Annotated in this window: 53 protein-coding genes and 3 pseudogenes (1 of these 56 running past the window's edge); 28 read left to right on the top strand and 28 right to left on the bottom strand. The window is 61.7% G+C overall.

Annotated elements, in window-relative coordinates; translation table 11 throughout:
* Positions 1 to 78, top strand: partial view of an adenine deaminase gene (ade, locus tag EFQ99_RS26145; protein WP_126924118.1) — the 3' portion only. Its footprint begins 1620 nt before the window's first position; the window shows 78 of its 1698 coding nt (coding positions 1621-1698); the start codon falls outside the window, past its left edge; its stop codon occupies positions 76 to 78.
* 55 nt (positions 79 to 133) lie between these two features.
* Here the strand turns inward: ade and EFQ99_RS26140 are convergent, their stop codons facing one another.
* The 3 genes and pseudogenes from EFQ99_RS26140 to bglA all read right to left on the bottom strand — a co-directional run bounded on the left by EFQ99_RS26140 (position 134) and on the right by bglA (position 2433).
* Entirely contained in the window at positions 134 to 424 is a 291-nt protein-coding gene (locus EFQ99_RS26140) for an addiction module antidote protein (protein ID WP_126924117.1), read from the bottom strand.
* Positions 417 to 722: pseudogene (locus EFQ99_RS26135) on the bottom strand (type II toxin-antitoxin system RelE/ParE family toxin). The gene EFQ99_RS26140 and the pseudogene EFQ99_RS26135 overlap by 8 nt, the downstream one beginning before the upstream one ends.
* Before the next feature lie 64 nt (positions 723 to 786).
* A complete protein-coding gene (gene bglA, locus EFQ99_RS26130; RefSeq protein WP_126924116.1) occupies positions 787 to 2433 on the bottom strand; it encodes a beta-galactosidase BglA in 1647 nt (548 codons plus the stop codon).
* 389 nt (positions 2434 to 2822) lie between these two features.
* On the opposite strand from bglA, the gene EFQ99_RS26125 reads away from it, so the two are divergent.
* The 7 genes from EFQ99_RS26125 (at position 2823) to EFQ99_RS26095 (ending at position 9897) form a co-directional block, all read left to right on the top strand.
* Complete coding sequence (locus tag EFQ99_RS26125) at positions 2823 to 4403, top strand: peptide ABC transporter substrate-binding protein (protein ID WP_126924115.1); 1581 nt, start codon at positions 2823 to 2825, stop codon at positions 4401 to 4403.
* 48 nt (positions 4404 to 4451) lie between these two features.
* Positions 4452 to 5375 (top strand): ABC transporter permease subunit, encoded by a 924-nt coding sequence (locus EFQ99_RS26120; protein ID WP_126924114.1) that lies wholly within the window; start codon positions 4452 to 4454, stop codon positions 5373 to 5375.
* On the top strand, positions 5372 to 6289 hold the full coding sequence (locus tag EFQ99_RS26115; protein WP_126924113.1) for an ABC transporter permease: 918 nt from the start codon (positions 5372 to 5374) through the stop codon (positions 6287 to 6289). Before EFQ99_RS26120 ends, EFQ99_RS26115 begins: the two co-directional genes overlap by 4 nt.
* 1 nt (position 6290) lies before the next feature.
* Positions 6291 to 7292 carry an ABC transporter ATP-binding protein gene (locus EFQ99_RS26110; protein ID WP_126924112.1) on the top strand — a complete coding sequence of 334 codons (1002 nt, stop codon included), beginning with the start codon at positions 6291 to 6293 and terminating at the stop codon, positions 7290 to 7292.
* Positions 7285 to 8271: an ABC transporter ATP-binding protein gene (locus EFQ99_RS26105; RefSeq protein WP_126924111.1), complete on the top strand. Its 987-nt coding sequence runs from the start codon at positions 7285 to 7287 to the stop codon at positions 8269 to 8271. The genes EFQ99_RS26110 and EFQ99_RS26105 overlap by 8 nt, the downstream gene beginning before the upstream one ends.
* A gap of 177 nt (positions 8272 to 8448) precedes the next feature.
* Positions 8449 to 8790, top strand: coding sequence for a hypothetical protein (locus tag EFQ99_RS26100; protein WP_126924110.1), 342 nt, complete (start codon positions 8449 to 8451; stop codon positions 8788 to 8790).
* 186 nt (positions 8791 to 8976) lie between these two features.
* The gene (locus EFQ99_RS26095; RefSeq protein ID WP_126924109.1) at positions 8977 to 9897 is read left to right on the top strand and encodes a sugar kinase; all 921 of its coding nucleotides are present in this window, start codon (positions 8977 to 8979) and stop codon (positions 9895 to 9897) included.
* Between the two features lie 84 nt (positions 9898 to 9981).
* Here the strand turns inward: EFQ99_RS26095 and gstI are convergent, their stop codons facing one another.
* Positions 9982 to 10173, bottom strand: a complete 192-nt coding sequence (gene gstI / locus EFQ99_RS26090) for a glutamine synthetase translation inhibitor GstI (protein WP_126924108.1) — start codon at positions 10171 to 10173, stop codon at positions 9982 to 9984.
* Positions 10174 to 10605: 432 nt separating this feature from the next.
* Between gstI and EFQ99_RS26085 the strand changes: the two genes are divergently transcribed.
* Both EFQ99_RS26085 and EFQ99_RS26080 read left to right on the top strand, forming a co-directional pair.
* The gene (locus tag EFQ99_RS26085; RefSeq protein ID WP_097620206.1) at positions 10606 to 11646 is read left to right on the top strand and encodes a glutamine synthetase beta-grasp domain-containing protein; all 1041 of its coding nucleotides are present in this window, start codon (positions 10606 to 10608) and stop codon (positions 11644 to 11646) included.
* Positions 11647 to 11884: 238 nt separating this feature from the next.
* Complete coding sequence (locus tag EFQ99_RS26080) at positions 11885 to 13066, top strand: glycosyltransferase family 4 protein (protein WP_126924107.1); 1182 nt, start codon at positions 11885 to 11887, stop codon at positions 13064 to 13066.
* Between the two features lie 317 nt (positions 13067 to 13383).
* Here the strand turns inward: EFQ99_RS26080 and der are convergent, their stop codons facing one another.
* The 3 genes from der to EFQ99_RS26065 all read right to left on the bottom strand — a co-directional run bounded on the left by der (position 13384) and on the right by EFQ99_RS26065 (position 16193).
* The gene (der, locus tag EFQ99_RS26075) at positions 13384 to 14805 is read right to left on the bottom strand and encodes a ribosome biogenesis GTPase Der (protein ID WP_126924106.1); all 1422 of its coding nucleotides are present in this window, start codon (positions 14803 to 14805) and stop codon (positions 13384 to 13386) included.
* Between the two features lie 16 nt (positions 14806 to 14821).
* Entirely contained in the window at positions 14822 to 15505 is a 684-nt protein-coding gene (locus EFQ99_RS26070; protein ID WP_126924105.1) for a tetratricopeptide repeat protein, read from the bottom strand.
* A gap of 103 nt (positions 15506 to 15608) precedes the next feature.
* Positions 15609 to 16193 (bottom strand): NnrU family protein, encoded by a 585-nt coding sequence (locus EFQ99_RS26065; protein WP_126924104.1) that lies wholly within the window; start codon positions 16191 to 16193, stop codon positions 15609 to 15611.
* 119 nt (positions 16194 to 16312) lie between these two features.
* On the opposite strand from EFQ99_RS26065, the gene EFQ99_RS26060 reads away from it, so the two are divergent.
* Positions 16313 to 17302, top strand: a complete 990-nt coding sequence (locus EFQ99_RS26060) for a polysaccharide deacetylase family protein (RefSeq protein ID WP_126924103.1) — start codon at positions 16313 to 16315, stop codon at positions 17300 to 17302.
* 194 nt (positions 17303 to 17496) lie between these two features.
* On the opposite strand, the gene sbmA is transcribed toward EFQ99_RS26060, so the two are convergent.
* Both sbmA and EFQ99_RS26050 read right to left on the bottom strand, forming a co-directional pair.
* The gene (sbmA, locus tag EFQ99_RS26055) at positions 17497 to 18762 is read right to left on the bottom strand and encodes a peptide antibiotic transporter SbmA (protein WP_126924102.1); all 1266 of its coding nucleotides are present in this window, start codon (positions 18760 to 18762) and stop codon (positions 17497 to 17499) included.
* Between the two features lie 123 nt (positions 18763 to 18885).
* Positions 18886 to 20093: pseudogene (locus EFQ99_RS26050) on the bottom strand (YbfB/YjiJ family MFS transporter).
* A 142-nt stretch (positions 20094 to 20235) separates the two neighbouring features.
* Here EFQ99_RS26050 and EFQ99_RS26045 point away from each other — a divergent pair.
* Positions 20236 to 20811, top strand: a complete 576-nt coding sequence (locus EFQ99_RS26045) for a PadR family transcriptional regulator (RefSeq protein ID WP_126924100.1) — start codon at positions 20236 to 20238, stop codon at positions 20809 to 20811.
* 279 nt (positions 20812 to 21090) lie between these two features.
* Here the strand turns inward: EFQ99_RS26045 and map are convergent, their stop codons facing one another.
* From map to EFQ99_RS26020, 5 genes are all read right to left on the bottom strand, one after another.
* Entirely contained in the window at positions 21091 to 21849 is a 759-nt protein-coding gene (map, locus tag EFQ99_RS26040) for a type I methionyl aminopeptidase (protein WP_126924099.1), read from the bottom strand.
* 40 nt (positions 21850 to 21889) lie between these two features.
* A complete protein-coding gene (locus EFQ99_RS26035; protein ID WP_126924098.1) occupies positions 21890 to 22951 on the bottom strand; it encodes an LLM class flavin-dependent oxidoreductase in 1062 nt (353 codons plus the stop codon).
* A gap of 266 nt (positions 22952 to 23217) precedes the next feature.
* Positions 23218 to 23685, bottom strand: coding sequence for an SRPBCC family protein (locus EFQ99_RS26030; RefSeq protein WP_126924097.1), 468 nt, complete (start codon positions 23683 to 23685; stop codon positions 23218 to 23220).
* A gap of 90 nt (positions 23686 to 23775) precedes the next feature.
* Positions 23776 to 25035, bottom strand: a complete 1260-nt coding sequence (locus EFQ99_RS26025; protein WP_126924096.1) for an RNA polymerase sigma factor — start codon at positions 25033 to 25035, stop codon at positions 23776 to 23778.
* Entirely contained in the window at positions 25032 to 25406 is a 375-nt protein-coding gene (locus EFQ99_RS26020) for a YciI family protein (protein WP_126924095.1), read from the bottom strand. The genes EFQ99_RS26025 and EFQ99_RS26020 overlap by 4 nt, the downstream gene beginning before the upstream one ends.
* A 193-nt stretch (positions 25407 to 25599) precedes the next feature.
* Between EFQ99_RS26020 and EFQ99_RS26015 the strand changes: the two genes are divergently transcribed.
* Positions 25600 to 26562, top strand: coding sequence for a hypothetical protein (locus EFQ99_RS26015; protein ID WP_126924094.1), 963 nt, complete (start codon positions 25600 to 25602; stop codon positions 26560 to 26562).
* A gap of 16 nt (positions 26563 to 26578) precedes the next feature.
* Here EFQ99_RS26015 and glpK read toward each other — a convergent pair whose 3' ends face one another.
* Positions 26579 to 28072 (bottom strand): glycerol kinase GlpK, encoded by a 1494-nt coding sequence (gene glpK / locus EFQ99_RS26010; RefSeq protein WP_126924093.1) that lies wholly within the window; start codon positions 28070 to 28072, stop codon positions 26579 to 26581.
* A 154-nt stretch (positions 28073 to 28226) separates the two neighbouring features.
* Between glpK and EFQ99_RS26005 the strand changes: the two genes are divergently transcribed.
* The 5 genes and pseudogenes from EFQ99_RS26005 to xdhC all read left to right on the top strand — a co-directional run bounded on the left by EFQ99_RS26005 (position 28227) and on the right by xdhC (position 34561).
* Complete coding sequence (locus EFQ99_RS26005; protein WP_126924092.1) at positions 28227 to 29003, top strand: 3-hydroxybutyrate dehydrogenase; 777 nt, start codon at positions 28227 to 28229, stop codon at positions 29001 to 29003.
* A 28-nt stretch (positions 29004 to 29031) separates the two neighbouring features.
* Positions 29032 to 30498, top strand: a complete 1467-nt coding sequence (gene xdhA / locus EFQ99_RS26000) for a xanthine dehydrogenase small subunit (RefSeq protein ID WP_126924091.1) — start codon at positions 29032 to 29034, stop codon at positions 30496 to 30498.
* A gap of 247 nt (positions 30499 to 30745) precedes the next feature.
* Positions 30746 to 33085: a xanthine dehydrogenase molybdopterin binding subunit gene (gene xdhB, locus EFQ99_RS25995; protein WP_126924090.1), complete on the top strand. Its 2340-nt coding sequence runs from the start codon at positions 30746 to 30748 to the stop codon at positions 33083 to 33085.
* Between the two features lie 24 nt (positions 33086 to 33109).
* A pseudogene (locus EFQ99_RS25990) lies at positions 33110 to 33520 on the top strand (endonuclease domain-containing protein); the annotation flags it as partial.
* Between the two features lie 225 nt (positions 33521 to 33745).
* On the top strand, positions 33746 to 34561 hold the full coding sequence (gene xdhC / locus EFQ99_RS25980) for a xanthine dehydrogenase accessory protein XdhC (protein ID WP_126924087.1): 816 nt from the start codon (positions 33746 to 33748) through the stop codon (positions 34559 to 34561).
* Here the strand turns inward: xdhC and EFQ99_RS25975 are convergent.
* Positions 34537 to 34728, bottom strand: a complete 192-nt coding sequence (locus tag EFQ99_RS25975; protein ID WP_126924086.1) for a hypothetical protein — start codon at positions 34726 to 34728, stop codon at positions 34537 to 34539. The genes xdhC and EFQ99_RS25975 overlap by 25 nt on opposite strands.
* A 101-nt stretch (positions 34729 to 34829) precedes the next feature.
* Here EFQ99_RS25975 and EFQ99_RS25970 point away from each other — a divergent pair, with 101 nt between their 5' ends.
* Positions 34830 to 35726 (top strand): LysR substrate-binding domain-containing protein, encoded by an 897-nt coding sequence (locus EFQ99_RS25970; protein WP_126924085.1) that lies wholly within the window; start codon positions 34830 to 34832, stop codon positions 35724 to 35726.
* A gap of 51 nt (positions 35727 to 35777) precedes the next feature.
* Here EFQ99_RS25970 and EFQ99_RS25965 read toward each other — a convergent pair whose 3' ends face one another.
* Entirely contained in the window at positions 35778 to 36110 is a 333-nt protein-coding gene (locus tag EFQ99_RS25965; protein ID WP_003565666.1) for a hypothetical protein, read from the bottom strand.
* Positions 36111 to 36434: 324 nt separating this feature from the next.
* On the opposite strand from EFQ99_RS25965, the gene puuD reads away from it, so the two are divergent.
* From puuD to EFQ99_RS25940, 5 genes are all read left to right on the top strand, one after another.
* On the top strand, positions 36435 to 37673 hold the full coding sequence (gene puuD, locus EFQ99_RS25960) for a urate hydroxylase PuuD (RefSeq protein WP_126924084.1): 1239 nt from the start codon (positions 36435 to 36437) through the stop codon (positions 37671 to 37673).
* Positions 37670 to 38980 (top strand): guanine deaminase, encoded by a 1311-nt coding sequence (gene guaD / locus EFQ99_RS25955; protein ID WP_126924083.1) that lies wholly within the window; start codon positions 37670 to 37672, stop codon positions 38978 to 38980. Before puuD ends, guaD begins: the two co-directional genes overlap by 4 nt.
* A gap of 43 nt (positions 38981 to 39023) precedes the next feature.
* Positions 39024 to 39344, top strand: coding sequence for a type II toxin-antitoxin system HigB family toxin (locus EFQ99_RS25950; protein ID WP_126924082.1), 321 nt, complete (start codon positions 39024 to 39026; stop codon positions 39342 to 39344).
* Positions 39337 to 39714 carry a helix-turn-helix domain-containing protein gene (locus tag EFQ99_RS25945; protein ID WP_126924081.1) on the top strand — a complete coding sequence of 126 codons (378 nt, stop codon included), beginning with the start codon at positions 39337 to 39339 and terminating at the stop codon, positions 39712 to 39714. Before EFQ99_RS25950 ends, EFQ99_RS25945 begins: the two co-directional genes overlap by 8 nt.
* Before the next feature lie 77 nt (positions 39715 to 39791).
* Entirely contained in the window at positions 39792 to 40934 is a 1143-nt protein-coding gene (locus tag EFQ99_RS25940; RefSeq protein ID WP_126924080.1) for an alpha-hydroxy acid oxidase, read from the top strand.
* 29 nt (positions 40935 to 40963) lie between these two features.
* On the opposite strand, the gene EFQ99_RS25935 is transcribed toward EFQ99_RS25940, so the two are convergent.
* The 8 genes from EFQ99_RS25935 to EFQ99_RS25900 all read right to left on the bottom strand — a co-directional run bounded on the left by EFQ99_RS25935 (position 40964) and on the right by EFQ99_RS25900 (position 46461).
* The gene (locus tag EFQ99_RS25935; protein WP_126924079.1) at positions 40964 to 41704 is read right to left on the bottom strand and encodes a metallophosphoesterase family protein; all 741 of its coding nucleotides are present in this window, start codon (positions 41702 to 41704) and stop codon (positions 40964 to 40966) included.
* 2 nt (positions 41705 to 41706) lie between these two features.
* Positions 41707 to 42063, bottom strand: coding sequence for a hydroxyisourate hydrolase (gene uraH / locus EFQ99_RS25930; RefSeq protein WP_126924078.1), 357 nt, complete (start codon positions 42061 to 42063; stop codon positions 41707 to 41709).
* Positions 42060 to 42560: an ureidoglycolate lyase gene (locus EFQ99_RS25925; protein ID WP_126924077.1), complete on the bottom strand. Its 501-nt coding sequence runs from the start codon at positions 42558 to 42560 to the stop codon at positions 42060 to 42062. Before EFQ99_RS25925 ends, uraH begins: the two co-directional genes overlap by 4 nt.
* Positions 42561 to 42564: 4 nt before the next feature.
* Positions 42565 to 42927: a HepT-like ribonuclease domain-containing protein gene (locus EFQ99_RS25920; protein WP_126924076.1), complete on the bottom strand. Its 363-nt coding sequence runs from the start codon at positions 42925 to 42927 to the stop codon at positions 42565 to 42567.
* Positions 42924 to 43424 (bottom strand): 2-oxo-4-hydroxy-4-carboxy-5-ureidoimidazoline decarboxylase, encoded by a 501-nt coding sequence (gene uraD / locus EFQ99_RS25915; RefSeq protein ID WP_126924279.1) that lies wholly within the window; start codon positions 43422 to 43424, stop codon positions 42924 to 42926. The genes EFQ99_RS25920 and uraD overlap by 4 nt, the downstream gene beginning before the upstream one ends.
* A complete protein-coding gene (gene puuE / locus EFQ99_RS25910; protein WP_126924075.1) occupies positions 43424 to 44347 on the bottom strand; it encodes an allantoinase PuuE in 924 nt (307 codons plus the stop codon). The genes uraD and puuE overlap by 1 nt, the downstream gene beginning before the upstream one ends.
* Before the next feature lie 113 nt (positions 44348 to 44460).
* The gene (locus tag EFQ99_RS25905) at positions 44461 to 45168 is read right to left on the bottom strand and encodes a DUF1045 domain-containing protein (protein ID WP_126924074.1); all 708 of its coding nucleotides are present in this window, start codon (positions 45166 to 45168) and stop codon (positions 44461 to 44463) included.
* A 114-nt stretch (positions 45169 to 45282) separates the two neighbouring features.
* On the bottom strand, positions 45283 to 46461 hold the full coding sequence (locus tag EFQ99_RS25900; RefSeq protein WP_126924073.1) for an NAD(P)/FAD-dependent oxidoreductase: 1179 nt from the start codon (positions 46459 to 46461) through the stop codon (positions 45283 to 45285).
* On the opposite strand from EFQ99_RS25900, the gene mnmC2 reads away from it, so the two are divergent.
* Positions 46460 to 47188, top strand: coding sequence for a tRNA (5-methylaminomethyl-2-thiouridine)(34)-methyltransferase MnmC2 (mnmC2, locus tag EFQ99_RS25895; protein ID WP_126924072.1), 729 nt, complete (start codon positions 46460 to 46462; stop codon positions 47186 to 47188). The two genes, EFQ99_RS25900 and mnmC2, sit on opposite strands and share 2 nt — an antisense overlap.
* A 3-nt stretch (positions 47189 to 47191) precedes the next feature.
* On the opposite strand, the gene EFQ99_RS25890 is transcribed toward mnmC2, so the two are convergent.
* Positions 47192 to 50590: a response regulator gene (locus EFQ99_RS25890; RefSeq protein ID WP_126924071.1), complete on the bottom strand. Its 3399-nt coding sequence runs from the start codon at positions 50588 to 50590 to the stop codon at positions 47192 to 47194.
* 198 nt (positions 50591 to 50788) lie between these two features.
* A complete protein-coding gene (locus tag EFQ99_RS35150; protein ID WP_164736446.1) occupies positions 50789 to 50929 on the bottom strand; it encodes a hypothetical protein in 141 nt (46 codons plus the stop codon).
* Between EFQ99_RS35150 and EFQ99_RS25885 the strand changes: the two genes are divergently transcribed.
* The 3 genes from EFQ99_RS25885 to EFQ99_RS25875 all read left to right on the top strand — a co-directional run bounded on the left by EFQ99_RS25885 (position 50928) and on the right by EFQ99_RS25875 (position 54412).
* Positions 50928 to 51245 carry a hypothetical protein gene (locus tag EFQ99_RS25885; protein WP_126924070.1) on the top strand — a complete coding sequence of 106 codons (318 nt, stop codon included), beginning with the start codon at positions 50928 to 50930 and terminating at the stop codon, positions 51243 to 51245. The genes EFQ99_RS35150 and EFQ99_RS25885 overlap by 2 nt on opposite strands.
* Before the next feature lie 72 nt (positions 51246 to 51317).
* On the top strand, positions 51318 to 52421 hold the full coding sequence (locus EFQ99_RS25880; protein ID WP_126924069.1) for a DNA alkylation repair protein: 1104 nt from the start codon (positions 51318 to 51320) through the stop codon (positions 52419 to 52421).
* Positions 52422 to 52678: 257 nt separating this feature from the next.
* Positions 52679 to 54412, top strand: a complete 1734-nt coding sequence (locus tag EFQ99_RS25875) for a DEAD/DEAH box helicase (RefSeq protein ID WP_126924278.1) — start codon at positions 52679 to 52681, stop codon at positions 54410 to 54412.
* A gap of 54 nt (positions 54413 to 54466) precedes the next feature.
* Here EFQ99_RS25875 and EFQ99_RS25870 read toward each other — a convergent pair whose 3' ends face one another.
* A complete protein-coding gene (locus EFQ99_RS25870) occupies positions 54467 to 55369 on the bottom strand; it encodes a DMT family transporter (protein WP_126924068.1) in 903 nt (300 codons plus the stop codon).
* Positions 55370 to 55784: the final 415 nt, after the last annotated feature.

The following is a 55784-nucleotide window of genomic DNA, read 5'->3' as shown; positions in this document are numbered from 1 at the left end:
CCGCTGCCCGTCATCCCACACCTGAAGATTTCGGACATGGGAATGGTGGATGTGGACAAGTTCGCGCTGATTGGATGATGCCGGATATCGGAACTCTCACTTGCGAGAAGGCTTCAGCGAACGCCAGACGGTCTCAAATCGCGTGATGTCGCGTCGTAAGTTCGAGCCCGATGGCCTTCATCACGGCCAGCGTGGTTTCGAGTGTGGGATTTCCGTTTTCACTGAGTGCCTTGTAGAGGTGCTCGCGCGCAAGGCCGGTTTCTTTGGCGATTTTGCTCATGCTCTTGGCGCGTGCAACGACGCCAAGAGCAGAAGCGATGAATTTCGCATCTCCGGTCTGCAGGGCCTCGGTGATAAAGGTTTCGATAGCCTCGTCGGAATCGAGTAGCTCAGCCGGATCGAAGTCGAAAATCTGTTCAGCCATTATCGTCGCTCCATTCCATGGCCATTCTCTTTGCCGTCCGTATGTCGGTTTCCTGCGTGCTTTTATCGCCGCCGCAGAGAAGCACGATGATCGTTTCTCCCCGCTTGCGGTAGTAGATCCGATAGCCAGGCCCATAGTGAATGCGCAACTCACTCACCCCTTCACCGACCGGAGCGGCATCGCCGGCATGCCCGGTTGCAAGACGCTAAAGGCGTAAAGCGATCATTGCCTTGGCCTTTCCGTCTTTCAACCGTTTGTGCCACTTCTGGAAAGTGGCCGTCTGCTTCAAGATGAACATATCAGTTGTAATTTAAAAAATACAGCCCTATCGAAATCGATAACCCTCGACGACAGCGCGAATGTCAAATCCGCGCACAAAACCCATCCAGCGCGGCAAGTTTCACCGATCCCGCGCTCACCACCGCCTCGAAGCCCGGCATGGCAAGCGCTTCTCTGAGCGCAATGCCCGCAGGCAGGCGGAATTCCGCCGGTTTGCGGGTCAGGTTGAAGACGAAAAGCAGCTTTTCGCCGCCCTTTTCGCGGGTGAAGGCGAGCAGATCATGGTTGGTGTCGATGAAGCTCATGTCGCCGTCGATCAGTGCCGGGTGGCTCTTCCGGAAGGCGAGCGTCTGGCGGTAGTGGTGCAGCACAGAGCTGTCGCTCCCCTCCTGCGTATCCACGGAAAGTGCTGCCTGTTCGTAGGGCACGGGCAGCCAGCTCTTTTCGGCGGAGGTGAAGCCCGCATGCGCCTTGCCGGCCTCCCAAGGCATCGGCGTGCGGCATCCGTCGCGGCCCTTGAAAGCCGGCCAGAAGCGGATGCCGTAGGGGTCGCGCAGATCCTCGAAGGCGAGCTCGGCCTCCGGCAGGCCGAGCTCCTCGCCCTGATAGAGGCAGATCGAGCCTCGCAGTGCAGCAAGCACCGAGATCGCCAGTTTCGCGATGACGGGGCGCTCTTCCTCGGTCAGCGCAAACCGGCTGACATGGCGCATGACGTCGTGATTGGAGAAAGCCCAGCAGACCCAGCCGTCGGTCACGGCTTTCTGGAAGGCATCGACGCAACCGCGGATATGTTCGGCGGTAAACTCCGGCCCCAGCAAATCGAACGTGTAGCACATATGCAGCTTGTCGTCGCCGCTGGTATAGGCGGCCACTGTCTTCAGCGAGCGCGCCCCGTCGCCGACTTCACCGACCGTCGTGCGATCCTCATACTGGTCGAGCAGCGCCCGGAAGCGTTTGAGGAAGCCGACATTCTCCGGCTGCGTCTTGTCGTAGAGGTGGTTCTGCATGCCGTAGGGGTTGGTGTCGGGCGCATCGAGGCCCCCGTCGCTGGTATCAGGCTCGTGCGGCGGATTGCTTCTGAGCTGCTTGTCGCAGAAATAATAGTTGACCGTATCCAGTCGGAAGCCGTCGACGCCGCGGTCGAGCCAGAATTTCACCGTCTCCAGCACCGCGTCCTGCACTTCGCTGCTGTGGAAGTTGAGATCCGGCTGCGAGGTCAGGAAATTGTGCTGGTAATATTGCCGGCGCACGCCGTCCCATTCCCAGCCCGGCCCGCCGAAGATCGACAGCCAGTTGTTCGGAGCCGTACCGTCCGGCTTCGGATCGGCCCAGACATACCAGTCCGCCTTGGGGTTGGTCCGGCTCGACCGGCTCTCGACGAACCAGGGGTGCCGGTCTGATGTGTGCGAGATCACCTGGTCGATGACGACCTTGATGCCGAGCCGGTGCGCTTCCGCCATCATCTCATCGAAATCGGCGAGCGTCCCGAAGATCGGGTCGACGTCGCAGTAATCGGAAACGTCGTAGCCCATATCGGCCATAGGCGACTTGAAGAAGGGCGAGAGCCAGATCGCGTCAACGCCGAGGCTGGCGATATGCGGCAGCCGGCGGGTAATGCCCTTGAGATCGCCGAGCCCGTCGCTGTTGGTGTCCTGAAACGAGCGCGGATAGACCTGATAGATCACCGCACCCCGCCACCAGTCTGCATTCCCGCCTGCCTGCAATGCCATCGGCTACGTCTCCCGACTAAGGCATGTCGCGCAAAAGTGTGCAGCGGTTTTGCGGCAACGACATGCGTGAAAACAAAAACCTAAAGCGCAGAGAGCGAATCTGAAGGATCGCGACGCGCTTTAGTTCGCGCCCGCCACACTAAAGCGGACGCAACAAAAGACAACCATGTGAAGCCGTTATGAATGGCCTGAAAGGCGCCGCAACGTCTCGTCGCGAACCGGCAAGGGGGAGACGTATATAGGCTTGTCCACAACTGGAGACTACCCTCCGGATTTGGGGTTGCAACGCAAAGCCTTTGCGATAAGGTGCGCGCTGACCTGCACGTAAGAGGTCAAACCCGGGAACAAATGTCTAATAAAGGCGCAAAGCCTAGAAAGGTGGACCCACCATGAACCAATTTACGAAAAAATTTCTTGCCTCTGCGATGTTTGGCACATTGCTGGCATTTTCGGCGCACGCGGCCACGCTCAACATTCATAATGGTGGCGACCCGCAGTCGCTCGATCCGCAGAAACTTTCAGGCGATTGGGAGAACCGCATCGCCGGCGACATTTTCGAAGGCCTCGTCACCGAGGACGCCAAGGACAATCCGGTCCCCGGCCAGGCCGAAAGCTGGACCATTTCGCCTGATGGCAAGGTCTATACCTTCAAGCTTCGTGACGGCATCAAGTGGTCCGATGGCCAGCCGGTAACGGCAGGAGACTTCGTCTTCGCCTTCCAGCGCCTCGTCGACCCGAAGAACGCCGCCGACTATGCCTATCTGCAGTTCACCATCAAGAACGCCGAAAAGATCAACAAGGGTGAGATCACCGATTTCAGCCAGCTCGGCGTCAAGGCGATCGACGACAAGACGCTCGAAATCACCCTGGAAAATCCGACGCCTTACTTCCTGAACGCCCTGATGCATTACACGGCCTATCCGCTGCCGAAGCATGTCGTCGAGGCGAAGGGCCAGGATTGGGTCAAGATCGGCAACATCGTCACCAACGGCCCCTATAAGCCGGTCGAATGGGTTCCGGGCTCGCATGTCACGACGGTTAAGAACGACCAGTGGTACGGCACTAAGGATCTGAAGATCGACGGCGCCAAGTTCTTCGTGCTGGAAGACCAGGAAGCCGCGCTGAAACGTTACCGCGCCGGCGAATTCGACATCCTCACCGACTTCCCGACCGACCAGTACGAGTGGATGAAGAAGAATCTGCCGGGCCAGGCGCATGTCGCACCCTTCTCCGGCCTCTACTACTATGTCGTCAACTCGCAGAAGCCGCCCTTCAGCGACAAGCGTGTACGCCAGGCTCTCTCCATGGCGATCAACCGCGAAGTGATCGGTCCGCAGATCCTCGGCACCGGCGAATTGCCGGCCTATTCCTGGGTTCCGCCGGGCACGGCGAATTACGGCGAGCCGGCCTATGTCAGCTGGAAGGACCTGCCCTATAAGGATAAGGTCGCAGAAGCCAAGAAGCTTCTGGCAGACGCCGGCTTCGGACCGGACAAGCCGCTGCACGCCGTCCTCAGCTACAACACCAATGACAACCATAAGCGCATCGCCGTCGCAATCGCTTCCATGTGGAAGCCGCTCGGCGTCGATGTCGAACTCGTCAATGCCGAAACCAAGGTGCATTACGACCAGATGCAGCGTGGACAGGTCGAAATCGGCCGCGCCGGCTGGCTCGCCGACTATAACGATCCGGACAACTTCCTGAACCTCCTGGTCACAGGCGTCCAGATGAACTACGGCCGCTGGTCCAACCCTGATTACGACAAGCTGATCAAGGAAGGCAACGCCGAGACCGATCTGAAGAAGCGCGCCGAAATCTTCAAGAAGGCCGAACAGCTGGCGCTCGATGAATCCGCCGCCCTGCCGATCTACTATTATGTCTCGAAGAACGTCGTTTCTCCGAAGATCGAAGGCTTCGTCGACAACATTCAGGACATCCACCGCACCCGCTGGCTGTCGATGAAAGAGTAAGGGAAAACGGTCCTTTCCGCGCCTTGCGGAAAGGACCGGCCCACGACCATGATCAAATACGCACTCCGTCGCCTTCTGTCGACGATCCCCGTCATGTGGATCGCCGTGACAGCTTCGTTTTTTGTTTTGCGCCTTGCCCCCGGCGGCCCTTTCGATGGCGAAAGGCCATTGCCGCCGGTGATCCTCAAGAACCTTGCCATCCACTACAATCTCGATAAGCCGCTGATCCAGCAGTACCTGATCTATGTCGCGGACCTACTGCGGGGCGATCTCGGCCCCTCCTTCGCCAGCGAGGACTTCACCGTCGCCCAGCAGATCATGATCGGTCTGCCCTACACCTTCACCATCGGTACGGCTGCCTTCCTGATTGCCATCATCGTCGGCGTGGCCGTCGGCTGTCTTGGGGCGCTCTATCAGAACAAGGCACCGGATTATATTCTGGGCGCGCTCATCCTGGTGGGCGTCGTGCTGCCGAACTTCCTGATTGCGCCCATCCTGCAGCTCGTCTTCGGCATCCATCTCGCGTGGTTTCCGGTCGGCGGCTGGGGTGACGGCTCGATCAAATACCTGATCCTGCCGATCGTCGTGCTTGCCCTGCCGCATGCCGGCCGCATCTCGCGCATCACCCGCGGCTCGATGATCGAGGTGATGAACCAGAACTTCATTCGCACCGCCAAGGCCAAGGGCATCGGCCCGCGGCTGACTGTGATGCGCCACGCGCTGAAGCCTGCGTTGATGCCGGTCGTTTCTTATCTCGGTCCGGCGGCAAGCTACCTTCTCACCGGCTCGCTGGTTGTCGAGAGCATCTTCGGATTGCCCGGCATCGGCCGCTATTTCGTCAACGCAGCGCTGAACCGCGACTACGGCATGGTTCTCGGCACGGTCATCTTCTACATGGTGCTGATCGTCTTCCTGAACCTTCTGGTCGATATCGCCTATGCCTGGCTGGACCCGAAAGTGAGAAACCGATGATCCTCAATCCCGCAAAACGCGAGCTTCTTGCCCAGGAGCTTCTGGAGGCGGAGGGTCTCGCGCCCGAAGGCCGTTCGCTCACCAAGGATGCGCTGCGCCGCCTCGGGCGCAACAAGGCGGCCGTGCTCTCGATCGCCGTCCTGGCGCTGTTGATCCTCGCAGCCTTCCTCGGTCCCTGGTTCATTCCCTTCAACTATGAAGATCCGGATTGGGCCGCCTTCCGCATCCCGCCCTCGATCGAGACCGGCCATTATTTCGGCACCGACCCGAATGGCCGCGACCTTCTCGCCCGCGTGCTCTACGGCACCCGCGTCTCGCTTGCCGTGGCGCTGACGGCGACTGTCGTCTCCGTCGTCATAGGCGTGCTCTATGGCGCAGTCTCCGGCTATATCGGCGGCAGGTTGGATGCGATCATGATGCGTTTCGTCGATATCATGTATGCGCTTCCCTACATCCTGTTCGTCATCCTGCTGATGGTGATCTTCGGCCGCAACGTCTACCTGCTCTTTGCTGCGATCGGCGCGCTGGAGTGGCTGACCATGGCCCGCATCGTGCGCGGCCAGACACTGTCGATCAAGCACCGCGAATTTATCGAGGCGGCCCGCGCATCCGGGCAGCGGCCGTTCAAGATCATCGTCAAGCACATCATTCCGAACCTCGTCGGGCCGGTGGTGATCTTCGCGGCGCTGACCGTGCCCGAAATCATCGCCACCGAAAGCTTCCTCTCCTATCTCGGCTTCGGCGTGCAGGAACCACTGACCTCGCTCGGCACGCTGATCGCCGAGGGAACCGACGCCATGGAAAGCATGCCCTGGCTGCTGATCTTCCCGGCAAGCTTCCTCGTGGCCCTGCTGCTCAGCCTGCTCTTCATCGGCGACGGCCTGCGCGACGCGTTCGACCCGAAGGATCGATAGAATGCTTCAAGAAAAAGACATCCTCCTCGAACTCGAGGATTACTCGATCACTTTCGCAACGCCCGACGGCGAGGTGAAGGCGGTCTCGAACATGAACCTCACCGTCCGGCGCGGCGAGCGCATCGCCATCGTCGGCGAGTCCGGCTCCGGCAAGAGCCAGACCTTCCTCGGCATCATGGGCCTTCTTGCCAAGAACGGCAGGACGACGGGACAGGCGCGGCTCGAAGGCACGGACGTGCTGTCGCTGAAGCCGCGCCAGCTCGACCAGATCCGCGGCAAGGACATGGCCATGGTCTTCCAGGACCCGATGACCGCCTTAAACCCGTCCCTGAAGATCTCCCGGCAGCTGACGGAACAGCTGGAGGTTCACCGCGGCCTGACGGCGCGCGCCGCATCCGAGACAGCCCTCGACATGCTGAAGCGTGTCGGCATCCCCGATCCGACGCGGCGCTTCCATCTCTATCCGCACGAACTGTCCGGCGGCATGCGCCAGCGCATCGTCATCGCCATGGCGCTGCTCACCAAGCCGAAGCTCCTGATCGCCGACGAGCCGACGACCGCGCTCGACGTCACCATCCAGGCGCAGATCCTCGATCTCTTCAACGATCTGACGGCCGAGATGAACACGGCGCTGATCATGATCACCCACGATCTCGGCGTCGTCGCCGGCCTCGCCGACCGTGTCGCCGTCATGTATGCCGGCCGCATCGTCGAGGAAGCCCCGGTCGACGAACTCTTCGACAATCCGGCCCATCCCTATACCGCGGCGCTGCATGCCTCGATCCCGCGCCCGGACCAGGATGTCGACGACCTCGTCGTTATCCCCGGCCGTCCGCCGAACCTGCAGCACCTGCCGAAGGGCTGCAATTTCTCGCCGCGCTGTTCGCAGGTCCAGGACGATTGCATCGACCGTCCGCCCATCCTCGAGACCCTTGCGCCGCGCCACTGTGCGGCCTGCTACCATCCATTCCCCCGTCGCGAGGAGTTGCTGAACCATGGCTGATCGATCGCTTCTGAGGGTCGAGAACCTGACGACCCAGTTCGAACTGCCGGCAAAGGGCTTGTTCAAGCCGCCGATCTTCCTGACCGCGGTCAACAATGTCAGCTTCGATCTCGCCGAAGGCCGCACGCTCGGCATCGTCGGCGAATCCGGCTGCGGAAAATCCACGCTCGGCCGGTCCATCCTGCGGCTCCTGAAATCGCAAAAGGGCCGCATCCTCTGGCAGGGCCGCAATCTTCTCGATCTCACGAACGAGGAAATGCGTGCCGCACGCCGCGACATGCAGATCATCTTCCAGGACCCGATCGCCTCGCTCGACCCGCGCATGACGGTCGGCGACATCATCGCCGAGCCGCTCACTGTGTTCGAGCCGAAGCTTACGAAGGCCGAGCGCACCGAGCGTGTGCGCGAGATCATGACCGCCGTCGGTCTCGTACCGGAGATGATCAACCGCTATCCCCATGAATTCTCCGGCGGCCAGGCGCAGCGCATCGGCATTGCCCGCGCAGTCGTCACCAAGCCGAAGCTCATCGTCTGCGACGAGCCGGTTTCGGCCCTCGACGTCTCGATCCAGGGCCAGGTCATCACGCTCCTGCGCAAGCTGCGCAAGGAATTCGGCCTGACGCTGATCTTCATCAGTCACGACCTCTCGGTCGTGCGCCTGATCTCCGACGATGTGCTGGTGCTCTATCTCGGCAGAGTGGTGGAAGCTGGCGACTGCGCCACCGTCTTCGATCATCCGGCCCACCCCTATACGCAGGCCCTCTTTTCCGCAGCACCCATCCCGGATCCGAAGCTTGCGCGCCTGCGCACCCGCATCCGCCTGCAGGGCGATCCGCCCTCGCCGCTCAACCCGCCGAAAGGCTGCGTCTTCTCTCCCCGCTGCTGGAAGGCGACCGACATTTGTCGCACCGAAATGCCGCCGACTGAAGAAGTCCGCCCCGGCCAGAAGGCGGCCTGCTATCATATGGACAGACCGTGAATGGAACGAAGGCCGCATGAAGCGGCCTTCGCTTCTCTAAATAACTGTCACGTCCTCTTAACGATGAAATGGCCGAAACACACTTATTTCGGAATCTATAGTCCCCGATAACAAAGATTTAGATGCGGATATGCTATCCCCGTCCCCGCCTAATCATGGGTCGTGGGGAACGCATATATGAAATCGAAACTATCTGGATTGATCGCGCTTGCAGCCGCGATCGTCGCCGGCTCTGCCGTATCGTCGCATGCCGAAGATCTGAAATTCCAGCTTACCAACGGCACCGATTCCGTCCTGACGCGCTTCTACAGCTCGCCGACGGGCGTCAACAGCTGGGAAGAAGACGTGTTCGGCGACAACGTTCTCAATCCTGGCGAGACCGTGAACATCACCATCGCCGATGGCCGAACCGTCTGCAAATACGACATGCGCTTCGAATTCGACGAGGATTCGAACCTCGACACGACCGAAGACACGCAGGATCTTTGCGAACTCGGCAGCTACACCATCCACGAATAATCTTCCGTCGCCCGCGCCTGCCTTCGCTTCGTCCGTGAAGGCGGGCTTTTCATTCCTCGTGAGATCGGCTCCGACGATATCGGCGCTTGTCACTCCGCCCGGCTCCGCGTATCAGCGGATGCAGCGTCAATTCAAAGCGATAGAGCGTCCTGTTGATCAGCGGCGCTCCGATGCCGGGAGGATCAGGTGAGCGGAAGACGGTTTCTATCGATCGGTGAATGCATGGTGGAGCTCTCGCAGGCAGGCGACGGCCTGCTGCGCAAAGGCTTCGCCGGCGATACCTTCAATACCGCCTGGTATGCCCGCGCCTGCCTTTCCGCCGATTGGTCCGTCGATTATTTCACCGCCCTTGGCGACGACGCCATGTCGGATGAGATGGTGGCCTTCGCCGAGAAGGCTGGCATCGGCACGAGCCTTATCCGCCGGATCAGGGGCAAGACACCCGGCCTTTATATGATCAACCTGAAGGACGGGGAGCGATCCTTCAGCTATTGGCGCGACAATTCGGCCGCCCGCAGCCTCGCCGCCGATCCCGACAGTCTGCGCGAGGCGGTGGAAAGCGCCGACGTCGTCTATTTCTCCGGCATCACCCTCGCCATCCTGCCGCAGGAGGATGCGACGACGCTGCTGGCTGAAATCCGCCGCGCCAAGGCTGCCGGCAAGCTCGTGGTCTTCGACCCCAACATCCGTCCCCGCCTCTGGTCGAGCTACGACGTGATGCACGCGACGATCAGCGAAGGCGCCCGTTCCTCCGTGCTCGTCATGCCGAGCTTCGACGACGAGGCGGCGCATTTCGGTGACGATTCCATCGAGGCGACCATCCACCGCTATAAGGCGCTCGGCGCCGTCAATATCGTCGTCAAGAACGGCGCCGATGGCGTCAGGTTGAATTTCGGCGGCGAGGAGAGCTTCGTTCCGGCCGAGAAGGTGAAAAAAGTGGTCGACACGACAAGTGCCGGCGACAGTTTCAATGGCGCTTTCCTCTCCCGGTATCTGGAAACCGGCGATGCGCCCACCGCCGCCCGCTTCGCTGCAGCCGTCGCAGCCCGCGTCGTCAGTGAACATGGTGCGTTGGTCGTGAAGGAAAAGCTTGGTTTAGGCGGCTGAGTCCGCGCACGACGGCGTAGCAAGCACGCCATGCGCGGGCGCTCTCCGCCCTATCGGCATTCTGCTCCGGAGCGAAGCAGCAAATCAGGATTTCGTCGGCTGATCGGTCTCGCGAACCGCCTCGTCATGATACCAGCAGCTGTCGAGCGCAGCATCGCAGACTTCGGCTGCTTCGCGTTCCATCACCCGGGCGCGTTCGAACCGGCTGGCGGCCCGCGGCGGCCTGACGGGAAACTGGTAGATCGTTGCGGATTCACGATGGAAACCGGTGGGCATGAGATCGCCTCCATTCAGCTCGCGCATCAACATTTGGCACCAAAACCATAGCACGATGCACATAGTTTATGCAAATTGCACAAAATATACGCACAACCACCGCGATGATTGATCGCTGTGCTGTCTATGCCAGAAGCTTCCGCCTATTTGTTCAACACTTCATCACTTGAGGCTAACGCCCAAATTTTCATCCGGTTCCAGGGCCGAAAATTTCCGTTCTTCCTGATGATTCAGCCTTCGGCCAGGAGATCGAACGGCTTTCGGGGAAACGGAAAAAGCGTGCCGGCCGGCTGATTCGCGATTTTTCTTTCGCGGGAACGGCAAACTGGCACGCTACGTGCTTCAAGAGATGCATCCCCTGGCGGTCGGATGCGTTTGCGCGCCGAGATCGTCTCCGGATTTGCTCACCTTCGTAGCATTGAGAGAGTCACGATGACAAAATATAAGCTCGAGTATATTTGGCTCGATGGGTACACTCCGGTACCGAACCTGCGTGGCAAGACGCAGATCAAGGAATTTGACGCATTTCCGACGCTGGAACAGCTTCCGCTCTGGGGCTTTGACGGCTCCTCGACGCAGCAGGCCGAAGGCCGCAGCTCCGATTGCGTGCTGAAGCCGGTCGCCATCTATCCCGACCCGGCCCGCACCAACGGCGCGCTCGTCATGTGCGAAGTCATGATGCCCGATGGCGTCACGCCGCACGCATCGAATGCCCGCGCCACCATCCTCGACGACGAGGACGCCTGGTTCGGCTTCGAACAGGAATACTTCTTCTACCAGAACGGCCGTCCGCTCGGCTTCCCCGAGCAGGGCTACCCAGCTCCGCAGGGCCCCTACTACACCGGCGTCGGTTATTCGAACGTCGGCGACGTCGCCCGCGAAATCGTCGAGGAACACCTGGATCTCTGCCTGGCTGCCGGCATCAACCACGAAGGCATCAATGCCGAAGTGGCCAAGGGCCAGTGGGAATTCCAGATTTTCGGCAAGGGCTCCAAGAAGGCCGCTGACCAGATCTGGATGGCACGCTACCTCCTGCAGCGCCTGACCGAAAAGTACGGCATCGACATCGAGTATCATTGCAAGCCGCTCGGCGACACCGACTGGAACGGTTCGGGCATGCACTGCAACTTCTCGACCAAGTACATGCGCGAAGTCGGCGGCAAGGCCTATTTCGAAGCGCTGATGGCGCAGTTCGAAAAGAACCTGATGGACCACATCAACGTCTACGGTCCTGACAACGACAAGCGCCTGACCGGCAAGCACGAAACGGCTCCGTGGAACAAGTTCTCCTACGGCGTTGCCGACCGCGGCGCTTCGATCCGCGTGCCGCATTCCTTCGTCAAGAACGACTACAAGGGCTATCTGGAAGATCGCCGCCCGAACTCGCAGGGCTGCCCCTACCAGATCGCTTCGCAGGTTCTGAAGACGATCTCGGAAGTTCCGCTCGCAGGCTCGGCTTCTGCTGCCGCCTAACCTCCCAAGCGGCGCCGGTCCACGACCGGCGCCGTCATTCTCTCCGCATGAAAACCATGATCGACCGCTGACATATTCGCGGCGATCGCGCCGCTAAGGCCCTGCAAACGCTGGCATGCGGCTGTAATATTTCCATCATGGTCATGCCTCAAAATAGGCAAGCGGGAATCGCCGTTCCGGAACCCCGCTTTGGGGTTGAGCGTTGACAGATCACTGCAACGCGGATGGAAATCGTGACATGCTGCAACGTCCGGCAAACACTTACAGCGGCGAGAGCTGGGCCAATGCCGCAGCCGCCGGAAATCTGCCAGAACGGCTGGTCATCGTCACCGACGCCTGGCATCCGCAAGTCAACGGCGTCGTGCGCTCGATCGAGAACACCAATCGCGAACTGGCGAAGATGGGCGTTGCGGTTTCGATGGTGACGCCGGAGCGCTTCAACAGCATCCCCTGCCCGACCTATCCCGAAATCCGGCTGTCGATCGCCGGCTATCGCCGCATCGCCCGCGAGATCGAGAAGCACAATCCGTCCTATGTGCACATCGCCACCGAAGGCCCGCTGGGGCTGACGGCGCGACGCTGGTGCATACGCAAGCGCATGCCGTTTTCGACAAGCTATCACACCCGCTTCCCGGAATATGTTTCCGCACGCCTGCCGATCCCGAAGAGCTGGCTCTACGCTTTCGTCCGCTGGTTCCACAATGGCGGCGCCGGCTGCATGGTGGCGACGCCGAGCCTTGCGCGCGAACTGTCGGAAAAGGGCATCAAGAACCTGATGCCATGGAGCCGCGGCATCGATGCCACGCAGTTCCGCCCGATGGAACTCGAGGAAAAACCGTTCGGCCTGCAGCGCCCGATATTCATGACCGTTGGCCGCGTGGCATTGGAAAAGAACCTGCCTGCTTTCCTCGATCTCGATCTGCCGGGCTCGAAAGTCGTCGTCGGTGACGGCCCGGCCCGCGCCGAACTCGAAAAGCAATATCCCGACGTGTTCTTCGCCGGCGTGAAGTTCGGCGAGGATCTGGCGAAAGCCTATGCCCAGGCCAACGTCTTCGTCTTTCCCTCGCTCACCGACACCTTCGGCAACACCATCCTCGAGGCGCTGGCCTCAGGAGTGCCGGTCGCAGCCTATCCGGTCACCGGCCCGCTCGACATCATCGGCGAAGACAGCGAAGTCGGCGCGCTGAATGCGGACCTCGGGGTCGCCTGCCTTGCCGCCCTCTCCGCCTCGCGCAACAAGGCGCGCGATCTTGCCATGCAATATTCCTGGGAAGCGGCGACGCTGCAGTTCATCAACAACATCCGCGCCGCCAACGGCGTGATCACGCCGAAATGGAAGAAGGCCTGGCAATACGCCAAGTCGCTTCCGCGAAGCAGAAAGCCCAGCGAAACCGCCGGGCCTCTGCCGTCCGCGGACTGATCGACCTTACTTATGAAGCGCGCTGCGAAGCGTGTCGTTCACCAGGCGCTAGACGAGCGGGAGAACGGTTGCGTCTGGGGGTACCCCCTCTGTCCTGCCGGACATCTCCCCCACAGGTGGGGAGATCGGCTGGGCGCACCCGCTCGTTCAACATCAATTGTTTGGGGAAATTCCATCCACGAGTCGATCTCCCTCCTTGCGGAGGTCCGAAGGACGGGTCGAGACCAGCGGCTCGACCCCGGGTCCGGCAGGACAGAGGGGGGTGCCACACCCCGGCGCAACAATGCCGCGTAAGGCGCCCACCAGCGCCCGAAACCCTACGTCCGTCTCTTCTTGCCTTCGAACGGATTATCCGCCGAGCGGAAATGGATACGGATCGGCACGCTCGGCATGTCGAAATCGTTGCGCAACCCGTTGATCAAATAGCGCGTATAGGATTCCGGCAGCGCGTCGGAGCGCGTGCAGGAAATCATGAACGCCGGTGGGCGGGCCTTGACCTGGGTCATGTATTTCAGCTTGATGCGGCGGCCGGAGACGGCCGGTGGCGGATGCTGGATCTGCTGCGTCTCCAGCCAGCGGTTGAGCCGCGCCGTCGAGATGCGCTTGTTCCAGACCCTGTCCGTGTCGATGATCGACTGCATCAGCTTATCGAGACCCCAGCCGGTCTGGCCGGAGATCGGCACGGCTCGGATGCCGCGCGCCTGCGGCAGCAGCCGGTCGGTCTTTTCGCGCAGATCCGCAAGCACCGCCTGCCGGTCCTCGATCATGTCCCACTTGTTGAAGGCGAGAACGGCCGCACGGCCCTCGCGCAGCACCAGATCGACGATCTGCAGGTCCTGCTTCTCGAAGGGGATCGTCGCATCGAAGACGATAACGACCGTTTCGGCGAAGCGAATGGCGCGCAGCGCGTCGGCGACGGAAAGCTTCTCCAGCTTCTCGGTCACCCGCGCCTTGCGGCGCATGCCTGCCGTGTCGAACATCTTGATGGTGCGGCCGCGCCAGTCCCACTCGACCGAGATGGAATCGCGGGTAATGCCCGCCTCCGGCCCGGTCAAAAGCCGGTCCTCGCCGAGGAAACGATTGATCAGCGTCGACTTGCCGGCATTCGGCCGTCCGACGATCGCCACCCTGAGCGGTTTGGTATCGTCATAGGCGGGCTCTTCGTCCTCGTCCCCAGCCTCGTCCGCCGTCTCGGAAATGTCGACGTCGGTGACGGCAACATCCTCCTTGCCATAGGCCCGGTCCTTGCCGATCGCCTCGACGATCGCGTCGCGCAGATCGAGCATGCCCTGCCCGTGTTCGGCCGAAATCGGCGTCGGCTCGCCGAGACCGAGCGTATAGGCGTCGTAAAAACCGCTGTCGGAGCCGCGCGCCTCGGACTTGTTGGCGACGAGCACCACCGGCTTGCCGCGCCGGCGCAGCATTTCGGCAAGCGCGGTGTCGACAGGCGTCAGCCCATTCTTGGCGTCGACGACGAAGAGCGAAAGATCGGCCTCGTCGATCGCCGCTTCCGTCTGGGCGCGCATCCGGCCCTGCAGGCTTTCCTCGTCGGCCTCTTCGAGGCCTGCGGTGTCGATGATCGTGAAGGTCAGGCCCATCAGCCGGGCATCGCCCGGCCGCCGGTCGCGGGTCACACCCGGCGTGTCGTCGACGAGCGCCAGCTTCTTGCCGACCAGCCGGTTGAAAAGCGTCGACTTGCCGACATTCGGACGACCGACGATGGCGACCGTGAAACTCATTCTTTTTCCTTAAAACTCAGCCCTGCGCGGCGGGCGCCTTGCCGGATGCGGTAATGAGATCAAGCATCATGTGGGCACGATTGGTAACATTACGCGGGCTGTCGGTATCGTCGACGATCGACTGGAACCATTGCCGGGCCTGCACGATATTGCCGGCCTTATAGGCCGCAAGGCCAAGGGCTTCGCGCGCCGAATGACGGAACGCGTTGCCCGGTACGGCCATTTCCTCGATCGCGGCCGAAACCTGCTCGTAGGTGCCGCTCTCGATCAGCAGCCAGCCGGCGCGCATTTTCGCGGCGTCGCGCACGGCAGCCGGAACGCCATTATCCTTGCCGATCTCGTTGAAAGCGGCGATCGCCGCGGCGGCGTCGCCCTTCTGCGCCTGCACAGTCGCAGCCCGCATGCGCGCCAGCACCGGGTAGGCGCCATGGCCTTCCTTCTCCAGCTTGTCGAGTGCTGCCAGCGCCTCGTCGTTCTTGTTCTCGTCGGCAAGCTTCATCGCCGCTAGGAACTGGTCGCCGGCGCTGGAGGAACGGTTGTCGTCCCAATATTCGTAGAGAACCTTGCCGGCGGTGCCGACGACGATCAGGATGGCGACGACGATGATATAACGGCCGAACCGGCGCCACGCGCCCTTCATCTGGTCGGACCGCAATTCCTCATTGACTTCACGGATGAAGCTGTCGTCGTTGAATGCCATTCTCGTCTCCGGCCGCGGAAATTACCCAACATCATGCAAAATGCATATTGTCGGGCCTTCTACCCCATTTTGCCGCCGTTGTAAGGGGGATGTAAAAGATTCGTCACATGGCGAGCGGAGAAACCCCGATCAACCATTCGTGCAGCTTCCAGATGATCAGCGCCCACGCGACGATGCCGATGACGACGGCATAGAGGTCGTATTTTGCCGAGACGAAGGGGCGGAGCGTGATCTCGCCTGCCCGCTGGCGCCGCTTCAGCGAAATGCGCACGATCACGCCCCAGGCAAGAAAGGCCGCAAACAGCAGCACCGACGAGGTCTCGCCATTGGCAAGCAGATGCGCCAGCGCCCAAATCTTCACCGACAGCACCATCGGATGTTTGGTCTTCGTCGCAATATGCCCCGCCGGCAGCAGCGAGGCGACCAGACAGATGATCGCGATCAGCATCAGCGTGATCGTGATATGCGCCATCCAGACCGGCGGATTGTAAAGCATGCCGGTCACAGCACGGGCCTGACCGAAACCGTAGATCAAGAGGATCAGCGTGAGAACGCTCGCGATCGAATAGGCCGCCCGCCAGCCGGTCTCGCCGAGGCTTGCGATCATCGAACGGCGAAAGCCGGGAGCCACCACCCGCACCAGGTGTACCCCGAGGAAAAGTATGATGCCGACGATAAGCAATGTCATTGCGGATCCTTCCGTGCCGTTTGTCATGGCTTAGCGGGTGACGTGAAAAAATGCCAGCGCGACCGCAGCTTCGCCGCAATTCTGGTAAAGGAAACCGCGAACAAATTGTCGCGGTGCTTATGTCTCGTTTTCTCCTCTCCGCCTGCCTGGCTGCCTCCTTCCTCGTTCCGGCAATCGCGGAAGCCGCCGACCGGCCGAAACAGCTCGTCATCATTTCCTTCGATGGCGCCCACGACAATGCGCTCTGGCTGAAGAGCCGCGAGATGGCGGCGAAGAACGGCGCCCACTTCACCTATTTCCTTTCCTGCACCTTCCTGATGAACGAGGCGGCAAAGAAGGCCTACCAGGCGCCGCACCAGAAACGCGGAAAATCCAATGTCGGCTTCGCCCAGAGCGACGACGAGATCCGCAAGCGCCTCGGCAATATCTGGCATGCCCATCTCGAAGGCCACGACATATCGAGCCATGCCTGCGGCCATTTCGACGGCCGCGAATGGAGCGAGGCCGACTGGTCGGCCGAATATGCGACCTTTCACGGAACGCTGAAGAATGCCTGGAAAAGCGTCGGCCTTGCCGAGCCCGCCAGCTGGCAGGATCTGGTCGATCACGGCATCAAGGGCTTTCGCGCTCCGTATCTCTCGGCGAGCGCAGGCGCCGACATGATCGCCGCCGAGAAGAAGGCGGGCTTTTCCTATGATGCCAGCCTCGTCACCAAAGGTCCCGCCATGCCTGTCGAGGAAGACGGCATCATCCGCTTCGGCCTGCCGTTGATCCCCGAAGGCCCCAGCGAAAAACCGATCATCGGCATGGACTACAATCTCTTCGTCCGCCACTCCAAAGGCGAGGAGGATAGCGCGGATTCAAAGGAATTCGAGGACCGCGCCTACGCCGCTTTTTCCCAGGCCTTCGACCGCCAGTACAACGGCAACCGCATCCCCCTCCAGCTCGGCTTCCACTTCGTCGAGATGAACGGCGGCGCCTACTGGCGCGCGCTCGACCGTCTCGTCAGCGACGTCTGCCATCGAGCGGATGTCGCCTGCGTCAGCTATTCCGAAGCAATCCCGATGATCGAGGCACGCGGGAAACTGCAGCAGACGTCGGGTCTCTGACGGGCGCTTTTTTTATAACCGAGACGGCGGCCGTGCAGCCCCCTCATCCGCCTGCCGGCACCTTCTCCCCGAGGGGAGAAGAGATATGCCGCAACGTCTCGATTCCCTCTTCTCCCCAGCGGGGAGAAGGTGCCCGTAGGGCGGATGAGGGGGCCTCAAACACGAACCTTTCGATTACTCGCAGAACCTACCCATCAGCCATCGACATGCACGACGCCGGCTTCCCGCTCCAGATAGTGCCGATCGATGGCAGGCAGCGGCTCGTCATCGATGGCCGCCTCGAAGGCCTTCAGGCGTTTGTGGATGGAGAGCAGCTCGATGATCGTCGTCCATGCATTGACGAGATACTGAAACGAATTGCTGACCTGGCCGAAGGCTGTCGAGATCTGCTGGAAGATGCCGTAGGTGATGGCGCCTGCCACGATCGTCGGCACCAGCATGAAGACCACGAAGAGCGCGTCGGCCTGACTGTAAAAATTGCGCGCGATATTGAAATACATGTAGTGAAAATACATGCGGTAATAATTGCGGCGGACGTTGCCGAAGAGTTCCCTGACCGTCAGCGGCTGGGCGCGTTCCGCATGGTCCTCGCCATAGACCAGTTCCTTGCGATAGGCCGCTTCGACGCGCTGATTGCGGAAATTCAGGCCAGGCAGCTTGATGCCGACGGCCGCCAGCAGCACCGTACCGAACGCAGACCAGAACAGCGCCAACCAGAAGAGCGAATTCGCCACCGGCCCGATGAACGGCAGTTCCGTCACATAATGCGATAGCGCCAGAAGGATCGGCAGGAACACCACAAGCGTCATCACCGAGTTGATGAGGCTTATACCGAGAACTTCAAGCGTGCTCGCAAAGCGCATCGTATCTTCCTGAACGCGCTGCGATGCGCCTTCGATATGGCGCAGCTTTTCCCACTTCGACATGTAGAAGTTGTTCATCGCCGTGCGCCAGCGAAAGATATAATGGCTGGTGAAGAAGTCGGTCATGATCGAGACGAACATGGCGAGGAATGCGATCTGGCAGAAGATCCACATCAGACTGTAGAAATTGTCGACGGTGATACCAGGTTTCTTCTCCATCGCGTTCACTAGAAGATCGCCGAACGGCCGGCGCCAATTGTTGATCACGACACTGATCTGCACGCCGAAATAGGTCACGAATATAATCAGCGCCGAACCCCAGATCGACCACAGCTTCCAGGGGTGGCTCCGCGCTATCAGATGCCACGCGGCGCAGAAGATCGCCGCCGACAGCAGGAAATAGCTGTAGAACCAGAGATTTTCGGGGAGCAGGAAAAACGAGAGGTCGATCGGCTGCTGGTTTTCGGCAACCGGCGCGTAACCCAATGATGCACCGAGACCGGCAGCGAAGAGATACCAGCCGGCAATGGAAATCAGCGTCCAGACAATGAGCGAAGTGAAAAACAGCTTTGGCTGCGGAAAGAAGGAATGAAACACGGGGAGCTTTGCTTTCCTGAACTGTGAGTCTCGGGAGTGTCGTCAACACTGATTGCCCAAAAACTAAGGCAGTTCGAAGGAAGCAGCAATGGGTTCAGCCGATTGTTACGCAGTTGTAACCAGTTATGCGATCTTCTTGATGACGGGCATGACAAGCGCTGCGCAGACGATCAGGGCGGCGGCGGCGATCACAGTCGGGCCGGTGAAACTGCCGGAACGTTCGGCGATCCAGCCAGCAACGATCGGCCCGACGATCTGGCCGACGCCAAAAGCGGCCGTCATCATTGCCAGGATGCGACGCGGGCTCTCCGGGGCAAGCTTGCGGCCGATCTGCAGCCCGTAAGCGGTGATCGCCAGGAACGTCGCCCCGAACAGCGCCCCGCCGATCAGCGGCGCGACCGACGGCGGCAACGCCACGGTCGCAAGCACGCCGGCAGCCTCGACCACAAGGGCTGCGACATAGACGCCGCCAAGCCCGAGCGGGCTCACCAGCGGCTTCCAGGCAAAGAGCGCAACCGCAGACGTCAGCCCGGCGATGAACCAGCAGAGGAATTCGACGAAGGGTCCCGTTGCAGACAGCCGCGCGATGGTGACGAGGAAGGTAGCGGTGATGACGTAGCCGAAGCCGAACAGGCCGTAGGACAGCGTCACGAGCACCATCGGCCGGCCCCAGACGAGCGCCGGTTCCTTGCCGGTACGCGCCGATTGCGCAGGCGCCGACGGCAGGAGCCACCAGACGACGACGAGGCTTGCCGCGCAGTAAAGCGCTCCGCCGATCCAGTCGGCGCGCCAGCCGCCCGGCCCGTTGTGAAAACCGAGCCCGATCAGGAACACCATGACCGAGGAAAGCGCGATCCCCGCCCCCGGCCCGCCGAAATGCGCCGCCTGCACATGGTCATTGCCGGCGGCTGCCCCGTGGCTGAGCACGATCGACGAGGTGAAGACCATCGCCAAGGCGCTGGCAAGGCCGGCGAGGAAGCGGATGACGGCAAAGATCGCCACGGAATCGGTAGCCGCCATGGCGGCAAGCAGGATCGCAGTGGCAAGCAGTGCCAGCAGCGCCACCATCCGTTCGCGTCCCGCCGCCCAGCCATAGGCGGCAAGTACGGCGCCGACCAGATAACCGACGAAATTTGCCGAGGCGATAAGGCCGGCATCAGCCGCCGAAAGCGGCACGCCGCTCATCATGCCGGGCAGGATCGGCGTGTAGGAGAAGCGCCCGAAGCCCATGGCGGCCGCCATGGCGACGGCGCCGGCGGCGGCAGTGGAAACGAGATTAGGCGCGGAACGAGGAGGACGGGAAAGCATGCACGCTTATCGCGCCGCAGCACATTCGCCACAAACGAGTAATTCTGATCGATCGATCAATTCCTCGAAAGGTCGGATTTTCGCCACCGCTCTTGAAATGCATTATCTTACGATATATATTTTACGACATAGTCAACGATATATCCAACGATGAAAGGGAAAACCATGAGAGGTTTTAAAGGCGGCATGTTCGGCGGAGGTTTTCGCATGGGCCGCAAATTCGCAGCCGGCGACCTGCAGCTCGTCATCCTGGCTTTGCTCGACGAGCGGCCGTGCCATGGCTATGAATTGATCAAGATCCTGGAGGAGCGCTCCGGCGGCTTCTACGTGCCGAGCCCCGGCGTCATCTATCCCGCGCTCACCTATCTCGAGGAAACCGGTCTGGCGGAAGTGGAGGCCGAGGGCGCCAAGAAGCTCTACCGCATCACCGAGACCGGTCGCCGGCGTGTTGCGGAAAACCGCGAGATGATCCTGCACACGCTCGCCAAGCTCGAACGCATCGGCGAGAAGATGGCCTATGTGAAGCGTGTCTTCGAAAGCGATCGTCACGGCGCCGACGAAGGCGATGACGGCGACTTCATGCAGGACGGCGGCGACATCCGCGCCGCCCGCATGCTGCTGCGCTCGGCACTCAGGATGCGCTATCCCTGGTCCAAACCCGAAGCCGCCCGCATCGCCGCCATCCTCGAACGCGCCGCCACGGAGATCCTGCAGGGCGGGCGGCCGGAAACGCAGGGGTGAGGGCTCCATGTCGGGTACGTCCGCATTCGGTGCGTGCGAGAAGAGGCACTACAGCACCCATCCGGTCATGCGGTTTCCCGGTATACGGGCGGAAGATTTGACAGGTGTGCCAGCCTCCCCTCCCTCATTCCTGTGCTCGTCACAGGAATCCAGTGCGCCCAAGTCCTTGGGCGCGGGAGACTCTTTAATGATGGTCGTAGATTCATTCACCGCGCGGACGCGCGGTGGCTGGATTCCTGTGACAGGCACAGGAATGAGGGAGGAGGAGGGAGCGTCCCGCTATCCCCGTTCATCCGGCAGCGTCAAAATCATCGGCCCATTCCGCGTCGCAACCACGGTATGCTCATATTGCACGGTCGGCGCCTTCGGATCGGCATAGAGCGTCCAGGCATCGTCGCCGCCTTCGGCCCAGGTCGCGCCGAGCGACAGGAAGGGCTCGACCGTAAAGACGAGACCATCCGTCATGACGCGTTTTTCCGAAGGGTCCGGCCAGGTCGAAAGCTCGGCCGGCTCCTCATGCAGCGAGCGGCCGACGCCGTGGCTGGCCAGGTTGGCGACCAGCGTATAGCGGTTCTTTTGCGCAAACGCGCCAACGGCGGTGCCGATCTTTGCCAGTGGCTCTCCCGATTTCACCTGGTTGAGCCCGACCCAGAGCGCCCGCCTGCCGTCGCGGCAGAGCCGCTCGATCTTCGGCTTGACCGGCGGCACCGCGAAGGAAGCGCCGGTATCGGCGAAGAAGCCGTCCTTCTCAGCGGAAACGTCGATATTGATGAGATCACCGGCGCGGATGACGCGCGGGCCGGGAATGCCGTGGGCAATTTCTTCGTTGATGCTGATGCAGGTCGCGCCCGGAAACTGGTAGCAGAACTCCGGCGCCGAGCGTGCGCCCGAGGCCTCGAGCACCTTGCGGCCGATCTGGTCGAGCTCCAGCGTCGTCATGCCGGGCTCCATCGCCGCCGCCATTACCTGGATGGCATTGGCGCAGATGCGGCCGATCTCCTTCAGCTTCACCAGTTCATCGTCGTTTGCGATAACCATTCGTCTGTTCCGGCCTTGCGCAGGGACGGCCGCGGCCGCCTCAAGCTGAGGCTTTCGCCCCTTCGCCCTTTTCAGTCAATGCCTTTCTGACGATCGGCGCGACTTTCGTGCCGTAGAGCTCGATGCCGCGCATGATCTGATCATGCGGCATCAGGCCGATCGCCATCTGCAGCAGGAATCGGTCGTTCTTGAAAAGCGCGTGATGGGCGATGATCTTTTCGGCGACCACCTCGGGATCGCCGAGGAAGAGCGCGCCGTTCGGCCCGCGCGACATGTCGAAATGCGCCCGGCTGGTCGGCCCCCAGCCGCGCTCGCGGCCGATGCGGTTCATCACCTCGGCCTGCGGCCCGTAAAACTGCTCGGCAGCAGCTTCCGTCGTGTCGGCAATGAAACCGTGGACGTTGATGCTGGTCTTCAGCTTCGTCTGGTCCTGCCCTGCCCGGCGCGCCGCCTCGCGATAGAGATCGAAGAGCGGTGCGAAACGGCGCGGCTCGCCGCCGATGATCGCCAGCGCCACCGGCAGACCGAACGCGCCGGCGCGCGCCACCGATTGCGGCGTCCCGCCGACGGCGACCCACAGCGGCAGCGGATCCTGCAGCGGCCGGGGATAAACGCCGCGCCCCTGGATCGGCGCACGAAGCTCGCCCTTCCAATCCACAGTCTCGCCGTCACGCAGCGCCAGCAGCAGATCGAGCTTCTCCTCGAAGAGCTGGTCGTAATCTTCCAGATTGTAGCCGAACAGCGGGAAGGACTCGATGAAGGAGCCGCGCCCCGCCATGATCTCGGCCCGGCCATTGGAAATCAGGTCGAGCGTCGAAAACTGCTGGAAGACGCGCACCGGGTCATCGGAGGAAAGTACGGTGACGGCGCTCGTCAGCCGGATGTTTTTGGTCTTGACGGCGGCCGCCGCCAACGCCACCGCGGGAGCCGATGCCGCATAATCCGGCCGGTGATGCTCGCCGAGCCCGAAGACGTCGAGCCCGACCTGATCGGCAAGCTCGATCTCCTCGATCAGATGCTTCAGCCGCTCTGCCCCTTCCGCTCCTTTGCTGCGGGAGGGATTAGGATTGACGTCCGCGAAGGTATAAAGACCCAGTTCCATTGTCGGCATCCCATTGAATTCCGCCCGGAGATAAGGATCGGCAAGAGGGAACGCAAATACAAACTCTGGAACGGAATGTTCGAGAATCTTGATAGGCGGGCAATGTCTTGGGCGCAGCATCCACGGACACCCAACGACGTGCCCGCAGCGCAATTCGAATCTGAATTCAACGACTTCCAGGCATCGGCGGAATCACCTTCCAAGCCACCTCACACCACACTTGAGGCGTGAGGGCGGCGCGGCCTTCACCGCGCCGCCTCCATCGCTCACATCGTCGCCAGCAGTTCCGCCAGCTGGTCCGCTGCCTTGCCCCATCCCTCATGGAAGCCCATCTTCTCATGCGCTTCCTTGTCCTCGGCGCGCCAATGCAGCGCCATGGCGGTATACTTCGTCCTGCCGTTTCCGAGTTCTTCGAGCAGGATGACGCCCGTGAAGAAGGGCTTTTCCGACGGTACCCAGGCGCTGCTATAGGCATCGGTGAAGACGATCTTTTCGTTCTCGATTACCTCGAGATAGACGCCGCGGTTCGGGTATTGATTGCCGTCGGGATCCTGCATGACGACGACACTGGAGCCGCCGGGGCGGACGTCGAGCGTTGCGTCCGCGACGCTCCAAGGGCGCGGCACGAACCACTGCTTCAGCAGTTCCGGATCGGTCCATGCCCTGTAGATCTTCTCGCGCGGCGCGTCGAATTCGCGAACGAGGACAAGTTCATGCTGCGTGCTGGCGGTCATTTCAACATCTCTCCATTTGAATGAAACCTGTTTCGTATCAGGTTGTTACAAGGACGTGTCGAAGTTCGACATTCCGACAGCGCGCCGAAATTATTTTGCGACCAGCTGCGCGGCCTCTTCCTGCATCTTGTCGATCTGGTGACGGATATGAGCAGCCTCCGCGGCGGACTGGGCAAGCGCGATGGCGCGGTCGAAGGCTTCGCGCGCCTGGCCATTGCGGCCGAGCTGCTTCAACAGATTGCCGCGCAGACCATGATAGTAGAAATAGCCGTCGAGCTTCTCGCCAAGCGGATCGACGACATCGAGCGCGGCCTGCGGCCCCTGCAATTTGGAAATCACCACCGCCCGATTGAGCGTGACGACCGGCGACGGCTGGATACGCTCCAGCGCGCGATAGAGCAGATCGATCTCGACCCAGTCTGTATCTTCCGCGCGTTTTGCCCGGGAATGAATCGCCGCGATCGCCGCCTGAAGCTGGAAGGGGCCAGGCCGGCGGTGACGTAGCGCCTTGTCGAGCAGCACCAGCGCCTCGTTGATGAAGGGCTGGTTCCAGAGCGAGCGGTCCTGATCCTCGAGCAGCACGATTTCACCCTCGGCGCTGAAGCGCGCCGGCCGGCGCGAGATCTGTAGAAGCATCAGCGCAAGCAGCCCCATCAGTTCCGGTTCCGATGGAAAGATATGCAGCATCAGCCGCGCCAGCCGGATTGCCTCGTCGCTGAAGGCGGCCGCCTCCTGCTTCGGGTCGGCCTGGCTGTAGCCCTCGTTGAAGATCAGATAGATCATCGTGCTGACGATCGACAGCCGCTCCGCCCTCTCCCCAGGGCTCGGTGTTTCGAAAGGCACGCCCGCCTTGGCGACGCGCGCCTTGGCCCGGGTGATGCGCTGCTCCATGGCGCTTTCGGACACCAGGAAGGCGCGGGCGATCTGCGGCACCGAAAGGCCGGAAACGATGCGCAGCGCCAGCGCGATCTGCTGGGTAGCCGGCAGATCGGGATGGCAGCAGATGAAGAGAAGCCGCAGGATGTCGTCGCGATAGTTGGAATCATCAAGCCGCCCGGCGATATCGCTTTCCGCATCCTCGGTATCGGAGATCGTATCCTCGTCCGGCAGCGCCTGGAGCTTCGACCGCTTGCGCACGGCATCGATGCCGCTGTTGCGCCCGACGAAGATGAGCCAGGCCGTCGGATCGCGCGGCGGCCCTTTCTCCGGCCAGGTGCGGATCGCCCTGAGGCAAGCTTCCTGGAACGCCTCTTCCGCGGTATCGAGATCGCGGAAATAGCGCAGCAGCGCGCCGAGCGCCTTGGGGCGGGCAGAGGCAAGCGCGAGGTCGATCCAGGCAATGTCGGTCATGATGCAGCATCTCCCGGCCTGAACACGTAGAAAGGCCGAATTTCGTAAGAGGTGGAACCGGGATTGACCGAGGAAAGCTGCTTCGTGAAGGCGACCGCCCCATCGAGCGTATCGAAGTCAACCACGTAGAAGCCGAGAAGCGCCTCTTTCGTTTCCGCAAAAGGCCCATCGATGACGAGAGCCTCGTCCTTGCCCTTGCGCACGGTGGTCGCAGCCGTCGTCGGCATCAGCCGGCCGACCGGGCCAAGCTTGCCGGCTTTGGCAAGCGGCTCCTGCACGGCGTAAAGCTTCTCCATGACGGCAGCCTCCTCCTCCTCGGTCCAGGCGAAGACGGTTTCCTCATGGGCGTAACAAAGGATTGCGTAAAGCATTGGTCACTCCTCTTTCCGAATGACGAAGGAGTAACCGCTTAGCCGACAGGTCGCATCAAAAAATTATCGATGGAGAAGTTTGTAAGCACCACGCTTGAGCGTCCCTGCGAGCGGGACATCGGCGGTCATGGAGTTGCCTTTTTTGAACCGGAGAGCTGCCGGCACTTCCATTGCCTTTTCATTCGAGAACCCCATGAACAAATCTCAGAGATTTCTCGCCGCACTTGCCGCCCTCGCTCTGCCGATGCAGGCTGCCCATGCCGCCTCCGCCCCGGAAAACTTCCTCTATACGAGCTCCGGCGATCTCGCTGCCGCAAAGGCCACGCTTGCCCTGCCCGATATTTCAGGCGTTCAGGTCGTCTACAACTGGAAAAGCCTGGAACCGGCGAAGGGCCAGTATGATTTTTCCGCGATCGAGCAAGACCTCACCATCGCCAAGGCACTGAACAAAAAGATGTTCATCCAGGTGCAGGACCGCTTCTTCAGTCCGAAGGCGCGCAACATCCCCGACTATATGCTGACCGAACCCGAATATGACGGCGGCCTCACCCCACAGTTCGATAATCCCGGCGAAAACAAACCTGTCGGTTCCGGCTGGGTCGCGCAGCAATGGAATCCTGCCGTGCGCGAACGCTATCAGGCGCTACTGAAAGCGCTCGCCGAAAAATTCGATGGCCGGGTCTACGGCGTCAACCTGCCGGAAACCGCGATCGATCTCGACCCCAAGCACGAACCGAAGGGCTATAGCTGCGATGCCTATTTCGCTGCCGAGATGGAAAACCTCGCTTTCACCCGCAAGGCCTTCGCAAAATCCATGGTCGTTCAATATGTGAATTTCTGGCCCTGCGAATGGGAAAACGACCATAACTACATGGGCCGTCTTTTCGATTTCGCCGCAAAGAACAATGTCGGCCTCGGTGGTCCCGATATCGTGCCGAACCGCAAGGCGCAGATGAAGAACTCCTATCCCTTCTTCAACCAATACAAGGGAAAGCTCGCCTATGTCGGCCTCGCCGTGCAGGAGCCGACGCTGACCTACAAGAACCCGGCGACAAAGAAGCCCTTCACCAAGCAGGAATTCACTGCCTTCGCCCAGGATTATCTCGGTGCCAACGTGATCTTCTGGAGCACGGCGACGCCGTGGCTGAAGGAATAACCCGGCGTCTCCGGAATCACCCCTCGCTCAGTGTCCGCTTCACCGCATTCTTCCAGCCCTTGAGCTTCGCCGCCCGCACCTTTTCGTCCATGTCGGGCTCGAAGCGCCGATCCCGTTTCCACGTCGCGGAAAACTTCTCCCTATCCGGCCACACCCCTGCCCGGCTGCCCGCAAGCCAGGCAGCACCCAGCGCCGTCGTCTCCAGGATCACCGGGCGGTCGACCGGGGCATCGAGCAGGTCGGCGAGGCGCTGCATCGTCCAGTCGGAGGCGACCATGCCGCCGTCGACGCGCAGCACGGTGTCCTCAGTGCCGTTTTTCCAGTCCTTCTGCATGGCATCGAGCAGATCGCGGGTCTGATAGCAGACGGCTTCAAGTGCGGCGCGGGAAAGTTCCGCCGGGCCGGTGTTGCGCGTCAGCCCGAAGATCGCGCCGCGCGCCTTGGCATCCCAGTGCGGCGCGCCGAGGCCGGTGAAGGCCGGCACGAGATAGACCTCCTGCGTCGGGTCGGCCTTTTCAGCGAGCGCGTTGGTATCGCCGGCCTTGCCGATGATGCCGAGCCCATCGCGCAGCCACTGCACGGCCGCCCCCGCGATGAAGATCGAGCCCTCCAGCGCATAGGTCGTCTCGCCGTTCAGGCGATAGGCGATCGTCGTCAGCAGCCGGTTTTTGGAGCGCACCATGTCGGCGCCGGTATTGAGCAGGGCGAAGCAGCCGGTGCCATAGGTCGATTTCAGCATGCCTGGCGCAAAACAGGCCTGACCGATCGTTGCCGCATGCTGGTCGCCGGCAACGCCGAGGATCGGGATTGCGGCACCGAAGAGGCCGGGATCGACCGTGCCGAAATCGGCGGCGCAATCCTTCACCTCAGGCAGCATGGCGGCCGGTACTCGGAGAATATCGAGCAGATCCTCGTCCCATACGTTTTCGCCGATATTGTACATCAGCGTGCGCGAGGCGTTGGTGGCATCGGTGACGAAGCTCTTGCCGCCGGTCAGCCGCCAGATCAGGAAAGTGTCGATCGTGCCGAAGCAGAGATCACCCCTGGCGGCGCGCGCCCGCGCGCCCTTCACGTTGGCGAGCATCCACGAGAGCTTGGTGCCGGAAAAATATGGATCGAGAAGCAGGCCGGTCTTCTTGGTGAAAACCCGCTCCAGATCCTGCCTCTTCAGATTGTCGCAATAGCTTGCCGTGCGCCGGTCCTGCCAGACGATGGCGTTCTGGATCGGCCGGCCCGTCTCGCGTTCCCAGACCACGACCGTCTCGCGCTGGTTGGTGATGCCGAGCGCCGAAACATCTTTCGCCTCGATATCGGCATCGCGCAACGCCATGTTGACGGTGGAGATCACCGAAGCCCAGATCTCCTCGGGATCGTGCTCGACCCAGCCGGAGCGTGGATAGATCTGGGTGAATTCCTTCTGGCCTTTGCCGGCGACGCGCATGTCGCCATCGAAAACGATCGCCCGCGTCGACGTCGTCCCCTGATCGATCGCCAGAACATATCCGCCCATGAAAACCCCTCCTCACCTGTCGATTGTCGAGACAAATCAATAGGACACGGATGCAAGCGAGAAAAGCGAATAAAGCGGAATTGCCAGCCTGCCGGCTTTGGGCATAACCTCGCCATAACGTTGCAACGCAGCATCGATGTCAGGAGAGAACAGCATGAGCAGATCAGTCGTCGTCACCGGCTCCACCAGCGGCATCGGTCTTGCGATCGCCACCGCCTTTGCCGAAACGGGCGACAATGTCGTCATCAACGGTTTCGGAAATGCCGATGAAATCAAGACGATCGTCGCGCGACTTGAATCATTGTCCAAGGGCCGGGCGATCTACCATCCGGCCGACATGACCAAGCCCGCCGAGATCGCCGACCTGATCGAAACGGCTGCAAAGACATTCGGCACCGTCGATGTCCTCGTCAACAATGCCGGCATCCAGCATGTCGAAAAGATCGAGGATTTCCCGATCGAGAAGTGGGACCAGATCATCGCAATCAATCTGTCGAGCTCTTTCCACACCATGCGTGCCGCCATTCCGCTGATGAAGGCGAAGAAATATGGCCGCATCATCAACATCGCCTCGGCGCACGGGCTTGTCGCCTCCCCCTTCAAATCCGCCTATGTGGCGGCAAAACATGGTATATTAGGCCTGACGAAGACGGCAGCCCTGGAACTTGCCGAATTCGGCGTGACCGTGAACGCCATCTGCCCCGGCTACGTGCTGACGCCGCTCGTCGAGAAGCAGATACCCGACACTGCCAAGGCCCGCGGCATGACCGAGGAGCAGGTGAAGAGCGAAGTGATCCTCAAGGCACAGCCGACCCGTGAATTCGTCAAGGCCGAGGAGATCGGCGCGCTGTCGCTCTACATCGCGAGCGATGCCGCCCGCCAGGTGACCGGTACGCACATCTCGATTGACGGTGGCTGGACGGCGGCTTAACCATTTGGAAAAAACAACCGGGAATATCATGAACGACAGCATCCGCTTCATCCTGAATGGCGAGGACATCGCGCTCACCGATGTCAGGCCGACCGAGACGCTTCTCGATTTCCTGCGGTTGAAGCGGCGTCTGACCGGCACCAAGGAAGGATGCGCGGAAGGCGATTGCGGCGCCTGCACGGTACTTGTCGGCAGGCTCGCCGACGGTAAGCTCGCCTATGAATCCGTCAATGCCTGCATCCGTTTCGTGGGCTCGCTGCACGCGACCCATGTGGTGACGGTCGAGCATCTAGCCGGCCGGGACGGCGCGCTGCATCCGGTGCAGCAGGCACTTGTGGATTGCCATGGCTCGCAATGCGGCTTCTGCACGCCAGGCTTCGTCATGTCGCTCTATGGCCTCTGGCTGACGACCGAGAAGCCGAGCCGCCGGCAGATCGAAAAAGCCTTGCAAGGCAATCTCTGTCGCTGCACGGGCTATGAGCCGATCGTCAAGGCAGCCGAGCAGGTGAGCCAGACGCGGCCAAGCGCACTCTTCGACCCGCTGGAGCGCAGGCGCTCGGAAATCGTCGCGCGGCTCTGGGCAATGCAGGCGAGCGGCACCATCAGGATCGGGAATGGCGAAGACCGGCTGATCGTACCGGCCTCGATCCAGGCGCTGGCGGAAATTCTCTCGCAGGAGCCCGATGCCACCATCGTCGCCGGCTCGACCGATGTTGGCCTCTGGGTGACGAAGCAGATGAGACGGCTGAGCCCCGTTGTCTTCATCAATCACCTGAGCGAATTGCAATCGGTCACGCAGAGCGAGGACGGCATCACCATCGGCGCCGGCGTCAGCTACAGCGGCGCTTTTGCCGCGATCTCGAAAAAGATCCCGGCGCTCGGACGGCTGATCGACCGCATCGGCGGCGAACAGGTGCGCAACATGGGCACGATCGGCGGCAACATCGCCAACGGCTCGCCGATCGGCGACAGCCCACCGCCGCTGATCGCGCTCGGCGCCACGCTGACGTTGCGCTCCCTGGAAGGCCAGCGCAGGATACCGCTCGAGGAGTTCTTCATCGCCTATGGCAAGCAGGACCGCAGGCCCGGCGAATTCGTCGAGAGCGTCTTCGTGCCCTATCCCAGGGAAACCAGCCGCTTTGCCGCCTTCAAGATCACCAAGCGCCGCGACGAGGACATCACCGCCGTGCTCGGCTCCTTCCTGCTGACGCTCGATGACGCCGAGATCGTCACCGACATCCGCATCGCCTTCGGCGGCATGGCGGCAACACCGAAACGCGCCCGCGCGGTGGAGGCCGAACTGATCGGCAAGCCCTGGACGGAAGCAACCATCGAAGCCGCCCGCTTCGCCTTCGACGCCGACTTCCAGCCGCTGACCGACTGGCGCGCCACGGCGGAATATCGCCAGCTGACGGCGAAGAATTTGTTGACGCGGTTCTATCTCGAAACAGTCGGAGCGCCGGCGGAGCTGAAGCGGTTCGAGGAGGTGGCGTGATGGAGAAAATGACCACAAGCGCAAGCCGCCCCCCTCATCCGCCCTACGGGCACCTTCTCCCCGCTGGGGAGAAGAGGGAGTGTGCCGTATCCTCGCGCCCGTTATCAGACGTCGGCGATTTGGCCCTGGTCCAGCGGCATGTCTCTTCTCCCCAGCGGGGAGAAGGTGCCGGCAGGCGGATGAGGGGGGCGAGCGGCAATGAGCCGCGAACGCCCGGAGCGGGCAATCTTCCTGGAGGACACCGCTAATGGACAAGTCCACCTTCGAAGACCGCAAAGCCATCATCGCAGGCCCCATGCACGGCTCACAGCGTCACGATTCCGCGCACAAACACGTCACCGGAACCGCCGATTACATCGACGACATCCCCGAACCCGCAGGCCTCCTGCACGGCGCCCTCGGCCTCGCCGACCGCGCCCATGCCGAAATCCTCAGCATCGATCTCTCCGCCGTTGCCGCCTATCCCGGCGTCGTCTGGGTCTTCACCGGCAAGAACGTGCCCGGCGTCAACGACGTCAGCTCCAACGGCAGCCACGACGAGCCGCTGCTGGCCGAAACTTTGGTTCAGTTCCACGGCCAGCCGATCTTTGCCGTCATCGCCGAAACGCGCGATGCAGCCCGCCGCGCCGCGCGGCTGGCAAAGATCGAATATCGCGACCTCCCGCACTGGAGTGACATCGACGGCGCGCTTGCCAACGGCAGCCCGCTGGTCATCACACCGATGACGCTCCATCGCGGCGAGCCGGAAACGGAAATGCCGAATGCCGCCATGCGTCTGAGAGGCCAGATGCGCATTGGCGGACAGGAGCATTTCTACCTCGAAGGCCATATCGCCGTGGCGATCCCCGGCGAGGATGACGAGGTTACCGTCTGGTCCTCGACGCAGCATCCGAGCGAGATACAGCATATCGTCGGCCATGTGCTCGATATCCCCTCCAACGCCGTCACCGTCAACGTGCGCCGCATGGGCGGCGGCTTCGGCGGCAAGGAAACCCAGGGCAACCAGTTCGCCGCCCTCGCAGCGATCGCCGCCAAGAAGCTCGGACGTGCCATCAAATTCCGTCCCGATCGCGACGAGGATATGAGCGCCACCGGCAAGCGCCACGATTTCCTGGTCGATTACGAGGTTGGCTTCGATGCCGAAGGGCGCATCCATGCGGTCGATGCCACTTACGCGGCGCGCTGCGGCTTCTCCTCCGACCTGTCGGGCCCGGTGACCGACCGCGCCCTCTTCCACGCCGATTCCAGCTATTTCTATCCGCATGTGCATCTGCAATCGAAGCCACTCAAGACGCATACGGTCTCCAACACCGCCTTCCGTGGCTTCGGCGGCCCGCAGGGCATGCTCGGCGCCGAGCGCGTCATCGAAGAAATCGCCTATGCCCTCGGCAAGGACCCGCTCGATATCCGCAAACTGAATTTCTACGGCCAGCCGGGTTCCGGGCGCACGCTGACGCCCTACCATCAGGAGGTCGAGGACAACATCATCGCCCGCGTCGTCGAGGAGCTGGAGGAAACGGCCGAATACCGGGCGCGGCGCAACGCCATCATCGCCTTCAATCGCGACAGCCGCTATATCAGAAAGGGCATCGCGCTGACGCCGGTCAAATTCGGCATCTCCTTTACGATGACTGCCTTCAACCAGGCCGGCGCCCTCGTCCACATCTATCAGGACGGCTCGATCCACCTGAACCACGGCGGCACGGAAATGGGCCAGGGCCTCTATACCAAGGTGGCGCAGGTGCTGGCCGACAGCTTCCAGGTCGATATCGACCGGGTGAAGATCACCGCGACGACGACCGCCAAGGTGCCGAACACCTCGGCCACCGCCGCCTCCTCCGGCTCAGACCTGAACGGCATGGCCGCCTATGACGCCGCCCGCCAGATCAAGGAACGGCTGGTCGCTTTCGCTGCCGAGAAATGGAACGTGCCGCCCTCCGACGTCGTCTTCCTGCCGAACCGCGTGCGCGTCGGCGAAAGCGAGATCCCCTTCCCCGACTTCATCAAGCAGGCCTATTTCGCCCGCGTTCAGCTTTCCGCCGCCGGCTTCTACAAGACGCCGAAGATCCACTGGGACCGCAAGGCCGGCCGCGGCACGCCCTTCTACTATTTCGCCTATGGCGCTGCCTGCACCGAAGTCTCAATCGACACGCTGACCGGCGAATATCTGATCGACCGCACCGACATCCTCCACGATGTCGGCCGCTCGCTGAACCCGGCAATCGACCTCGGCCAGGTTGAGGGCGCCTTCGTCCAGGGCATGGGCTGGCTGACGACGGAAGAACTTTGGTGGGACGACAAGGGCAGGCTGCGCACCCATGCCCCCTCGACCTACAAAATCCCGCTCGCCTCCGACCGCCCGAAGATTTTCAACGTGCGGCTTGCCGAATGGTCCGAGAACACTGAGGCTACCATCGGCCGCTCCAAAGCCGTCGGCGAACCACCCTTCATGCTGGCGATCTCGGTGCTGGAGGCATTGTCGATGGCGGTGGCGAGTGTCGCGGATTACAAGGTCTGCCCAAGGCTCGATGCACCGGCTACGCCAGAACGGGTGCTGATGGCGGTGGAGCGGATGAAGCGGGTGTAGAAGACCGCTGAGATGTCTGATCTCGAAGATGTTAGAAAGAGGCGTCTCGGCAAAACCGCACAGGCCCGCAAACTGCGTCAGACCGAAACCGAGGAAGAATACCGGCTTTGGGGTGACCTGCGAAATCGGCAGTTGAATGGCTATAAGTTTGCGCGGCAGGTTCCGCTCGGGGGCTACATCGTCGACTTTCTCTGTCGGGAGGAGCGACTAATTATAGAAATAGATGGATTTCATCACGCCAACAGTATGCCCGACACGATACGAACCTTGTGGCTGAACGAAGCTGGATATTCCATCCTGCGTTTTTGGAACCATGAAATAACCAGAGAACGGCGAGCGGTTCTCGAGACGATCCTCGCCGCACTTGAAAGGCGGTTATTCCAGCGAGATGACATCCTTCGCTTCTATCCTGCGATCGTTCGTACGGAGAATTGAAAACGTAATGCGCTTGAACCAAGCCCCCTCATCCGACCCTTCGGGCCACCTTCTCCCCGCTGGGGAGAAGAGGGGAGCAAGCCTATTGCGCTTCCTTCCCATCGCGGACGCTTTTAGGGGGCAAGACGTTGCCGCACACCTCTTCTCCCCAGCGGGGAGAAGGTGCCGGCAGGCGGATGAGGGGGCCTTCGCGACATGCTCCGAAGCTCCCGAGGTCCACATCCCATGACCGACCTCCCCACCTTCCTGGCCGCCAACCCACACAGCATCCTCGTCGACATAATAGGCACTCAAGGCTCCACCCCGCGCGAGGCCGGCGCCTTCATGCTCGTCTCGGCCAACGCCCTCTGGGGCACGATCGGCGGTGGGCAGTTCGAGTTTATGGCGATCGGGAATGCTCGGGAAATGCTCGCCGGAACCGGCGGGATAGCCACCATGGACATTCCGCTCGGCCCCGAAATCGGCCAGTGCTGCGGCGGGCGCACGCAATTACGGTTCCGTCCCCTGACGCAGGTGGTGAGAGACGAGCTCGAGGCAAAACTTGCCGACGAGATCGAGCGTCTGCCCGAAATCTATCTCTTCGGCGCCGGCCATGTCGGCCGGGCGCTGGCCGCGGCTTTGGCGCCGCTGCCCTTATCGGTGACGGTCGTCGAAACCAGGCAGGAAGAGCTCGCCAATCTGCCTGATGAAACCAAGACCCGGCTCGTACCGATGCCCGAGGCGCTGGTGAAGGATATTCCTGGCGGCGGCGCGGTCGTCATTTTGACCCATGATCACGCGCTGGATTTTCTTATAGGCCGCGAGGCGCTTGAGAGAACCGATCTTGCCTATGTCGGCATGATCGGCTCATCGACCAAGCGCGCCACCTTCGCAAGCTGGCTTTTGCGCGAAGGCGGCGGCGAGCGCGGCTGGATGGAGCGGCTGACGTTGCCGATCGGCGGCTCCGCGGTCAGGGACAAGCGCCCTGAGGTGATCGCCGCCATGACCGCCGCCGAAATCCTGACGGCACTTGCGGCCTACCGCATGCGCTCATCCTCGTAATAGGGATCGCGTCCGTCGAGAAAGCCGAGATCGCGCTTGACGCGGTCGGGTGCTGCGTCGAGATCGAGCCGGGACTTGCGCCATATCCGCGCCAGCCCACCGCCGATGCGCTGGAAAATCCCGATGGTCGGCTGCGGGCGGCTTTGGTCGATAGCTTGGCAATCCATGGCATCACCTCGATGGTTTGATGGTATGAGTTGCAGTTTGTCGCCAAAAATGCTGCAATTCCAATCGAACAACCGTCTGCGTGCATCAAGAGAACTTATCCATGAAACTCTCGAAGCAATTTCCGCTGAATGCGCTGCGCGTCTTCGAGACCGCCGCTCGGCTCGGCAGTTTCACCAAGGCGGGCGAGGAGCTCGGCATGACGCAGACGGCCGTCAGCTATCAGATCAAACTGCTGGAGGAGAATGTCGGCGAGCCGCTCTTCCTGCGCCGTCCGCGCCAGATCACGTTGACGGAAACTGGCGAGCGGCTGGCACCGAAGGTGACCGAAGCCTTCGCCATGCTGCATGACGCGATGGCGACGGCGCGCGACAGTGTCGAGGGCACGCTTGCCATCAGCTCGACCCATACCTTTGCTTCAAAATGGCTGGCCCCGCGCCTCGGCTCCTTCCATTTGAAGCATCCGGCGATCGCGGTGCGTTTTCAGTCGACCTCCGACATCATCGACTTCGCGCGCGAACAGATCGACGTCGGCATCCGCTGGGGCGACGGCGACTGGCCGGGACTGACGCTGCACCGGCTGATGGGCCTGGAGTTCACGCCGATGTTGAGCCCGAAGCTGGCGGAGGCGAAGGGCGGCATCCGAGAGCCGCGGGATCTCCTGAAATTCGACCTCTTCGACGCCGGCGACATCTGGTGGAAACAATGGTTCGAGGCGGCCGGTGTCACGGAAACCGATCTCGACCGACGCCCGCGCAACCAGCTCGGCTCCCAGGCGATGGAAGCCGATGCGGCCATCGCCGGCCATGGCGTCGCCATCCTGCATCCGGCTTTCTATGAGGCCGAGATCGCGCTCGGCCGGCTCTATCAGCCCTTCGAACTGACCCGCAACGACGGCAAGGCCTATTGGCTCGCCTATCCGGAAAACCGACGCAACGTGCCGAAGATCAAGGCCTTCCGTAACTGGATTCTCGAAGAGATGAAGGCGGCCGGCAATTAAATCTGACGTCGGACCCGGTTGGTGAGCCGGGTCCGATCCCGTCGTGTGGCTTCAATATCCCATCTCCGGCGCGTAGAAGCAGCGCGGCGTATCCTCGTTCGGGAACAGACAGAGATGATAGTCGTTGTCGCCGGATTGCATCGCCTTCGTCATCGGCAGCAGGAAGACGTGAGCATGCGTGACCAGCCGGTGGTCGCCCGGCAGCAGCGTCACGCGATATCCGCCTGGCGTCACCGCCACGCTTTTGGAAGGGATCATCTGGCAATCGCCATTATGACTGTCGCCATTGCAACAATAGGGGTCATAACTCCACCCCGAAGGTGCGTCGTGAGCCGTCGCCAGCGACGCATACGCAATCATCACACACGTCAGAATACTGCGCATGGACATCTTCTCCGTTGATGAATGCGCCGCCGATATTTCAACGGTTCCTATTTTATTCCGGCGGCCTGCAACATAACTGTAATTTAGTCGTCACAGTTTCAAGATCTGCTGAATTGGCAGACCAAGTATAAGCCGGGGATAATGCACAGTCTTCTCGGCAGCTTTTAGGCACGCCGGGAGAGATCGGCGATGCGGCCTTGGCCGGCGGCTTTGGCCTCGCCGGCGTTGCTGAAACCGCTGTGCACGCGCGGTCCTTCAATCTCCTCTTCCCTCCTCGCCAAAATTTCCGCAATGTTGCGAGTCGGAGGAAGATAGGGGAACTCGATGTATGAATATGCAATAGCATGGGAATGGCTCGCCTTCGCGGCACGCTGGTTCCATGTGATCACTGCGATCGCCTGGATCGGATCGTCGTTCTATTTCATCGCGCTCGATCTCGGACTGGTGAAACGCCCGCATCTGCCGCCTGGCGCCTATGGCGAGGAATGGCAGGTCCACGGCGGCGGCTTCTATCATATCCAGAAGTATCTGGTGGCGCCGGCCCAGATGCCGGAGCACCTGACCTGGTTCAAATATGAAAGCTATTTCACCTGGCTTTCCGGCTTCCTGATGCTCTGCATCGTCTACTACGGCGGCGCCGACCTCTTCCTCATCGACCGGCACGTGCTCGACATCACGCCGCCCGTCGCGATCCTGATCTCGCTGGCTTCACTTGCCTTCGGCTGGATCGTTTACGACCTGCTCTGCAAATCCCCGCTTGGGAAGAACACCTGGGGGCTGATGGCCGTGCTCTATGTCGTGCTCGTCTTCATGGCCTGGGGCTATACGCAGCTTTTCACCGGCCGCGCCGCCTTCCTGCATCTCGGCGCCTTCACCGCGACGATCATGTCGGCCAACGTCTTCATGATCATCATCCCGAACCAGAAGATCGTCGTCGCCGACCTCATCGCCGGCCGCACGCCCGATCCCAAATACGGGCAGATCGCCAAGCAGCGTTCGCTGCACAACAACTACCTGACGCTGCCTGTCATCTTCTTCATGCTGTCGAACCACTATCCGCTGGCCTTCGGCACGGCGTTCAACTGGGTAATTGCAGCGCTGGTCTTCCTGATGGGCGTCACCATCCGCCACTGGTTCAACACCACGCATGCCAGGAAAGGCCGGCCGACCTGGACGTGGATCGTCACCATCATCCTCTTCATCCTGATCATGTGGCTTTCCACCGCGCCGAAGCAGCTGACCGGCGAGACGAATGCGGCGGCAGTGGCGCCCGCCTTCCAGCAATTTGCCGGCGACCCGCACTTTCCCGCCGTCAAGCAACTGGTCTCGACGCGCTGTTCCATGTGCCACGCGGCCGAGCCCGCCTATGAGGGGATCGCGCGGCCCCCGAAGGGCGTGATACTGGAAGACGACGCGGAAATTGCCGCCCATGCCCGAGAAATCTATATACAGGCGGGCCGCAGCCATGCCATGCCGCCGGGCAACGTGACCGATATTACGCCTGACGAACGCAAGCTGCTCGTGGCCTGGTTCGAAAGCGCAGTCGAAGGCAAGAAACAATGACGACGACACTTCTGCGCGGCCGCCTGCTTTCCTTCCACCGCGCGCCGCTGAGCCTGGCCGACAGCCAAAGCTATCTTTACGAGCCAGACGGCGGGCTGCTGATCGAAGACGGGCTGATCGCAGCGGTCGGCTCCTATGCCGAAGTCAAGGCAAAGGCAGCCGAGGGCACGGCCGAGATCGACCACCGCCCGCATCTGATCATGCCGGGCTTCATCGACACGCACCTGCATTTTCCGCAGATGCAGGTAATCGCCTCCTATGCCGCCAACCTGCTCGAATGGCTGAACACTTATACTTTCCCCGAGGAATGCCGCTTCGTCGAAAGCGTGCATGCCGAAAGGATCGCCACGCATTTCTACGACGAGCTGATCCGCCACGGCACGACGACGGCGGTTGCCTATTGCTCCGTGCATAAGACCTCCGCCGACGCCTACTTCGCCGAAGCGATGAAGCGCAATATGCGCATGGTCGGCGGCAAGGTGATGATGGACCGCCACGCCCCGCAAGGCCTGCTCGACACGCCCGAGATGGGCTATGACGAGACCCGTCAGGTGATATCGGACTGGCACGGGAAGGGCCGCAACCACGTCGCCATCACCCCGCGCTTCGCCATCACCTCGACGCCGGCGCAGATGGAGGCAACCGCGGCCCTCGCCCGTGAATTTCCTGACCTGCACATCCAGACGCATCTTTCGGAAAACCACGAAGAGATCAAATTCACCTGCGAGCTCTATCCCGAGGCGATCGACTATACCGATATCTACGCCCGCTACGGTCTGCTCGGGCCGAAAAGCCTGTTCGGCCATGCCATCCACCTCTCCGAGCGGGAAGCCGATGTCATGAGCGAAACCGGCTCCGTCGCGATCCATTGCCCGACCTCGAACCTTTTCCTCGGCTCCGGCCTGTTTCCGCTGAAGGCGCTGGCGCGGCGCGAGAAGCCGGTGCGTATCGGTGTCGCCACCGATATCGGCGGCGGCTCCAGCTACTCGATGCTCAAGACCATGGACGAGGCCTACAAGATCCAGCAGTTGCTCGGCGAACGGCTGAACCCGCTGGAAAGCTATTACCTGATGACGCGCGGCAATGCCGAGGCGCTGTCGCTGGCCGACCGGATCGGCACGCTGGAACCCGGCACCGAAGCCGATCTCGTCGTGCTCGATGCGACTGCCACTCCGGCCATGGCGCTGAAGATGGAAGTGGTGAAGACCCTGCCCGAGGAACTCTTCCTCTTGCAGACCATGGGCGACGACCGGGCGATTGCCGAAACGTATGTGGCCGGTGTTGCATTGAAAGCGGGACTTCGATGACGCTTCTATTGCTCCCAAAATGGGAGCATGATATGGTTTCGACATGAGGGTAATCGCCCGGCGCACCCTGACGGAATTTGTCGAAAGCCCGGACGGCCAAAAAAGCCAAGCCGCCTTGAAGGCTGCACTCGATACGTGGTTTCACGAAGTCAGCAAGGCGGACTGGAAATCCATGTCCGATGTGAAGAAGCGGTATGCCCATGCAAGTATCGTCAACGCCGAGCGCATCGTCTTCAACATCAAAGGAAATGACTACCGGCTGATCGTCGCCGTCGATTTTGCACGGTCAATCGTCTGGATCAAATGGATCGGCACGCATCGCAACTATGACAGGATCGACGCAGCGACGGTGGAACATGAATGAGCTGAAACCCATCCGCAATGACGATGATTACGAAGACGCACTCCTGCTGTTGAAGCAGCTTTGGGGGGCGAAAAACGGCTCGCCCGAAGCTGACAAGCTCGATATTTTGGCAACGCTGATCGACCTCTATGAAACAGCCCAATACCCGATCGACCTGCCCGATCCCATCGATGCCATCCTCTTCCGGATGGAGCAGCAGGGGTTGGTGCGGAAGGATCTGGAACCCATTCTCGGCAGCCGCGGACGAGTGGCCGAAATCCTCAACAGAAAGCGTGCGCTTTCCCTCGAAATGATCCGGCGGCTGCATGAACATCTCGGCATTCCCCTGGATATTCTGATCCAACCGATCCGTGGCGAAAAAGCTGCATGATACGGCCGATTTCCCATAACGCCCTTCCGAATTTCATGTTACGCCGATAGCCGCGCTCAGATGTGAAGGTTCCATTCATGGCCACTCCGCTCACCATCGCAGACTTGAAAAAACTCGCACAGCGCCGTGTTCCGAAGATGTTTTTCGACTATGCGGATTCGGGCGCCTGGACGGAATCCACCTATCGGGCGAATGAGAGCGATTTCAGTCAGATCAAGCTGCGCCAGCGGGTGCTGGTCGACATGACCAACCGCACGCTTGAGACGACGATGATCGGCCAGAAGGTGTCCATGCCCGTGGCGCTCGCGCCGACCGGCATGACCGGCATGCAGCATGCCGACGGCGAGATGCTGGCTGCGCGGGCGGCGGAAGAATTCGGCGTTCCCTTCACGCTGTCGACCATGAGCATCTGCTCGATCGAGGACGTCGCCTCGGTGACGACCCGGCCCTTCTGGTTCCAGCTTTACGTCATGAGGGATAGGGATTTCGTCCTCGATCTCATCCGCCGCGCCAAGGCCGCCAAATGTTCGGCACTGGTTCTGACGGCCGACCTGCAGATCCTCGGCCAGCGCCATAAGGACCTCCGCAACGGCCTGTCGGCGCCGCCGAAATTTACCCCGAAGCACCTCTGGCAGATGGCAATGCGGCCGTTCTGGTGCCTTGATATGCTGCAGACGAAGCGCCGATATTTCGGCAATATCGTCGGCCATGCGAAGAACGTTGCCAATGTCGCCTCCGTATCCAAGTTCGCGCACGAGCAATTCGATCCGCGGCTATCCTGGTCGGATGTCGCCTGGATCAAGCAACAATGGGGCGGCCCGCTGATCATCAAGGGCATACTCGATCCGGAGGACGCCAAGGCAGCCGTCGATACCGGCGCCGACGCGATCATCGTCTCCAATCACGGCGGCCGCCAGCTTGACGGCGCTCCCTCCTCGATCAGCATGCTGCCGAAAATCATCGATGCCGTCGGCGACAGCATCGAGGTCCACCTCGACGGCGGCATCCGCTCCGGCCAGGACGTGCTGAAAGCCGTGGCGCTTGGCGCCAAGGGCACCTATATCGGCCGCCCCTTCCTCTACGGCCTCGGCGCCATGGGCAAGGAAGGCGTGACACTGGCGCTCGGCATCATCCGCAAGGAGATGGATATGACCATGGCGCTCTGCGGCAAGCGCGACATCAACGACGTGAACTCGTCGATCATCGCGGGGCGGCAATGAACCTGCAGCGCCGACAGGGAGTAACGCTACTACCGTAGCCAACCCGTTGCCAGCGCGCTCGCCCAGTCGGCACGGCCTCTTTCGGCGGCGAGTGCCGACATCGCCATATGGTCATAGGCGACGGTTCGGAACTGCCATATCCATCCGGCCGCCGTCTTTTCCAGAATGGCATAGCTCGCCAGCGGATGGCCAACTTCGACCTTGTGGTAATAGGGCAGCTCGTCGTCATAGGCCCCGCAGCCGACGCTGCCCGGATTGACGATGAGGCGACCGTCGGAAAGCCGGATAACGCGGGGGATATGGCTGTGGCCGCAGAGGATCAGCGGCAGGTCGATGCCTTCGGCAAGGGCCGCGATCGCCTCGACCGGCTTCAGGAAGACGAAACCCTCAGGCGAAACCGATTCCAGCCAGTAGAGATTGTCGTCCTTCGGCGTCGCATGGCAGAGATAGACCTCGCCGCGATAGACGGTATCGAATGGCAGGCTGCGCAGCCAATCGAGATGGGACGGCGACAATTGACGATAGGCGGCGGCATCCGAGGCATGCATCGCCGCCGGATTCTGCTCGATCAGGTAGCGATCGTGATTGCCGCGAACCGAGGTGAGGTTAAGCGGCATCAGCAAATCTGCTGTCTTGCCGGCTTCCAGCGGCCCGCTGAAGAAATCACCGAGATTGACGATCTCCTCGATGCCCTGCGCCTGAATATCCGCAAGCACCGCCTCGAGCGCCAGATGGTTGCCATGGATGTCTGCGATCGCGGCAAAACGCATTTTTAGCTGCCCCGATAGGTGGAATAGCCATAGGGCGAGATCAGCAGCGGCACATGGTAATGCGCCGTGATATCGGCGATGCCGAAGCGGATCGGCACGAGATCGAGGAAGGCCGGATGCGGCAGCGGCGTGCCGCTCGCCCTCAGATAATCGCCGGCGTGGAAGACCAGTTCATAGGTACCGACGTGGAAATTCTCGCCGATGAGAATCGGGCCGCCGTCGACCCTTCCGTCGGCATTGGTCACAACGGTCGTCAGATGCCTGCGCATCTCGCCGTCGATCCGGAAGAGATCGATCCTCAGGCCCTCGGCCGGCTTACCGAGAGCGGTATCGAGAACATGCGTGGTCAGTCCGGTCATAGGGCTGGCTCTTTGATGATGAAGGGGGTTTCGAAGAAGAATTCCTCCAGATTATTATCAGGCCCGTCGCGGTCGACGACCAGGAAATCGGAGGCTTGGCCGAGCGCCATCAGCGGATGATGCCAGACATTGCGGCCGTAGTTCACACCTTGGTCCCCGCGCGCCAGAAATACCTGCGGCCTGCCCGGACGTCCGTTCTCGTCCTCGGAGACGATAACGAGAAAGGGCCGGCCGGAAACCGGCGAGAAACTCTGGCTGCCGAAGGGATGGCGCTCCATCATGTCGACAGCATAGGGAAAGCTGCGCGGCTGGCCGCGAAAGAGATTGATGATGACGCGCGCGCCCTCGCCCGTCGCTTCCGCCACGGCCAGCGCGTGGAAACGCTCGGTCGTGCCGCCGTTGATGAGCCGCATCGAGGCCGGATCGGCCTCGATCACCTCGCCGAAGGAAGCGAAGGCGGCTTTGGTGAGCGGACGGATGTCGAGATATTCGGACATGGTTTCACTCGCCTTGGGCATGCCAGTAGCGGACGGCATCGATTGCCGAAAGCAGCTCCGGCAGCGTGCGATATGTCGCCTCCCATATCTCCGACGGATTGAGATCGAAGACGTCGTCCAGGATACGGTTGCCCGTGCCGCAGATTTTCGTCCATGGCAAGGTCGGATGCTCGGTCGCAAATTCCGGATGTGTCACCAACAGGCGAGACGCCGCAGCACCGATGGTGAAATGGCAGAAGGCAACCGCCTTGAAGGTGAGCTTGTCCCCGGCGAAGGCCGTCTCATCCATTCCGCCGATGAAAGACAGCGCTTCTGACGCCGCTTCATACATTTCATTGAGATAGTCGATTGCGTGCCGCTCTTTCATTCAGCCTCCGGCAGCATCGCTGTCAGGCGCAGCAGCGCGATCCGCTCGACCTCGGCGGCCGCGGTGGCGAATTCTTCGTCCCTGCCATTACCGATCCGTACTTCGAAGGCCGACAGGATATCGTCCTTGCCGAGCCCCTTGACGGCGATGATGAAGGGAAAGCCGAATTTTTCGACATAGGCCGAATTGAGCTCGGTGAAGCGGGCATGCTCGGCCGGGCTCAGCCGGTCGAGGCCGGCGCCGGCCTGCTCCTTGCGGCTGTCCTCGGTGAGCTCGCCTGATATTGCCAGACGCCCGGCAAGGTCGGGGTGGGCGCGGAGCACGCCAAGGCGCTCCTCTCGGCTTGCCGCGCGGAAGACGGCTGCAAGGGCCGCATGCACGCCGGATGCCGTCAGCGGTTCTTTTATGCTGCCGGTATCATAGGCGCGCTCGGCGATGAATAGGGAATGTTCGAAGACGCCACCGAAGCGGGAGATAAAATCCTCGCGCGACAGCATCATAGCGCTTCCGGCTGATGGTGCTTGTGCCAGTGCTCGGCGATCTCGATGCGGCGCGGAATCCAGACCTTGTCGTGCTTCAGCACATATTCGATGAATCGCTTCAACGCGGCTGCGCGACCGGGGCGCCCGACGAGGCGGCAATGCAGGCCGACCGACATCATCTTCGGGCTGCCGTCCTTGCCTTCCTCATAGAGCGTGTCGAAAGCATCTTTCAGATAGGTGAAGAACTGGTCGCCTGAATTGAAGCCCTGCGGTGTTGCGAAACGCATGTCGTTGGTTTCAAGCGTGTAGGGAATGATCAGGAAGGGTTTGCCGTCGACGCCCTTCACCCAGTACGGCAGGTCGTCGGCATAGGAATCGGAGGAATAGCGGAAGCCGCCTTCCTCCTGAACCAGCCGCAGCGTGTTGTCGGAAGGCTTGCCCTGATACATGCCGTAGGGCCGCTCGCCGGTGAGTTCGGTGTGCAGGCGTACGGCTTCGAGGATGTGCTTGCGCTCTAGGTCCTCGGGAAAATCCTTGTATTCCAGCCAGCGATAACCGTGGCTGGCGATCTCCCAGCCCGCTTCCTTCATGGCGGCCACGGCCTCAGGGTTGCGGGCCATCGCCAGCGTCACCCCATAAACGGTCGCCTGCACCTTGAGATCGGTGAACATCCGCCAAAGTCGCCAGAAACCGGCGCGCGAGCCATATTCGTAGATCGATTCCATATTGAGGTTGCGCTGCCCCGGCCAGGCCGCCGCGCCGACGATTTCCGACAGCAGGTTTTCGGAAGCCGGGTCGCCGTCCAGGATCGAGCTTTCGCCCCCCTCCTCGTAATTGATGACGAACTGCACGGCGATGCGTGCCTCGTCCGGCCATTTCGGATCAGGCGTCTGACGCCCGTAGCCGACCAGATTGCGCGGATAAGTCTCGGATACCATCAAATCACCTTCTGAAAAGACGGGGAACGGTATCATCCGCAGCCGGAATGTCGAGACGGAAACTGCGCAACGCAATTTTCCCGTTATGGAACAATTTCTTAGCGCAGGGAACTTCAGGCGATCTTGCGCGCGCTGACCTTGCCCATCGGATGCAGCGAATGAACGCGGAAGGGACCGCCGGTACCCTCCTCGATCATCAGCGCCACGTTCGAAACCATGATCGGTTCTCTCAGCACAGGCTCGAAAATCGTCCGCAGCGCCGGCTCGATGCGCGGCATGTCGATCGCGTTGATCGGGCCCGTCACCGGCATGTGGAAGCGGAATTCTTCCATCACGTAAGGATTGCCCCAGCGATGCAGATTGGCGAACTGGGCCGCCGACAATCCGTCCGGGTCACTGCGCTCGATCTCGGCTTCGCTGAGCGGCGCGCGGAAACGGTCGAATTCCTGCACGATTGCCGAGGCGAGATACTGGATCTGCTCACAGGGGATATTCGGCAGCAGGCTGTAGAAATTGCCGAGCCTGACGACCTCGAGACGCGGCATCCGGAAGGGAAGGACCGTTCCGGAGAAACGCATAAGATCGCGCAGGAGTTGAGATTCCGACATGTCGGCGGAGAGGTGGAACGGCGCCTTCAAGACACCGTGAAAACCATAACGGCGCGGCACGGCGGTGTGGAAGGCGATCTCATGAATGCCGAGGCCGCGAATGGCCGGAGGCTCCGTCGCATCACCAGAAAACACGTTTCGGCCAAGCCAATTGGCGGCCACGAGCGACAGTTGGTCGCTCGCCGGAGGCGTGAAGCAAATGGCATAGCGCATGCAATTTCCTCCATCAAGGAAGTAAGCGCCATTGCGATCCGGCGCTGTCGATGCGCAAGCAGATAGGTGATTTGCATGACAGAATAACGAAGCAGAGCAGCGACTAATTCACGTTTAACGTGAAGCCGCTGCGATATGGCTTGAAATCGCGAAACTTTCCGGCAGCCGAAACTCGCAATGTGCATCGCTTGCGATACATATAGCCGCTTCCGCCAGCCGATGCGCAAGGCCGAAGCTGACCTTGAAGCCGCCAGTTAGCGCGATTAGGCGCGGGTGATCGGGGTGGCGGCCGATCATCGGATCGCGATCGATCGCCTTCGGGCGAAGCCCCGCCCAACGCTCGACGACGGGTGCGTTTCGAAGCGCCGGCACGATGGCCCGCGCCGCCTCGATCAGCCCGTCGAGCTGGGCATCGGTCGACGTGGGATCGTCGAAACGGTTCTCGCTGGTGCTGCCGATCGCGGCATGTCCGCCCTCATGCGCAACAATATAGAGCCCATCGAGGAAGATCGTCGGCAGCGCCGGGTCGATATCCGCTTTCAACAGCGCCGCCTGCCCCTTCACCGGCTGGCCAAGCGGCTGCTTCAGCCCTGGCGTCAGATCCTGCAGCAGAGGAAAGGACCGATGACCGGCAGCCAGCATGCAGTGACGGAAAGCAATGGCTTCGCCACCGATCTCGGCCGTGCCTCGATCGGGATCGAGACCGGCAACCGCCGCATGTTCCACGATGCGCAAATGTTTTGCCCGCCGCAGAAAGGCAATCAGCACTGACGTCAACGAACGGGGCGCGACGCGGGCGGCGAGCGTGTCGTGCACGAAACCGCTCTCGCCGGCGGACGCCTCGACCCAGCCGTCTACATCAGGCTTGTCCAGTACATGCCAGTGGAAGCGGCGCTCGCCTGCCCGCCAATGGCGCTCGGCATCCTCGGAATGACCGCGGGCGATACGGTTGAGATGCGGCTTCGGCAACGGGATCAGCCGGCCCGAACGGCGATAACCGGCGAAAAGCCCGGTCTCGGCTTCGAGCGTTGCGATTTCGTCTTCAAGCGAAACCAGCGCATCGAATTGGAACTGCTTCTTCTCCGACCACCGGTCCGGCATATGCGGCATCAGCGCCCCGAGCAGGCCGCCGCTCGCCCCTCCACCCAATCTGCCGGCATCCGCAAGAATGGTGCTGATGCCACGGCGCTCGGCATGGACGGCCGCCCAGAGACCCATGATGCCGCCGCCGACGATCAGCAAATCTGAGAACGATTGACCGGACGCCGGCGCAGGACTATCGGCTTGTTCCATGGCAGAGATGAATCCAGATCAGATTGGCGCGGGCGCGCCGCAGCCGCTCGAATGGCGCGACGGCGATATGCCTTATTCCACAGCCTTTGGCGACCATTTTTATTGCCAGACCGATGGGCGGCTGGAATGCAGCCACGTCTTCCTGGCCGGCAACGGCCTGCCGGAGCGCTGGAACGGGCGGCAGGAATTCGTGATTGGCGAACTCGGCTTCGGCACCGGCCTCAACTTCGCCGAAACCTGGCGGCAATGGAAGCTGCATCGCACGGACGGCCAACACCTGCATTTCATCTCCTTCGAACTCCACCCGATGCGCAGCGAAGAGATCGGCCGGGCGCTCTCGCACTGGCCTGAGATCGATGCCGAGCGCGAGGCGCTGACGGCGGCCTGGCCGCAGACGCCGGCGGGTATCGTCACGCTCGACCTCGACGCCCAGACGAGGCTCAGCGTCGTTTGCGGCGCGGCCCTCGACGGCGTCGCAGCGGCAAAGCCCGGCTTCGACGCCTGGTATCTCGATGGCTTCGCCCCCTCGCGCAACGGCGACATGTGGTCGGAAGAACTGATGCGGCTCGTCTGCGAAAAAAGCGCAGCCGGCGGCACCTTCGCCACCTATGCCGCAGCCGGCTTCGTGCGCCGCAACCTCATCGCCGCCGGTTTTGCCGTCGAGCGCCGCCAGGGCTTCGCCGGCAAGCGCGAAATGCTCTGCGGCGTCAAGGTTTCCCGCGATTAAAGATCAGTAGCCGGTACGCCCCGGCTGCAGCTCATCCTTGCCGAGCCATTGCCGGATCTTCTCTTCCAGCAGTTCAGGGCTGATCGGCTTCGACATGTAGTCGTCCATGCCGGCATCGAGGCAGAGCTCGCGGTCACTTTCCAGCGCATGGGCGGTGACGCCGATGATCGGCACGCGGTGGCCCTGCCCCTGTTCCAGTTTCCGGATCGTTCGGGTCGCTTCATGGCCGTTCATCACGGGCATCGATACGTCCATCATGATGATGCGCGGCGTGTGCCGCTGCCAGGCGGCCACCGCCTGCTCGCCATTGTCGACGACGAGGAAGGAAAGGCCTGTTCCCTGGAGTATCTGCGTGAAGACGATCTGGTTGACCTCGTTGTCTTCGGCGACGAGCACGTCGACGAATTCGGCCGCACGGGACTGTGGCAAGGGTGCCGGCGCCGGTACAGGCACGGCTGCTTCGGCCTGCAGCCGGGCAATCTCGGCTTCCGAGGCCTGCTTGACGCGACGGGCGCGCACCACTTCGACGACGGTGTTGCGCAGCACGTTGGCGCGCGCCGGCTTCATCAGATGCGCGTGGCCGTTCAGCGCCGCGAATTCCTTTTCCGTGCCCGAAATATCCATCGATGTCAGGAAGATGATCGGCAGCTCGACGAAGCGGGGATCGGCGCGCAGCCGGCGCGCGACATCGGCGCCGTTCATGTCGGGCATATGATAGTCGAGCACCACGGCGTCGACGGTCACGCCGAGATCAGCGGCCGCCTCCAGGATCGCAAGACCGGTGCCGCCGCCCTCGGCGGCCACACCGTCGAAGCCCCAGAGCGAAAGCTGCTCGGTGAGGATGCGCCGGTTCACCTCATTATCGTCGACGACGAGGATACGCGCGCCCTGCACGTTGATCGGCAGCGGCTTCGGCTCAAGGCGGGCCGCAGCCACCGCGAAAGGCAGGTTGACGGTGAAGACCGAGCCCTTGCCCCATTCGCTGTCGACATTGAGATAGCCGCCGAAAAGATCGACGAGGCCGGCGGTGATCGCAAGGCCGAGCCCCGTTCCCTCATGTCGCCTTGTCGAGGAAGCGTCGACCTGCGAGAACTTGTCGAAGACCGATGAGAGCTTTTCACCGGGAATGCCGATACCGGTATCTTCGATGCGGATGCTCGCCATGATCTCGCCGCCGGCGACCGTCTCGAAGCCGACATCGACGAAGACATGACCGCGCTCGGTGAATTTGACGGCATTCCCGACCAGATTGGTCACGATCTGGCGGAAACGCCCGGCGTCTCCGATCACGGCGGCGGGCAGATCCGGTGCTGCCCGCACCAGAAGCTCGATATTCTTTTCGGCCGCATGGGAGGAGAGGAGCGTCGCCACGTCCTCCACTGCTTCGGTGATATCGAAAGCGGCTTTGCGCAGCTTCATTTGCCCGGCATCGATCTTCGAAAAATCGAGGATGTCGTTGATGATAGTCAGCAGCGCGTTGCCCGACTTGACGATGATATCGATGAAGGTCTTCTGGCGTGTGTCGAGATTGGTCTTGGCAAGCAGCTCGGCCATGCCAAGCACGCCGTTCATCGGCGTGCGGATTTCATGGCTCATATTGGCGAGGAATTCGGATTTGGCGCGGTCGGCAGCTTCGGCGCGCGACAGAAGCTCGCGCAGTTCCTCTTCGCGGCTCTTGAGCTCGGTGACGTCGGTGAAAAGCGCCACCCAATGCTGACCCCTGCTGACGGTCGCATCCATGTTCACCCAGCGCTCGCCGCCGACATGGAAGACGGTGGAAATCGGCTGGCCGGCCGCGATATTGGCGCGCCACTCCTGCAGGATCTCATCCGCCGCGTCGTGGAAATCGCCCCGCGCCGCGCAGAATTCGAACATGCCGAGCCAACCCTGCCCGGCCTCGATATGATGAGGCGGGATCTGCAGGATGTCGGCCATCGCCTCGTTGGACATCTTGATGACGTTATCCTGGACGATGGCGATGCCCTGCGACATGGCATGCGTCGCATCGCGCATCATTTCGCCGAGCCGCTCGAGTGCGGCGCGCGTCTCGTGGATTTCGTTTTCCCGTTCGCGCACCGCCGAGATATCGGCATAAGTGAGCAGAATGCGGTCGTTGGAGAGGCGGCGGCTGTCGAAGATCACGGATTTGCCGCCTGCCCAGCCAAGTTCGATCGGCTCGGGCTCTTCAGCTTCGAACAGGTGCTTGCGGAAGGCGTAGATCTCCTCCGGCACCTGCGTTCCGTCATAGCGCCCGAGCTCGTGGTTGCGGCGGATGACGTCGAGGAAAGGGCGGCCGTCGAAGCGATCGTCGAGCGGCAGCTCCCAGATGCTGTAGAATTCGTCGTTGCCGTAGACGATCCGGTGGTCGTTATCGAGGATCAGTACGCCGACCGGCAGCGAACGCAGGATGCTTTCGATATCCCGATGCAGGATTTCTTCCTGCTTGCGCGATGCAATCAGCGCATTCTCGCGCTCCTTGAGCGGCGAGATGTCGGAAAAGGAGCCGACGACATAGGTCCGCCCATCCGATGTCATGACGCGGTTGACGCGTGAGATGACCGGATAGATGTGGCCGCTCTTGCTCGGCATCTCGCTCTCGAGCTCGACCGATATTCCGTGCTTCAGCGCCAGCTGGTTTTCCTGGTAGATCGCCTCACCACCTTCCAGCCCGAACATTTCCTGTTCGGTCATTCCGAGATACGCGGAGCGGGAATGGCCGCTGAAGGTCTCATAATACTTGTTGGCATAGACCAGGCGGTGCTCGTCGTCGCGCACGAAAACGGCAACCGGCAGGTCCTCCAGGACGGTGCGGAGAACATCGAGTTCGTCGACGCTCTCACCCCAGGCCGAATCTCCGGCGGCGGCAGGCTTCGCGCCGTTGCGATAGGCGGCGTTGACGACCAGCGGCCGGCCGTCTGCCGCAAAGATGCCGATCGGATGATCTAGCGTCTCAAGCGCCTCGCGCACCTGGGCGAAATCGGCGGCAATTTCGGAATCGTTTACAGCCTTGAAGTTGCCTGAAATAACGGGATTGCCGCCAAGGGCGCGGCGCTCGCGCACTTCGAAAATGCCAAGCACATAGGCTCGATCCGGCGACGGAGAGAAGCTTTCGATGTCAATGCGCTCGTGATGGAGGCCTACGGCATCGAAGCAGATGGCGTTTTCCTCGGTGCCGAACACCAGCGCGCGACGTTCCTTGTCCTCGCGATCCTCTTCCTCGGGACGGTCGAAGAGTTCGCGGCTCCGCCTGCCGATGAAATCGGAAATCTCGCGGCCGAAGAAATCGGCGTAGGCCTCGTTGACGGCGATGTAGCGCAGCTCGCTGTTCTTGACATAGGCCGGGGTGTCCAGATCAGCGATCCGGCGGCAAGCCAACTCCAGAAGTTCCCCGGCTGCTTTCAAGAAATTGTCGCTCCCGCAATAAATGAAATATCGACTACAAAGACTATAACGCCAAGGCTTTTAACAAGGTTTTAACCATAAATTTTGATGGCTGACATTTGCCAGCCGGCTCACCAAACTGAAGATGTCTCACATTGGCAGGGCGAGCTTGCACGAGCCTGAGAGGCCATCGCGACTGGCGCAATCCCAGATCCGTCGTCATTCATTTCGATGGCGGCACCCGTTGAAATCATGACGAAAATTTAATGCGGGAAGCGCTTGCGCGGCCATCGCGCCGCCGCGATCCGGGCCGAGTCTCGACATGGCTTTATGGAAGCCACCATGAAAGGAAAATACCATGTCCGTTCTTCATAAGACCATGGCGGCGGGCCTGATCGCGCTGACCTTTGCCGGCGCCTCGCTCGCCACCGCCACCACCGCCGATGCCCGTCCGCGCGACGCCTTCTGGGGCGGCCTTGCCGCCGGCGTCGTCGGCGGCGCCCTGCTGTCCGAGGCCGCCCGACCCGCCTACCCCGCGTATCCTGCCTACCCCGCCTATCCCGCTTATCGCCCCTATCCGGTCTACCGGACCTATTACCGGCCGTCCTATTGCCACCTCGAATGGCGGCACGACGATTGGGGCGATCCCTACCGCGTCAAAGTCTGCACGGAATAGATAAAACCGCATCCGGCGCCGCTTGACCTCCCGGCGGCGCCGGGCCAATCCTCCCACAGAAGGAGGATCAGCATGCCGGAACCGCTCAAGAACCTGCTGCATGAGGCATTGGTCGGCGACATGGCCGATCGCATCGCCGCCAAGGCGCCCTCCTTCGACAAGGGCCGCTTCATGGCGTTGGCGACCACCGGCCTTAACGCGCTGGAGCTGATGGAGCGGTCAACCCTCATCTGCGACGCGCTGTTTGCCACGCTTCCTGATGATTTTCCTGAAGCAGCCGCCATCCTGAAGGCAAGCCTGCCCGCAGCCGACAGGCCCGGGCTTTCCGGCTGGATGCTGCTGCCGGTCAACCAGTTCATCGCCGCCCGCGGCCCCGACCATTTCGAACTCGGTCTCGATCTCCTGAAGGCGCTGACGCCGCATTTCACCGCCGAGTATGGCATCCGCCCGTTCATTCATCGCGACCAGCAGCGCGCGCTTGCCATCATTTCCGGCTGGGTCGGCGATCCCGACCGGCATGTGCGCCGGCTGGCGAGCGAGGGAACGCGGCCGCGCCTGCCATGGGCGATGCGCCTGCCGCACCTCGTGAAGGACCCGGCGCCGATCCTCCCGATCCTGACCGCGCTGATGGACGATCCGGAGGACTATGTCCGCCGCTCCGTCGCCAACAGCCTGAACGACATCGCCAAGGATCATCCCGATCTCGTCGCAGCCTTCATCGCCGGCCACATCGAGGGCGCCTCCCCCGAACGCCGCTGGCTGCTGAAGCACGCCTCGCGCACGCTTTTGAAGAAGGGCCATGCGCAGGCGCTCGCCAATTTCGGCTTCGGCGCGGCCGCCTCGCTCGCATGCGAATTGAGGCTTGCGAACGGCGAGGTGCTCTTCGGCGAAGGGCTGGATTTCGAAATCCGCATGACGAATGCCGGTGAGACGACACAATCGCTGATGATCGATTACGCCATCCATCACGTGAAGGCCGACGGCTCGCTCTCGCCCAAGGTCTTCAAATGCAAGACGATCTCGCTCGCGCCCGGCCAAAGCCACGCAATCGAGCGCCGCCACACCATGCGGCCGATCACGACGCGGCGCTATTATCCAGGCGAGCACCGCATCGCCATCCTCGTCAACGGCGCCGAAAGCGCATCGCAGAGCTTCGTGCTTGTCATGCCAAACTAAGTTCCACCAGAGGCTTTCTTGTGCACTGCACTTGACTTTCCACGCGAACTGGCCCAAATGCAGCCCAGCTTTCACCCTTCCGGCCGCCGCGTGAGCGTGCCCCTGCTAGAAAATACGGACGCAGGAAGAAGGGACAAAAGCGCATTTCGATAGAACGCCGCACTCCCAAGAGCGGCCAGAAGCGCTGGAAAGCTTTTTCCAACTCACAAGTTCCCACTTCACGCGGGGTTCTTGACGCCAGAATGAAACCGGATCGCATGGTGCGTTCCGGCGATAGTCATTGTGGCGCCCCGAAAGGTTATACCTTGACCAATTTTGAATCGCTTGGTGTCTCCAAGCCGATCGTCGCTACTTTGTTCCAGCTCGGCATCGAAACGCCGACGCCGATCCAGGAACAGGCCATTCCCCTCCTCCTCCAAGGCCGCGACCTGATCGGCCTTGCCCAGACCGGCACCGGCAAAACAGCCGCCTTCGGCCTGCCGCTCATCGAAAAGCTGCTCGCCGACGAGCGCCGCCCCGACAACCGCACGACGCGGACGCTGATCCTGGCGCCGACCCGCGAACTGGTGAACCAGATCGCCGAAAACCTGAAGAAATTCATCCGCAAGTCGTCGCTGCGCATCAACGTCGTCGTCGGCGGCGTCTCGATCAACAAGCAGCAGCTTCAGCTCGAAAAAGGCACCGATGTGCTGGTCGCAACACCCGGCCGCCTGCTCGATCTCGTCAATCGCCGCGCCATCACGCTGACCACGGTCCGCTACCTCGTGCTTGATGAAGCCGACCAGATGCTCGATCTCGGCTTCGTGCACGATCTGCGCAAGATCGCCAAGCTCGTTCCGAAGAAGCGCCAGACCATGCTGTTTTCGGCCACCATGCCGAAGGCGATCGCCGATCTCGCCGGCGAATATCTCGTCGATCCCCTCAAGGTCGAAGTCACGCCTCCGGGCAAGGCTGCCGACAAGGTCGAACAGTACGTCCATTTCGTCGGCGGCAAGAACGACAAGACGGAACTGCTGCGCAAGTCGCTGACCGAAAACCCTGACGGACGCGCTATCGTCTTCCTGCGCACCAAACACGGTGCCGAGAAGCTGATGAAGCATCTCGAAAACATCGGCTACTCCGTCGCCTCGATCCACGGCAACAAGAGCCAGGGCCAGCGCGAGCGGGCACTGAAGGCCTTCCGTGACGGCAGCATCAAGACGCTGATCGCCACCGACGTTGCCGCCCGCGGCATCGACATCCCGGCCGTCAGCCACGTCTACAACTACGACCTGCCGGAAGTGCCGGACGCCTATGTCCACCGGATCGGCCGCACGGCCCGCGCCGGTCGTGATGGCATCGCGATTGCCTTCTGCGCCCCCGACGAAGCCAAGCTGCTGCGTGACATCGAGCGCCTGATGGGCATCGACATCACGGTCGCGGGCGGCGAACCGCCGGCCCATATCAGCAGCAGCGGCCCTCGCCGCGGCAACGGCAATGGCAACAACCGCAACCGCGGCGGCGGCCAGGGTCGCGAGGGTAATGGCCGTGGCGACCAGAACCGTTCCGAGCATCGCGGCAGCCGCCAGGAACGCCGCCCGCGCCGCGAAGGCGAAGGTAGCGAAGTCCGCGCCGGCGGCGAGGAGCGTCGCGAGCGTCGTCCGCGTCCCGAGCGTACCGCCCGCAACGAGGATTTCCGCGGCCAGCGCCGCGGCGAAGCGACCCCGAATCTGGGTCCCGACAACGATCTGGCCTCGACCTCCGATTTCCGCCCGGCAAAGCCGCAGCGTCCTGCTCATAACGGCCCCAATGCCCACCATGCCAATGGCGAGCCGAGCGGTCATCACCGCGGCAATGGCCGCCACGCCCACGGCCGCCCGGCCCGCAAGCACGGCGAGGATCGCGGCCCGCAGCAGGCACAGGGCGGCGAACCGCGCCGCGACGGCAACGGCGGCAATCGCCGCGGCGGCTCTGGCGCCCGCAACGGCGGCCAGCGCCGTGAACGCGCCTGATCATCGATCGACTGAAAATCAGAAAGGCCGGGGAAACCCGGCCTTTTTTATTGTCTATGCCTCAGCCGGCGTCTGTCGCCCGGCGGCCCGGCGGTTCGTCAGGTAGACGCCCGTCACGACAACCGCGGTGCCGACAATCAAGGGCAAGGTCAACGGTTCCCCGAAGGCGACGAAAGCCTCGAGGGCAACCGCCGGCGGCATCAGGTAAATGAGCGAGGCGGCGCGGGAAACCTGCCCCCGGCGGATGAGGTAAAGCAGCAAACCGACGCCGCCCATCGACAGGCCGAAGACCGACCAGATGAGCGCGCCATAGGCCTGGGCGGTGCCGTCGAAATGCTGGCGCTCGAAGATCAGCGACAGCGGCAGGGTGAGAACCAGTGCGCCGACATATTGCAGCGTCGCGATGGTTCTGAGGTCACCTGATTGCAGGTGTTTCTTCTGATAGAGCGTGCCATAGGTGACGGACCCCATGGCGACGAGATTGATCATCAGCGGCACGGCGGCATGGGCGAGATCGGCTGTCGCCGGACCGAAGAGCTTCGGCGAAATGGCGATGGCGATGCCGACAAAGCCGAGGCCAAGGCCAAGTTTCTGTGTCTGCTGCAATCGCTCACCGACGAGAAAGGGGGCCGCCATCGCCGTCAGCAGCGGCTGCAGTGCCGCAATGATGCCCGATATGCCGGCCGGCACGCCGTTGGCAATCGCCCACCAGAGGCCGCCGAGATAGAAGCCGTGCAGAAAGAATCCGGAATAGATGGCGCGGAGCCACGTCGCCCGGCTTTTCGGCCATTGCGCCCGCATCACCAGGCAGAGCGCCAGGAATGCCAGGGCCGACAGCGCGTAGCGTATCGAAAGAAAGGTGAAGGGCTCGGAATGCAGCGCGGCATATTTCGCCACCACCCAGCCCGTGGACCAGAGGAAAACGAAGACGGCGGGGGCAAAACGGTCAAGGGACATGGGCAGCTCGAAAGACAAAGGAATGCCGTGCTGATAGCGGCACCCGGTAGCCGCAGTCAAAGGCGAAGCGCTGATGCTTATTTGAAATTTCGCTGATGGGTGGGTGATAGAAAGGCCGAGGATTGAGTATGGCGCCGCCACTCGTCTCTTCTCCCCAGCGGGGAGAAGTGCCGGAGCGATAGCGAGGCGATGAGGGGGTGAGCGGCAAAGCCGCGAATGCGCTGAGCTCAAGCGAAGGGCAACAATAAATGTTGTGCCGAGTGGCCCCCTCATCCGCCCTACGGGCACCTTCTTGGATAAGAAAAATGTAGGATACTGACGCTTGCCGGGCGGGTGGCCGCCCGCCCGGCAGCTGGTTGTCGGATCGTCACCTTCTTAGCCGTTTGGGGCTGTGGGGAGCAGGATCGCAACCGGC

Origin of the sequence: Rhizobium vallis (assembly GCF_003985155.1) — a bacterium.
Taxonomy (GTDB): domain Bacteria; phylum Pseudomonadota; class Alphaproteobacteria; order Rhizobiales; family Rhizobiaceae; genus Rhizobium; species Rhizobium vallis.
The sequence above is the reverse complement of the archived record's forward strand: the minus strand, read 5'-3'. Positions and strand labels throughout refer to the sequence as shown.

Excerpts from the sequence above, each read along its gene's own strand:
- EFQ99_RS25935 (WP_126924079.1), bottom strand. The coding sequence starts at position 41,704 with ATGCGTTTTGCCGCGATCGCAGACATCCATGGCAACCATCTGGCGCTC.
- uraH (WP_126924078.1), bottom strand. The coding sequence starts at position 42,063 with ATGACCGGACTGACCACGCATGTTCTCGATACCGCTCTCGGTAAGCCG.
- EFQ99_RS25940 (WP_126924080.1), top strand. The coding sequence starts at position 39,792 with ATGGCCACTCCGCTCACCATCGCAGACTTGAAAAAACTCGCACAGCGC.
- puuD (WP_126924084.1), top strand. The coding sequence starts at position 36,435 with ATGTATGAATATGCAATAGCATGGGAATGGCTCGCCTTCGCGGCACGC.
- EFQ99_RS25905 (WP_126924074.1), bottom strand. The coding sequence starts at position 45,168 with ATGCGCTATGCCATTTGCTTCACGCCTCCGGCGAGCGACCAACTGTCG.
- gstI (WP_126924108.1), bottom strand. The coding sequence starts at position 10,173 with ATGCCCACCGGTTTCCATCGTGAATCCGCAACGATCTACCAGTTTCCC.
- EFQ99_RS26060 (WP_126924103.1), top strand. The coding sequence starts at position 16,313 with ATGTCTCGTTTTCTCCTCTCCGCCTGCCTGGCTGCCTCCTTCCTCGTT.
- map (WP_126924099.1), bottom strand. The coding sequence starts at position 21,849 with ATGGTTATCGCAAACGACGATGAACTGGTGAAGCTGAAGGAGATCGGC.
- EFQ99_RS25945 (WP_126924081.1), top strand. The coding sequence starts at position 39,337 with ATGAATGAGCTGAAACCCATCCGCAATGACGATGATTACGAAGACGCA.
- der (WP_126924106.1), bottom strand. The coding sequence starts at position 14,805 with ATGAGTTTCACGGTCGCCATCGTCGGTCGTCCGAATGTCGGCAAGTCG.
- bglA (WP_126924116.1), bottom strand. The coding sequence starts at position 2,433 with ATGGCATTGCAGGCAGGCGGGAATGCAGACTGGTGGCGGGGTGCGGTG.
- EFQ99_RS25875 (WP_126924278.1), top strand. The coding sequence starts at position 52,679 with ATGGTGCGTTCCGGCGATAGTCATTGTGGCGCCCCGAAAGGTTATACC.
- xdhC (WP_126924087.1), top strand. The coding sequence starts at position 33,746 with ATGACCGACCTCCCCACCTTCCTGGCCGCCAACCCACACAGCATCCTC.
- EFQ99_RS26120 (WP_126924114.1), top strand. The coding sequence starts at position 4,452 with ATGATCAAATACGCACTCCGTCGCCTTCTGTCGACGATCCCCGTCATG.
- EFQ99_RS26005 (WP_126924092.1), top strand. The coding sequence starts at position 28,227 with ATGAGCAGATCAGTCGTCGTCACCGGCTCCACCAGCGGCATCGGTCTT.
- EFQ99_RS26140 (WP_126924117.1), bottom strand. The coding sequence starts at position 424 with ATGGCTGAACAGATTTTCGACTTCGATCCGGCTGAGCTACTCGATTCC.
- mnmC2 (WP_126924072.1), top strand. The coding sequence starts at position 46,460 with ATGGCAGAGATGAATCCAGATCAGATTGGCGCGGGCGCGCCGCAGCCG.
- EFQ99_RS26025 (WP_126924096.1), bottom strand. The coding sequence starts at position 25,035 with ATGACCGACATTGCCTGGATCGACCTCGCGCTTGCCTCTGCCCGCCCC.
- EFQ99_RS25975 (WP_126924086.1), bottom strand. The coding sequence starts at position 34,728 with ATGGATTGCCAAGCTATCGACCAAAGCCGCCCGCAGCCGACCATCGGG.
- EFQ99_RS25900 (WP_126924073.1), bottom strand. The coding sequence starts at position 46,461 with ATGGAACAAGCCGATAGTCCTGCGCCGGCGTCCGGTCAATCGTTCTCA.
- EFQ99_RS25920 (WP_126924076.1), bottom strand. The coding sequence starts at position 42,927 with ATGAAAGAGCGGCACGCAATCGACTATCTCAATGAAATGTATGAAGCG.
- EFQ99_RS26045 (WP_126924100.1), top strand. The coding sequence starts at position 20,236 with ATGAGAGGTTTTAAAGGCGGCATGTTCGGCGGAGGTTTTCGCATGGGC.
- EFQ99_RS26065 (WP_126924104.1), bottom strand. The coding sequence starts at position 16,193 with ATGACATTGCTTATCGTCGGCATCATACTTTTCCTCGGGGTACACCTG.
- EFQ99_RS26030 (WP_126924097.1), bottom strand. The coding sequence starts at position 23,685 with ATGACCGCCAGCACGCAGCATGAACTTGTCCTCGTTCGCGAATTCGAC.
- xdhA (WP_126924091.1), top strand. The coding sequence starts at position 29,032 with ATGAACGACAGCATCCGCTTCATCCTGAATGGCGAGGACATCGCGCTC.
- EFQ99_RS25885 (WP_126924070.1), top strand. The coding sequence starts at position 50,928 with ATGTCCGTTCTTCATAAGACCATGGCGGCGGGCCTGATCGCGCTGACC.
- xdhB (WP_126924090.1), top strand. The coding sequence starts at position 30,746 with ATGGACAAGTCCACCTTCGAAGACCGCAAAGCCATCATCGCAGGCCCC.
- EFQ99_RS26125 (WP_126924115.1), top strand. The coding sequence starts at position 2,823 with ATGAACCAATTTACGAAAAAATTTCTTGCCTCTGCGATGTTTGGCACA.
- EFQ99_RS26085 (WP_097620206.1), top strand. The coding sequence starts at position 10,606 with ATGACAAAATATAAGCTCGAGTATATTTGGCTCGATGGGTACACTCCG.
- EFQ99_RS25880 (WP_126924069.1), top strand. The coding sequence starts at position 51,318 with ATGCCGGAACCGCTCAAGAACCTGCTGCATGAGGCATTGGTCGGCGAC.
- EFQ99_RS26110 (WP_126924112.1), top strand. The coding sequence starts at position 6,291 with ATGCTTCAAGAAAAAGACATCCTCCTCGAACTCGAGGATTACTCGATC.
- EFQ99_RS26035 (WP_126924098.1), bottom strand. The coding sequence starts at position 22,951 with ATGGAACTGGGTCTTTATACCTTCGCGGACGTCAATCCTAATCCCTCC.
- EFQ99_RS26070 (WP_126924105.1), bottom strand. The coding sequence starts at position 15,505 with ATGGCATTCAACGACGACAGCTTCATCCGTGAAGTCAATGAGGAATTG.
- EFQ99_RS25965 (WP_003565666.1), bottom strand. The coding sequence starts at position 36,110 with ATGCGCAGTATTCTGACGTGTGTGATGATTGCGTATGCGTCGCTGGCG.
- EFQ99_RS25950 (WP_126924082.1), top strand. The coding sequence starts at position 39,024 with ATGAGGGTAATCGCCCGGCGCACCCTGACGGAATTTGTCGAAAGCCCG.
- EFQ99_RS25925 (WP_126924077.1), bottom strand. The coding sequence starts at position 42,560 with ATGTCCGAATATCTCGACATCCGTCCGCTCACCAAAGCCGCCTTCGCT.
- EFQ99_RS26115 (WP_126924113.1), top strand. The coding sequence starts at position 5,372 with ATGATCCTCAATCCCGCAAAACGCGAGCTTCTTGCCCAGGAGCTTCTG.
- EFQ99_RS25970 (WP_126924085.1), top strand. The coding sequence starts at position 34,830 with ATGAAACTCTCGAAGCAATTTCCGCTGAATGCGCTGCGCGTCTTCGAG.
- puuE (WP_126924075.1), bottom strand. The coding sequence starts at position 44,347 with ATGGTATCCGAGACTTATCCGCGCAATCTGGTCGGCTACGGGCGTCAG.
- EFQ99_RS26100 (WP_126924110.1), top strand. The coding sequence starts at position 8,449 with ATGAAATCGAAACTATCTGGATTGATCGCGCTTGCAGCCGCGATCGTC.
- EFQ99_RS26105 (WP_126924111.1), top strand. The coding sequence starts at position 7,285 with ATGGCTGATCGATCGCTTCTGAGGGTCGAGAACCTGACGACCCAGTTC.
- EFQ99_RS26080 (WP_126924107.1), top strand. The coding sequence starts at position 11,885 with ATGCTGCAACGTCCGGCAAACACTTACAGCGGCGAGAGCTGGGCCAAT.
- guaD (WP_126924083.1), top strand. The coding sequence starts at position 37,670 with ATGACGACGACACTTCTGCGCGGCCGCCTGCTTTCCTTCCACCGCGCG.
- EFQ99_RS25870 (WP_126924068.1), bottom strand. The coding sequence starts at position 55,369 with ATGTCCCTTGACCGTTTTGCCCCCGCCGTCTTCGTTTTCCTCTGGTCC.
- glpK (WP_126924093.1), bottom strand. The coding sequence starts at position 28,072 with ATGGGCGGATATGTTCTGGCGATCGATCAGGGGACGACGTCGACGCGG.
- EFQ99_RS35150 (WP_164736446.1), bottom strand. The coding sequence starts at position 50,929 with ATGGTATTTTCCTTTCATGGTGGCTTCCATAAAGCCATGTCGAGACTC.
- EFQ99_RS26015 (WP_126924094.1), top strand. The coding sequence starts at position 25,600 with ATGAACAAATCTCAGAGATTTCTCGCCGCACTTGCCGCCCTCGCTCTG.
- uraD (WP_126924279.1), bottom strand. The coding sequence starts at position 43,424 with ATGCTGTCGCGCGAGGATTTTATCTCCCGCTTCGGTGGCGTCTTCGAA.
- EFQ99_RS26020 (WP_126924095.1), bottom strand. The coding sequence starts at position 25,406 with ATGCTTTACGCAATCCTTTGTTACGCCCATGAGGAAACCGTCTTCGCC.